Source organism: Pseudoalteromonas sp. PPB1 (assembly GCF_015356275.1).
GTDB lineage: Bacteria > Pseudomonadota > Gammaproteobacteria > Enterobacterales > Alteromonadaceae > Pseudoalteromonas > Pseudoalteromonas rubra_D.
In genome coordinates this window covers 1-57,671 of sequence record NZ_JACEQV010000029.1, presented here as the reverse complement: position 1 = coordinate 57,671, position 57,671 = coordinate 1, and the positions used below count along the sequence as shown (strand labels likewise).

Below are 57,671 nucleotides of genomic sequence, written 5' to 3'. Positions count from 1 at the left end.
AGCTTCTCGCTTTTTTCTGCCAAACTAACAGATTGCTCTGATCGTAAACGCCATACTCATATTGCTTATAACTTGGCTGATGTGCTACTTCACCAGTCACACATAGTGCATTGCCTTTTGCATACTTTACATTGTTGCGTGAATAAGCAAGCCCTGTACTAAGATCGATTTGAGTTGCAGATTGAATCGTAGAGTCATCACCCAAAAGCAAGGTATTCAGCTCGGCAGACCAATACTTTGAAGACCCCCTGGAGTTAAATTCTGCTGGTAACAGCCCGCTATTAAAATCACTTCTATCAAGAAGGAAAAACAACTCTTCCTCCAACGGTAAGCGCCAAGAGTCAATGCCTGCATGGTTTAGGTTTTCACAATAACTCACCGCCGAGTGCCAAGACAGTCCTTGAGCCCTATGTTCAGTAGCAAGGTCAGCCCAAATCAGCATTGAATTTTGGTCGGAGATGAGGCCGTCCTGCAACTCTACGTAAGACCGTTCGCGCCCTTGTTGATAAAACCCGTCGTCAAATGGCGCAAGACTTTGTGCTTGGCCAGTTTTTGGTATGTTGTTTTTGCTTGTTAGCTTGTTGTTATTTAAATCTTCAATTGAGCAACCAAATCTATCTAACCCTTCGACAGAATTCGTTTCAAGGCACAAATCAGCCACATCAGGTATGCCGTCCTCATCCTGATCATTGCCCTTCTCAACCTCAATAGTGAAAGCTTGTTGTACCGTTTCAATACCATCATAAGCAACTAACACGACAGACTGCGTCCCCATATCTTCAGCCCGCGGTATCCAGCGTATTTTATTGAACCGGTCAAGTATCATACCTGAAGGGGCTGAGGCCAGATATAGCTGCATATAACCGTCAGTATCGGAAGCGACTGCCTGATACTGGTATTCATACCCAACAACCGCAGACAAAGCCGGGTTGCTATGAATGGAGGGAGGTCTGTTGTCATCAGATACACCCAACAGATACCGCTGTATTAACGTGGTGCCTGCCTGTGAAGTAGCTGCAACTTCAATCTGATGGCTTCCCCAATTACCGGGTACATTCCAGCTTATTAAACCAGATTGACTGACAACCATCCCTTCAGGCCCTTTGAGTAATTCGTAACTAACGTGGTCATTGAGCGAGTGTTGCAGCTGATAGTGGTATAACGTTCCGCTTATCGCCGTTACTTTTGGGATGCTGGTAAATTTTGGTATTGGGCTCCCAGGCTGCAGCACCTTTATTAGGCGACTTGATGAATGAGTTTGTCCATTATTATCGACCACTGAAAGCGTAATAACATGTTCCCCAGCGGGAAGCTCAGAGACTTCGTAGACCGCCTGCTTTGAAACAAGCAACCCGTTAATTCGCCATTGATACTCTTTAAGTTCCTGACCATTTGAGCTGAAACTATCCAACCCATATAAAGTAAACGCTTGGCCAGCTAAGATTGTTGCAAACTTACCTAATACCGCTTTGGGGAAGACTGAAGTAACGTTTCTGCTATTCAGCCAACCCAACTTACCATCAAACCAAATACCAAATTGAGAGTCGAGAGCTTTAGTTACAACCCAAGAAGACCCTCGTGAAGCATAGCCCAACGGAACCTCATTAAATTCACTTTCTTTATGTATAACTTCGACATTGCGCGCTCCTGTAGAGGTGCAGTGATCAGAATCCATGCGCTGTACCTGGGCAAGTTCAACCCACTTAGTCGAATCGTCAAAGTGAATTTCGACACGTTCTTGTGTCATGCTGACTATTACGTATTGCTGACCAGCAGAGATGTACTGCCTCACTGAAGAACTAGCTGCAGAATCAAAAACACCAGTTCTCCCCACCGTTTCAATGATGCTACATTGCTGAGCTTTCTCCTCTAACGAGAGTTCAATCGATTGTAAATCAAAATGAATACCATCCAACACCCTAATCTCAACTTCAACCAAGGACTTACTTGCAACATCAGGCAGCCAACTAATGGCGCCACTCTCCTCATCGATCTGCATTCCTTCAGGAGACCTTAGCAATGCGAATTTTTGTTGAGTGCTTACCCTGGTTAGAATTGGGGTGTAGACAAACAGCTGGTCTCTTGTGGCCTTCAATACGACATGTTTGTCGACGAACTTCGGGGCATTATTCACCCCCAGCGCTTGGACAAAGCTTGCCTGCACCCAGGCATAACTTTTACGATCATAAGCGTCGTGATACTCCACCTTATACCAGCCATCTTGATGGTCAACGACGAAATACTTGGAGCCAATATAGAGCGAGCTCAAAAATGGATAAGAGGTAAGGTCTGGATTTTCATACCCACTTCCACCTTCGCTAATGACGGTCAAACAAGCCGTACCAAAAGATTCCCCTAAACTACTTTGAGGAACCCATCCTGCCAAATCTTCAATAACAATTTTAGAGAAACCATTTTCTTGCTCATCTAGCAGGAATCGCTGCCCTACTTTAGCAATACCAATTGTACGGCTACCTTGAACTGCATTGGCTTTTATGTAGGTATCGCTTTTCACTGTTACAGCACTACATTGAGTGATAAATGGCTCTGGTGCAACATCTATGGCAAATACCTGAGGGGCCTCTTTTCCGTTCCTGGTTGCAACCACTGTTACTGAATGCTGGCCGATTTGATTGATACCTGGATACCACTCAATTAGACCCGCAGCGGAAATAGACATCCCTGCTGGTGAATCTTTCAGAATGTAGGTAATGCTGGAGTCCAGAGAAGCTAACTCAATTTGATAACGATATACTTGATTAGCAGTAGCAGTTTCAATGGGCAAACTTGTTATCACTGGCACATCATGCTGAGGATCTCTAGAGGCTTTTTTAATGTAACCGACCTGACCGGCATACCAGACTTTTACCCACCCTGAATTTTCTGTCGATATGCTCCATTGAGAGCCATAAGGCACCGCTCCCAATTGTGGTGCTTTTTCACTGGCAAATTGGTAAACAATGTTCCCTGAATTTTGGTCAACATGTGAACACGCGCCATCTACAAACTCTAGATATCCCGGTCCGTAAGCCCACTTAGTTTCCCCATCAAACCATATTTGATACCAGGCACCTTTTTGGTCTAGATACGCATATCTTTGACCACTTTGTATGTACCCTACTTTATTGCCACTGGTGCTATTCAAATCGCGTACATTGACGCCTCTGATACTTTCAACTAGCTTGCAAGACACACCTGATAACCCAGCTACCTCAACAGAAAACTTTTGTATTGCCGTTAAGTTACCAGTAGTAACAGCCATGATTTCTACATTATGCTGGCCTATTTGCGCAGAGCTAGGCTCCCAAATCAGCCTATTTTCGCTGATATACATACCAACTGGCGCAGAAAGAATTTCATACGTGACAGGCAAAGACCAATTACTGGAAATTTGATAGTTAAACTCTTGGCTGACACCTACAGCTGAAGGAGGTTCGGAGGTAAACGCTAGATTATCATTAGTTGTATCGGTATCGTCGGAAACAAATAACTTTACTAATTCCCCTCCGAACCAAGTAACAACCGTGTTCACACCTTTTTGTAAAACAACCCATTTGGAGTCTTTTTGAGCAACACCAATATTATTGTTCTCAGCAAGAGTTTGAGCTTCCATTGATTGCTCAGCAGTGATGCAATATGCATTACTACGCTTAAGATAGCCAGCTCCATATGCCCAACGAGCGGCTCCATCATACCAAATATTAACCCAATTCCCCTGCTCAGACAGAACTGTATATTGTTCACCTACTGTGATGTAACCTACTTTTTGCGAGGATCCGTTTGCTTCAGTGCGCACATTAACATTTCTAACGGCTTCAACTATCTCACATTGCTTTTCATCATATAGCTGAGAAACTTCAATTGAGAATGACTGAATTAATTCACTTCCCACTAAATCTAGCGCTCGTAGAGTCACAAAGTGCTCACCAGAGTCTGATTCAGATGGCAGCCATGTGATCACTCCACCCTCCAGCGACATGCCATCAGGAGCCTCATCGAGGTTGAACCGTATACCTTTATGATGACCTTTGAGCTGGGGTACGTAGTAATAAGTGGTTTGAGGCGCTGTACGTATGTTCGGAGTGGAAATGAATGACCAATCTGCTTCCAGAGGAATGACTGAAGCTTTTGCTTTCGCAATATAGCCGGACTGCCCTAAATACCATACTTGGTACCAATCGTTTGTTTCCTGAGTAACAACCCATTTCGAGTTAGGTTCAACCCTTCCAAGCTGTGAAGAGTTTGAATCAGGTGCCATATAAACAGCACTAAAATCAGTGGTATTTAAACAACGACCATCAGAAGTATTCAAATACCCTTTACTATAAGACCAACGCGGCTGCCCATCATGCCAGATATTGAGCCAATTTCCCTCGCTTCCAATTATAGGGTACTGTTCACCAACATTTATATAACTAACTTTATCGTCTGATGAACTATTTCCGCTACGAACATTAACCCCTTTTATACTCTCGGCAATAGAACAATTTGCGGTTTGTGAATCGTGAACAATTAAATTGATATTCTGAACCGAAACAGCGCCAGTTAATAACTCTAATGCCAGTTCAATTTCGTGGTTTCCAACATTCCCACTTGCTGGTACCCACTGAAGCTTACCCTGCTCATAGCGCATTCCATCAGGCCCACTTTTTAGTGTAACGCCTATCGCTGATTCTGGTTTCTGGAAATAATAGTTGAAAGTGGTTCCAACAAACGCATGTTGACTGGGAATATGCATCTCCGTCTTGGTCCCCTGGGACAATGCACTTGTTGCAACCCAACCTTTTTTTCCGCCAAACCAGATATCCAACCACTCAGAATTGTGATTATTCACCACCCAGATTGAACCTGCAGGAGCATTCCCTAATACGTTTGCTGGCGAATTTTGTTCAACAACTTGGGTACTCTCTTGCAGAGAAATGCAAGTACCTGACGATTCCTTTAAATATCCGGGAGCGAAAGACCACCTTGCGGCTCCGTCAAACCAAAAGTTAACCCAACTACCATCTTTTTTTATTATGGGATATTTTTCTCCGGGGCTAAGGTAGCCAACTTTTGAACTGTCGGAACTGCTGGCACTTCTGACATTGACACCTTTCACCCCTTCAATGACCTGACAGTTTGCCGAAACCACTGAACTAGAAAGCAACATAATAAACGATAAGACGTGCCAAGCAGACATCGGGGATCCTTAATAAATTATTTTCCCAAAAATAAGCTGGCGATTCTAATTATTAAATTTTACCTTTTCAACTGATATTTTTTAACAAATAATGACAATAGAATTAAAACATGAATCAATATACTTTAACGAGAAAAATACTACTCATCTTGCTAGTTTCCTCTTTGATGTCTTACAACTTTGTTAAAAATTAACAGTGCCTCCGGTCGATAACTTTGTACTGAAATCATCGTTTATGGTGTTGCGGCTTTGAGCCCCCTTAAAGGCTGTGCCATCGGCGTGATAAGCCGTGGTAACGGTGCCAACTACCCGCTTTCGCTAGTTCCATGATAAATGTGTAAAAAATTGTTTTACTTTCTGCAGTACATGCCTATAATTCGAACGAAATTAAAAATGGTGACATGGAGTCAACAAAATGAAAATGAAGTTATCCGGAAAGATCCTCCCTCTAATTGCGCTAACCACTCTTGCAGGCTGTATGAGCACTGGTCCACATTTAAAGAGCTCTGTCTCTGAGGGTGTAGCTGGTATAGAAGCGCGTCTACCTTACGCCAATTACAGTAACTACTTCGGTTACGTTGATAAGTCGGTTGTACCGGAAGGCAAGTACAAAGGTAAAGATACCTACTACCTGTACGTCTGGGTCCCTGCGGCAGTCGATGAAATTGGTGTTTCTATGATTTCACCTGCAGTTGCTACACCAGGTGACAGCGACTTTGTTCACGCAAACTTTAAACCAGGTATGGCGAAGGATGCCAATAAGTTCTTCGACACTTATATCGTACTGGATCGCATGAACATCATAGATAGCAACAGTATCTCTGATGGTGGTAAAGTGTTACAAAACCTGGGCCGTAATGACGACAGCAGTGAGCTACCAGCTAACCCAAGTGGCGCAAGCTACAATTCTTTGCTGCGTAAAACAACCTCTATGAATAACCCAACTGAAGCACTGGTCCGTGGTGTCTATCGTATCGGATTTACCTCGTTCCGCTCTTCTGTTGAAGGCTCGTTTGAAGCAACAATCGGTACGAATGTTCCGGGCGTAAAGATTGCCGCTTCTCTGTCCGAGCTGGATGCACTGGTAAACAAAAAGCTGTAATCCAGATACATCCCTAGCCAATTAAATTATGCCAGCCGCTGTTTCGTTTTGTCAGGGCTGGCATTTTAACTTATCACTCGTACTACTTTATCTTTATGCTCAGGCCTGACATTTACTCAGACCGAACCAGCTGTCGACATGACGTAAAACTGCCGAGCAGCCCCCCTGTTTAACTAGTGAACTTCCCGCAGCACGGTTACCATTTGCACGAGAGCGGCCTGAACTGAAGTTTTCGACTCCATAATTTTCAACCACATTTTGCTTACTCACAAAACTGTCTGCACTGCGTTCAATTTTACCACTTAACATCAACCCGAACACTGCGACAACGGCAGTGCCTAGCACTATTTTTTTCATCTTTCCTCCTGTTTAATCATGTTATTACCAAAGAAAAAGGCGTGAGTACTCTGTTGCGTTCGGTTGTGTTGTGACAATCCAAACAACACCGGCTCTGCACTGTCTGGCAGGTATAAGGTACCAAACATCCAATCCCAGATGGCCAGATTACTGCCATAGTTTTTGTTGCGATGCGCTGGCTTACAACTATGGTGTACCTGATGCATAGCCGGACTCACGATAAGATAGCTAAGCCAGCGTGGAAATCGCAAAAAGATATGTGAATGGACTAACGTACCGCCAAGCAGTAACACGCTAAACGCGAATAAATTGGTGCCCAGAATCAACATTTCTGATGCATCTTTCCCCAGCGAATAACTGCATAACCCTGCCACCAGCATGCTGGCAAAATAGGTGACTGGCAGGCGGAGTATCGCTTCGAGAGGGTGAGCGCGGAAATTGGTAAAGGGCGTAAGATTGGTCGCACTATGATGGCGGCTATGAATACGCCATAAATATGGATACTGGTGCAAAATTCTGTGATACCAGTAGTTGAAGAAGTCGAATACCACAAAAGCAATGACGGTGGTCATGACCACCGAGGTTTGTGGTGACACGTTTATTTCACTGGGACCGACAAGCGACTCCAGCCATGCAGATACAAACAGACTGTCGTTTATCGCTCCCCCGCTCAGGTACCTGTCAATCAGCAGCGCAGCACTGGCCAGGCAAAAAGAGTTGACCATCAAAGAAACATAATCGATACGGCTGGATTGACTCCACCAGATCCGGGTGGAAAGAAAGGCCCCTTTCAGGGTTTTCCAGTTAACACGTCTGTTTTGTTTGCGCTTTTTGTAATACAAGAACACAATCGCAATCAATAAATTGGTTGCGACAAACACACTCTCATTAGAAAGAATTTCGGCTACAGGGTAGACAAGTAGTAGTTCAATAGCCCGAATAAATTCAAATATCAGCTCCGCTATGTATTGCATTATTATTGTTTTTTTAGCAAAAACATGAGGAAAACGTTACACAAAAAGTATTGACTTGTCCACAATAATCATTTTCAGGTGAGCTAAGTCTTAGCTTTGTCTAACTTTAGTTATCTAACTCCGGACAGCCCTTGTATTGGCGAAAACGCCCGTATTGCACCATTGCTGTCAACAAAATAGCCGCAAACATTATTCCGGCAAAAGGCAATGTGTTATCTGCATGCAGAAGCGCAAGCAAGAGTCCAACCAAGGCTCCACTGCCAAAACGTAAAGTACCGATAACCGCCGTTGCTGTTCCGCTGTTTTTTTCAAATTCCAGTAAAATCAGGGCATCTGCATTTGCTGCAATGATCCCCAGACTCATCATCAGCGGCGCTATACTAAACACCATATAATACAAGGATAAGTCAAACAGACTGAATACTAGTAACGCAGTGGCACTTGCAACACCAAGGCCTAATCCGAGATAGAGCATCTTTCTGGAACCTAACTTAGGCACCAGGCGGGTATTTGCAAAGCTCCCCAACATCAGGGCAACCACATTAAAGGCAAAGAGCACACCAAACAGCTGCTCTGAGACATCAAAATAATCAAGATAGATAAAAGGTGCAGAAGTCAGAAAGCAAAAAAAGCCAAACGAGACCAGCATTGAGCTGGCAATATCTGGTAATGCCGCCCGATTAGAAAGCACAGTTGCATAACTATCAAAAAATAGATGAAGCCCACGTTTATCACTTTTATAGATGGGTACTTCCACCAGATAGAGATAGGCCAGAACCATAACCACAAGCGCGTAACCTGCCAGGGTCAGAAAAATCCATTGCCAACTGGCCAGGCCCAGAATAGCCGACCCAACACTGGGCGCAACCAAAGGCGCCAGCATCATGATCATAGAAACATAAGACATACCTTTGGCTGTATTAGCCTGATAGATATGACGAATAATACCAGGGACCACAACCGTCGCAGCAGCACCGGTAAAAGCTTGAGTCGCTCTGAGTCCCCAAAGATGCAAAATATCACTGCTGAACGCCAACAAAAATGAACTCAGCGCAAAGCCAGCCAGTCCAAATAAGGCTAGCTTACGCCTTCCAAGCTGATCGGCCAAGGGGCCATATACCAGCATGCCAAGCGCATAACCTGCAAGATAGATACTCAGCGAGAGCTGCACTTGCGGCATGCTTGTGCCCAAACTGTTTGCAATTACCAGCATTGCTGGTAGATACATATCGATTGCCAGCGGCGTAATTGCCACAATACTGGCAAGCAGAGGGAGTAGAATTCGGGTGTTGAAAACGCGTGCAGAATCGTCCATGAATTTCCAAATACAAAGTTAGGAGGCGTGGATTGTATCAGTTTACGTATCAATCTGCACCTCGCCTCCCGCTGTACTCAGCGCATTAACTACTTCTCCCAGCGAGAAAAAATGCCATAACTCACGGCAGCTCCTAATACTGCGTTTAACGGAACAATCCCAGGCAAAAAATGACCTGCCAGCACACCCAAAGCGACCGCAGCAATGGCGCTCCAACGCACACTTTGCCATTGCATGTGCTCAAACGCGTGATAGCGCTTCCTGTTAAGAACAAAATCTGCGATCAACACCCCCCCAACTGGGGGGATCGCGGCAGACAGAAAAGTCAGCCAGCCGACGAAGTGGTTGTATAACCACAATGCGCTAAGCGTACCAATAATGCCGTTAAGCACTGCCAGATTACGACTTGACCAGCCTGTAATATTGGCGAATCCGAGTCCAGATGCATACAGTGCATTATCATTGGTGGTCCAGATATTCAGGCCCAGCACAACAATTGCGGGCAACAACAGGCCTTGTAACATCAATACCTGTGCGATATCTGACTCTCCGGTTGCCGCGCTACCCGCCGCACCAAAAATAAACATCAGACTGTTTCCAAGGAAAAACGCAATCAGCGTAATTAATACGGCACTCGCAGGCTTACGGGCAAAGCGAACAAAATCAGCGGTTAAGGTGCCCGCGGAGATAAACGACCCAACCACCAGTGCAATTGCTGCGCTGATGGGCAGTGGCGTTGTCGGTACAAGCGATTGCAATTGACTGATCCCACCAACATCCTGCACCGCCAGCCATACAGAGTACCCCCCGAGTAACGCAATAGCCGGCACAGCAATCACAGACAACGCCATCAACGCTGAGATACCAAAATACACAGTCGTTGTCATGGCAAGACCCGCCACTATGATCAGCACATTGGTATCTATGCCAGTTGCTTTGTGAACAGGAATAGCAAACATAGCTACCCCAACGCCAAACCAGCCAACCTGAGTGCCACCCAAAAGCAAAGAAGGTAGCCATGACCCTTTGATACCGAATGAAAATCGCGCCAGTAAATGTGTAGACAGACCGGTCGAGGCCCCGATGTAACCAAGCGCGGCTGTATATAAACCGAGTAACAAGTTACCAATGAAAACCGCGAGAAAAAAATCGTTAAATGAGAGCCCCGTCCCCAGGGTTCCCCCTGTCCACATACTGGCGGAGAAAAACGTCAGCCCCAGCATTAATAGGGATAATGCTATGCCACCTTTTCTGGCGGATTCCGGAACGGGCTTGAGTCCATAATTACTGTCTTCAGTCACTTTGTGGCCTTTTTGGTATAACAAACTATTCCCTTAATTACAGCACACAACAGTGGAAAAATTATGGAGTAAATCAAGCGCCTGATCAGAGAATTGTCACTGCACTGGGTTTCAACCGGTATACCGTGATTGGTTTTTTCAAAGCTTTAGAATCAAAGACTTCGCCGTTTTCTTCTGCTTTATGAGCCAGATAGCGACGCGACTTTTCTAACGTCAACTCAAACACCTCAAACCGGCCTGTTGCCAGCGCAGTTTTACCAATCGCCGCCATCGGAAACACCATCTCACCATCACGCACTTTCACCGTGATCAGCTCCCCCTTTTCGACCTTGAGTGTCATCCAGCAACCGCGCTTTTTACACACCTTTGTCACAACCCCTTTCACCGTGACATCAGTTTGATGATATTGCTGCGCCTGAGCTAATAAACGTGCGGCATCAATAATGTTAGTTTTGTCAGCACCACCGCCAAACTCTATCGGCTGCGCCAAACTGGGCATCACACACAGCAAAGCAAACAAGCTCAGCCAGAATTTAATTAACATACAGTCCTCCAGGTTAGAGATTTTTTGTAATTCGCTGTTCAGATAATTCAATCATAACAAGCTCTTACTAAAAACAAAGCAAAAAACCTTTTAATATACACAAATTAATTACACATGAAAACACCCCAGATGCAACCCATTTACAATCCATTACATACCGTCTTGCATCTTAAAAAAGATGTAATTACCTTGAATGGGTAAACCACACTAACAAAAAGGAAAATAATATGAATAAGATGATTAAATCTTCTCTAGCACTCTCGGTTTTGGCAATGCTGAGTACAACGGCCCAGGCTTCAGCTGAGCAATGGCAAGGGTATTACAAAGGTCAGTGTGAAGTGATCTCACCGGCTCGCGGCACGCTTTATCAATTTCCAATGTCACTTGAGGTTGGCGCATCCGTCGATAACAAGGCAGACTGGATTGTGACCTACGGAGAAGGCGCACGCAAAAACGTTCGCAACTACAGCTTGCTGACACTCAACGAAAACCTGGGCCATTATGCAATTGATGAAAACAATGGCGTAGTCATTGACCAGTACCTGCTGAACAATGAGTTTTTAAGCCTGTTTGAAGTCGGCAGCACTAAGTTGCAAGTATCCTATAAGCTGGATAGCAACGGGACGATTGACGTTAACATGAATACATTTAGCTTTGATCCAATCCGTGAGTCAAAAGTTGGGCCTATTGTAGTTTCCAATTATCAGGGCAATACCCAGCAAAGATGTAAACTGTTTAAGTGGTAATCACACCAGGCAGTCGGCCTGCTTATACCAATTTTCTTAATTAAGTGATCTATTTTGAGGCGAGAAAACAGGGTCGAAAACACCGCTCTCGCGTCCTGCTATCGCTGAGGCACCTACGTCCATGCAGGCGAGGCAAAAATTTTGCTATTTAGTTGTTCTAAATGAGAAATTTTTAACGCTGTTAGCGTCCTATTTGCTACTTCAAATAGACCAAGTATTAAGTGAAATTGGTATTGAACCAGGCCAATACATAAAAAGATAAAGCGGGCCCTCACCCGCTTTATCACAGTTAGCCTGATTAACCACCGCCTCCACCAGTAACGGTACCTTCAACCGTCACCATAATATCTACCTCATCTTTTAGGATACGATATTGAATACTGGTGATGGTGCTACCATCTGCTGATAAGAACAAGTTAATTAACGGTTCGTTATTATCCGCACCGTAACTGACCTGTATACGCTTCTCTTCCTCAAGATTAGTGCGATCATAAATAATCACAATATCACTTTGGGCAAAACTGATACCTGTGTCAAAGTCGATAGACCCATCTGAGCCAATCACCACAGTGCCGCGTGAATGACCTTCACCTACAACTCTATACTCCCCGGCTCTTGCGGTGACTAATTCAAGGTTAGCAATTTCGTCGCCCCCATCAATAGTGAACGAACCAAGAAACATATTTTCCATGGTAAACAAATTGATTTCATTCAGCCCCGTTTCAGTCACCGACACTTTGTAGATAAACCCGTCATCTTTATAAACGTATTCGCTGCCTTCCATCATGACATCATCAAGCGACATTTCGTCACCATTACCGGCTTCTGGATCCGTGTCTATAAACATCATGCCTGAACTGGAGAATGTGAACCGTACTTTTTGCCCATCGGCATAGCTGCTGCCGCTTTCCGAAAGCATAAACACCATATCAAACACCTTACCTTTGAGCACTTCAGGCAACATGACATCATCATCCATATCATCGTCGTCATCGTCTTTTCCGGTCAGCGTCCAGGTGTAAGTAAGGTCTGATGTCACAGTGACTCCCTGAGTGGTAACAGAGTAACGCACAGAAACGACAATCTCAGTATCCGAGCTACTCACCAGCTCAAACGCCAGGTCGTTCACCTCTAGCTCAGCTAATGAGTCTTCAATCTGTTTTCTAATGGTTTCGAGATCGTTGGGATCAGGCGCAGGTACGTTGCGAATTTTAATCTCTTTGATTCCGGTCGTAACACCCGCCACAGTCGTAGAGCCAGTAATAATTAAAGTATTACCTTCTCCGTCATTGCCGTTGTTATCATCATTGTCGTCGTCATCAGAATCTCCGCCGGAACCAGATGATAACCCACCGGGAACAAAATCCAATTCGAGAGACCCAAGATCCAAACTGGCAAAAATGTCACTCAACCCTTCCAGAGTCTTTTTAATGTTGTCCAGGGAAAACGTCGCACTCAGGTCGTCGGTTAAACCCACTTGCTGTGCATACGCCTGAATTGCACTGGTGTACTCACTGATAAAATTACTGGCATTATACAAAGGAGCTTCAAAAGCCTGATCGCCTACCTTGCCATCTATGGTGAGATCTAAAAAGTCAGCACGCAATGCATCAATAATTGCCAGCGCTGGTGAACTCGCAGAGCTGCCCAATTGTGCTAGTGCAGCCAAAGAGACCGCATATATACCGGCCTGATCACTACTCGCTGTGACCCCGCTGGCGGCATCAATTAGTTGAGGAGGCATTGTAATATCTGTCAGTGCCGGGGCCAATGCCACACGAACCTGTTCATTTACAAGATTAATGGCCTCAGCGCTGGTCGCGCCGGTATTTAAAATAGCAGTTGCGGCGATTTCGGTGAGTGTTGTCACCCCTACCTCAGACTGGAAAGAGCTTAGTACGGCGCGAAGCGTCGTATCGGCGCCAAGGGTCAGAAAAACCCCTTTGGCTTCATCGAAGTACTCGGCATCGCCTCCACCCAATACCTCAACGATAAACGGCTCGGTAATGGCAGAAGCCAATGTAATGGTAGCAACACCTGTCTCTCCGGTATTGCCCGTAGCCCCTTCAATGGGCGTGTTAGTGGCGAGTAAAATGAGCCTGACATTTGCATTTTTGGTTAATCCCAATGCCGGGCTCACTTTGATTTCAGTGGTTTGTGCAGTTTGATCTGGCGTGTTGTTATTGTCGTCATCATCTCCCAGGCAGGAGGCAAGTATGAAAACAGACAATATGACAAGCCAGTTGCGCAGCTTGTATATCTTCATGGTAGTTCCTGGTTTAGACGGTTACTGATATTTACTCTGGCACAGCAAGAGTCGACCCCATCACCATGCCACAGCAACAACAGTTTAGTTTAGTGAAATAATTAACGCCTATTTTTTAATCAAAAAATCTTATTTTATTTGTCCCCCTCATAAGGGTACTGATGGTGAATTCGGTCACGGCAGGTCATCCCGAGATACTCACAGGTTTTCTGGATCATCTCAGTGAAACACACAGGCGCGGTGTCATTAATCGAGTTGGATAATATGGAGAACTCTTTGGTACGCAACTTTCTCAGCTCAGGCCGCAGTGTTTCATCATCCATAAAATCGGTTATGCGATCGAAAAATGCCTTCATTCTCGGTGTAACGGCATACCAATATACAGGGGATGCAAAAACAATATGATCATAGCTCAGCAATGTGCGAAACAATGAACGAAAGTCATCGCCTTTATTGGTGTGATTATAGCAATAATCGTGTATTTCATAATCATCCAGGTACAAAGCATCGGCTTGTAATTGTTGCGCCAGTGCTCGCACCGACTGTGCAGTATTGCCCTGCTTGTTTGAGCTTGAATAAAGAATAATGGACGTCATCGCGGTTCTCCTTTGTGTTATTTGCTGCTAGTCTAAAACCTCAACTAAGATTGAGGTAAAGCATTCAAATGAGCGTAATCGATACACCGGAACGAGATGAGCCCAGACTCAGCGTTGGGCAAGTCGCTAAGCGTGCAGATGTTGCCGTCTCTGCACTTCATTTTTACGAAAACAAAGGGCTGATCCGCAGCTGGCGTAATAACGGCAATCAAAGGCGTTACAAAAAAGATGTTTTGCGACGTATCGCCATTATTAAAGCTGGCCAGAAAATGGGCATCACACTGGCTGAAATCAAACAAACCTTAATGTCTTTGCCCCACAGCGACACACCTAGTAAAGATGACTGGACCAGAATGTCCAGCATTTGGCGCACCCAACTAGATGAAAAGATTGCTTATATGCAGCGAGTTCGCAGCATGATTGACGGCTGTATTGGCTGTGGTTGCTTATCTATGAGCCGCTGTCCGATATATAACCCGGACGATATGGTAGCCCAGGCGGGCAACGGGGCAGTACTCATAGACAGCCCTGAGCAGGCAAAAAATGCGAAATCTTGTTATGATATGGAAAATCACAATAAAGGAACAAGCGAATGAAAAAAACGGCGCTCAGCCTTTCTCTGGCAGCCATTTTTGCACTGGCTGGTTGTGCTCAGACAACGACTCAAACAGATGCCAAGCAAGCCAGTTCAGTAACCAGTCAACAAACCAATGAAACCGCTTTCAAAACATTCTCAGAGCAGTTTATTGAACAATTCTGGCAACAGTATCCCGAACAATCCATGTACTATGGCTATGGCAAATATGATGATGTCATCACCATCCCGGATGCTGCGAGCCGCGCAGCCAGCCTGGCCTTTATAGATGCGCAGCTGGCAAAACTACACGCTTTTGACGTAACAAAGCTCAGTGCCAGCCTGAAAATTGACTATCACCTGATAGAAAACAGACTCAAAAGTACCCGCTGGGAAATCGAAAAGTTCAAAAGCTGGCAATGGAACCCCAGTCGCTACAATGTCTCGTACGGCTTCGCGACCATTCTGAACAGCCGCTTTAAGTCTGAAGATGAGAAACTTCGTCTGGTCTTTAATCGACTCAATTATGTACCTGGGTACTATCGCGCTGCACAAGCAAATATCAAGGATCCGACGTTGGAATATACCCAGCTCGGTATCCAGCAAAATAATGGGGCATTTAGTGTTTTAACAGACGACTTATTGACCCGGGTCGATGCGCTGAGCACCTTTAGCGAAACAGAAAAAGCAGAATTCAAACAACGCTTTGCGAATGCCAAAACAGCCATCCATGGCTACATCGATTTTCTGACTGCGGTTGAGAAAAAGATGCAATCAACTGGCAAAGCCCGAAGCTTCCGGATCGGTGAGGAACTCTACGAAGAGAAATTTGCGTTTGATATTCAGTCGGGTTATACCGCCAAGCAAATGTACCAAAAGGCACTTGCAGACAAAGCCCGCGTAACAGCACAAATGATCAAGTTAACCGAGCAACTTTGGCCCAAGTATTTTCCGAATACAACACGCCCCGAAAATGATGCCGAAGCCATAGCTACGCTAATCAAACACCTGTCTCAGCGCCATGTCGAGAAGTCTCAGTTTGTTAACGAAATCAAACGCCAGATCCCTGAACTGGAACGCTTTGTGATGGAAAAAGACTTACTGACATTAGATCCTGAAAAACCGCTGGTTGTGCGCCAGACACCGGATTATATGCGCGGCTTTGCGCTGGCGTCGATTTCTGCACCGGGACCTTACGAGAAAAAAGAGAACACCTACTATAACGTGGAGCCTCTGGATGGACTGACGGATGAGCAGGCTGGCTCTATGCTACGTGAGTACAATCACTGGATTTTACAAATTCTGAATATTCATGAAGCAGTTCCAGGTCACTACACCCAGCTGGTTTACTCCAATACTTCTCCATCACTGGTGAAAAGCATCTTTGGCAATGGTGCCATGGTTGAAGGCTGGGCTGTGTATACAGAACGCATGATGCTGGAAGAAGGGTACGGTGATTTCGAGCCAGAAATGTGGCTCATGTACTACAAATGGAACCTGCGTGTTATCTGTAATACTATCCTGGATTATGGCATTCAGGTTAAAGGGATCAGCAAAGAGGCAGGTCTGGATCTGCTTATGAACGGTGCGTTCCAGGAACGAGCCGAAGCCGAGGGAAAATGGCGCCGGGCAACGCTCAGTCAGGTTCAGCTTACCAGTTATTACAGCGGATTCCGCGAAATTTACGACCTGCGCGATGAGCAAAAGAAACAATTAGGTAAGGACTTTAATCTCAAAGCTTTCCATGAAGAATTTCTCAGCTACGGCAGTGCGCCTGTTAAGTTCATCCGCCAACTGATGAACTAAGCCCTGATGCCGGGTCAAAAGGCCCGGCATAGATTATTGATTTAATGAATAAGATTTCCTAACTATTAATTACCAATGTCTCTTTGCCAAACAAATTAGTCAAAACAATTGACCAACCACATCACCGGCGCTACATTTTATTTTCATTAAAACAACATGTAAGGCCACAGGAATGACCCCTATAAATACACTTACCCGAGCTATGATCCCGTTATTTCTCAGTGCGTGCACCATTACGGCACATCCAATCAACGCGGAAAATACCCCAGAACTGGCACTCAGTGGCACCCATCACACCGTCACCGTAAAGTGTGAACATGATCCGCTGGCACTCAGCCGTATGCTCGATTACCTTCACGCCCTGTCATTTGACATGACAGTCGAATTTTCGGGTCAGTGCATGGGGCCAATTCTCATCGAACGTGATGGGATCACACTAACGGGTCTGGATCAGCAGACAGCGTCGGTCAAGCTCAGCGACAGCGATGAACAGCAAAGCGCAATACGCATCAAATCAGCGGTATCCACACTCAGTAATTTTGCAATCGACACACCTGAAAACGCGCTGTCATTGCACGTTGACGCCAATGCAACCGTCACAATAGATGGCCTTAAAACACCGCATATTTTTGACCCCAAAGCCCCTTTTTACCCCTTCCTTGCAGATGAAAACAGCACGCTTTATGTGAAAAACCACAAAGGGTTACAGTTGAAGGTATCCGGAAGTTCAGCGGCAAACCTCATGGAGGGCAATCGTCAGGTAGCATTGAACGTCACCGATACCTCCATGGCCCGCTCAACCAGCAGCAATCAATTTGATGATGTCGAAGTGTCAGGTAACGGCTATTTTCTGGGTGACAACCAATCCAGCATTACACTTCTTAAAATCTGGAGCAAAGGCGTGGCTGAAGTGAACAACCAAAGCTCGGTTAAAGAAATCATGATGGGTGGTCAAACTCTGTTCGCAGCATATAGACAATCGAACATCACAGGACCCTACTGGCTATGGGGTAATGTAGTATTCGAGTTGGAACACTCCTCAGCGACTGGGTGGCAGCCCGTTGACAAGCCAAACTCTATCATCTCAGGTCACAATGCAACGGTGAACGGCGTTTTTTATCCGGACTGGGATTGGCGTGGTCAATAGTATTGAGTGACAAAATCATCACTATGGGGACTCTTGCGGTCCCTGATCAAATTATCATTATGGATATTTTATTTCCCAGTGGCTTGCCTAAAACCCACACTATGTTACTATTCGACCGCCTTATTAATAGTCTAAGTGACTATTAAATATACATATAATACTAATCTATCTTAATGTGCGACCGATATGAGGGATTAAATCTGCTGGTCACTGTGTAAAAGCGTCTCAGTTTTAACTTGTCATACAAGCCTGGATTCGCCACTTTTTTACCCGGTTATCACAACGAGCACCTTTGTCAAAATTGGTTATCTCATTATGTGGATTGGTTTAAATTGCACTCTCCGCCTCTCTTGGGAAAGGCTAATAGTCATGCTAAATGGGTGACTGTATCAGAAGACAGGGACAGATATTCGGAGTAAAGCAATTTTCGCGACATACGACGAGTAACCAGGGAATCTAATGGAAGTTAAAACGTTCAATTCACGCCAAATAGTGGGGATCAGCACCCGCACCAATAATCATCACGAGCAGACCGAAGGAGAAGGTCAAATAGCCCAGCTTTGGCAAACATTTAGTCAAAAATATACCCCTTTATTACAAGAAGGCAGCACACTCTATGGTATCTATTCGGGCTATGAGTCAGATCATCATGGAGACTTCGACGCTATGGTTGCCTGCGATGCATCTGTATTGATGGCACATGCAGATACAGATAAAACACTGCAAATCCAGCAACTAGATGGCGGACGATACCTGAGTTTTGCGGCCCAGGGCGACATGCCGCAAACAGTCATTCGCCTGTGGGAGCTTGTTTGGCGCTACTTCGAGCAAAGTGACTGCCCATATCAACGTGCCTACCACCAGGATATAGAAATCTATCACCAAAGTGATGAAGTAGAGATTGCTATCTCTATCCGCTAGTCATAGCAACCAGGTTGTCGGGGGCAAGCTTTACCGCGTGTACAAATCACACGTACATCATTCGCTATTCCCCGCTCTATCCAGTTGATATTTAATATTTTAGCTACACTTTGTAATTGTTTTTTCAAATGCCAGGGTACCACACTCGCACCACCCTGCTTAATACACAGTGCCTGTAACTCTTGTACCACTTCATTCGCATCCAGCCCCTGTGCTGCGATCGCCGGATTTAAGTCTATTCCGGCGCAAAGCACATGTGGATTATCCGCCACATCATTTACCTTGATAGACTCACAGCAATAAAGCCGGGGTTGATTGTTTACATTGAGCACCGACAGTTGCGCGCTGGCTTGCATAGCTTGCTCCTGAAATTTACGAAACACAGCCCAGTGTTGACATGGATCTGCGACGCTACGCATATTTCCCCAGGGCAAAGGGATACCATTGCCGCGATATACCGCTTTCAGTTTGCCAGGTAAATAGGCATCAAAATAATGCCAATGTGGGTAAGGCGAAGCAACGGTCATCCTGCGCATTGCTACCGAGGGAGAGATCCCCAGCGCCTGATGTATGTGCGTCTCATAACCATAAGAATCTAACAACTGTCGATAAGCTACTTTCGGGCACAGCAATGCACCGGCAAAAAAGCTGGACTCAAAATCATGCCATGCAGAGAGGATATCCTGCGCATTTGGTGCAGACTCATCCGCATTGGTCCCACCGCTCACTCCTCCAGAACCAAGCACACATTGCAGTCCATCTCTGTTGTGTAACACCGCATGCCCCAGATGTACGGCCAAATCGTATTTAAGTCTGGGCTGGTTTTGCAGCAACATGCGATTGACATGCACCTCATTCGGCGGCGCAAAGTAAGAGGTAATGACACGCTGAAACATGTGTCCACTTTCATCGATAACCTCTCCTGGCGCTTCATCAAACCAGTGCACCACGAGCCCTTGTGCTTTGAGCATGCTCAGCAGGGTTTCTGCATTCAGATAGAGATCTTTGCCGCCGACCTCTTCTGCGGCACGTTCAAGGTCCGGAAAATGATTCTGGTGGTGTTCCTGATGAGCCCGAATCAACAGATGAGCAAACTGACGTCCACTGATCCCTGTCTGAGACAACATTTCTGGAATGGCTATTTGCAAGATTTCATTGTCGAATAGAAAGTTAGGCTCTAATGCCATGCCACTGATCCCACCATGGCGACCTTTTTGTGGAGTAATTTCATTTACTTCCGGCTCATTGTCCAAAAACCACTCTACCGGCTTCTGAAATACTTCAGCCAGATTCTCAAGCATATCACTGCTGGGGGTGCGTTTACCTCGCTCGATCATGGACAAATAGGATACCGATGGCGCTGATTGTGGATCAAAGCGGACACATCGGGCAGATAAATCCTCTAGGGTTAAATGGTTTCGCTTGCGTAAATTACGAATTTTGGTGCCCAGAAAGTGTGACTTTCTCATGAGTTCTGAATTTTTTTTCACCGCTTCATTCCTGTTTACGTCTGTAAAGTGTCTGAACGCTATACCTCACTACTATGCCACAGCATATGGTCAGACCAGTTTTTGTAAAATTTACACTGTAAAATTCTTTTTGTGAAATTTATCGATTTTTTTTCATACACTGAATTTGTCAACAGAAGCTTCTGCGCCCCACCGGGACTAAGCAGGTAATTAATAATAGTAGCGATATTTTGCCTTGTGACGACAACAGGTGATTTGACCGGCAATTAAGCCGTCACCGCACACAGGCAAGCTTATATCGGGTAACATTGGTAACTGGGAATACACACATGAAAGCACAAATTCAGCAAACAGAATTAGAAAACATCAGCACAGAATGTCAAAAGCTGACCGTTGCAAAACAGTATCTGGATCAGCATTGTCCTTTAGAATTCGGCTCTCATAAAGAAGTAAGCTCTTACGTCGTTTACTACAACCATTTAATGGTGTTCTTTGCCGATGGCCAACATTGTGGTCTCAAAAACTCTAAGCAATTCGTTGCTTTATGCGGTCATCGTGAATCTCCCAGTGCACTGTTGCTGAAAAAAGCAGATGGCATGCATATAGAACTGAGTTTTGACACTGGCTGTGAGCCTCGCCATTATGACCGAGCTCATCTGAATGATGTTCAGTACGAAACCCCCCTCAGTGCCGTAACCGGAGAAGGTGAAGCAGGCAGCCGTATGTGGATGAGCTTTGTTTCCGGCGTGCAATATGCCTTAGTCACACAGCAAGACCGTAAATGCTATCGCGCCAAAAATGGCGAGGATTATCAGCTGTAATCCAGTAAGGTTAGACTTTCTGTCAGACTGGGCGTAAGTAAAAAGTGCTCGTAATCATGCGAGCACACAGCCGAAGCCTTTGTTTATCGAAGTTTAGACTTATACAACATGCTTTTTAGCCCTCTCCTCAAAGACGAGGTCACAGAGGTCCAGCCTAAAGCATTGTGCTCCTCAGCCAGTTATACCAATTTCACTTAATACCTGGTCTATTTGAAGGAGCAAATATGACGCTAACAGCGTTAAAAATTTCTCATTTAGAACAACTAAATAGCAAAATTTTTACCTGGTTATCGACTATATTTTCTCGCCTCAAAATAGAACTCTTAATTAACCAAATTGGTATTACAATTGCAAAATCCTCAGATGTCAGTGAAGCATTCAGATTAATTTCAGCTAACCTCAATATAATCTCGCTCTTTTTTATTGCGCACATGGGGATTATGAAACTCATTATCGATTGGTTAAGGAGCATTAACTGGATGCTCTGGGCATTGTTATTAGGTATTGTGTGTGGCCTTATTTTTGGTGAACGGGTGGCATTTTTAAAGCCACTCGGCGAAGGGTTTGTCAAACTCATGCAGATCACCATTTTCCCTTACATCGTCGTCAGCCTGGTGGTCGGCCTGGGCAAATTTAACCCGGATCAGGTTAAGTCTATTTTAATTAAGGCGACCACAGTCATGATCAGCCTTTGGCTGGTTGGTCTGGCTGCTATCTGGGCGTTTTCGCTTACCTTACCCAGCCATGATGCGGGCACTTTTTTCTCTCCTGCATTGGTCGCCAGTGCCCCCGACGTTGACTTTGTCAGTCAGTACATTCCAGCTAACCCTTTTGCTTCTATGGCTGAAGGCAATGTGCCAGCACTGGTCATATTCTGTATTGCACTGGGGCTGTCATTAATTTCCAACGGGAAAAAGAACAACCTACTGGATGTGTTAGAAGTTGTTGGGCAAGGGCTGTCCTTAATCTCAAAGAAAATCATCAAACTCTTTCCTATCGGGATCTTTGCGATGACAGCCAGCACTGCCGGCACAATCAGCATGGAAGAGCTAAACAACTTGCAGATTTATCTGGTCCTGGTCACTTGTCTGGGTGTTTATCTGATGTTTGCCTTGCTGCCTATGCTAGTCGCGGCACTAACCCCGGTAAAGTATCGCGACCTCATTATGGTGATGCGCAATGCCTGGATCACCGCATTCAGTACGGGCAATGTATTTATTGTCCTTCCGGTGATCACTGAAGGGGTAAAAGCGCACTTGGCAAAAATAAAGCGCAGTGATGAAGAGTCAGATCACATTGCAGAGGTGCTGGTGCCCATTGCCTATACTTTTCCGAGTCTAGGCAAGCTCACAACCTTGATGTTTGTTACCTTTGCAGCCTGGCTTACCGGCAGCCCGGTTACCCTGGAACAGATCCCCAACGTTACGCTGTCTGCCATGCTGAGCTATTTTGCAAACGTACATATCGCCATCCCTTACCTGCTGGACAGCCTGAAAATTCCGGCAGACAGTTATCAGCTCTATCTATCGATGTCAGTGCTGACGGCTAAAATAGTGTCGCCAACAACTGTGATTTACATCTTTTCGTTTGTGCTACTGAGCATATTTTATACTAAGCGTCAGCTACATTTAAAGCGGATACGCTCCCTGTATTACCTGACTTTGCTCAGCGCCCTGCTACCCGCTTTTATGCTGCTGAGCTTCACAGCCAATAACCATCTGGCCCGTGATACTCAGGCAGCGGATGAGATCATTGCCAATATGGTGGTCTCTGATCGGGTTCCCGCGGAAGTACTTAATCATGTGCCTAAAGCCTATCAAAGCGGCGAACTGTCTTTGACGAACATAGAGGTGATCAAAAAACGGAATTTACTGAGAGTAGGTTACCTGGTCGATAACGTTCCATTCAGTTACTTCAATCAAAAAGGTGAACTAGTCGGATTTGATATCAGTCTGGCACACAAACTGGCGGCAGATCTGAATGTCAAAGTTGAGTTTATTCCCTTTAAAAAAGCCCAGCTTGCAGAATATCTGAACAAAGGATTCTTTGACATTGCTATGTCGGGGCTGGAAATCAACGTGGCGGATCTCAGCCAGATCAGATTTAGTGATCCTGTCCTGGAACTGCAGTTGGCCCTAATTGCCAAAGACCACCGGCTTAAACAGCTGGCAACCCGAGAGCAGGTAATAAATTACAACGGACTGCGTCTTGCACACGTTGAGTACACCCCATTAATGCAGGATTTAGCAAAAAAATATCCGCATATTCAGGTATCTGCACTATCTAACCACCAGGCCTTCTTCGAGTCTGACGGACAGTTCGATGCCATGGTGATCAGCGCAGAGGCGGGATTTGCCTGGAGCATGTTCTACCCCGAATTTGGTGTGGTCGTGCCTAAAGGGGCTCAGCTGAAATACCCGGTGGGCTTTGCTGTTGCGAAACGCAACCTGGATATCCTCAGTTATGTTGACGCCTGGCTGACCATACAGAAAAGCCAGGGACAAATAGATAAAAGCTATAACTACTGGATCCTCGGAAAAGGAACCCAAAACAAACAGCATCGCTGGTCTTTAATGGACGAGCTGGACTACGACTTTGACTTAAAACTCAATTGATCAACTGGTGACAGGCTTTTGCCTGTCACTCTCCTCTCCTGACCCCAGACAGATTCAATTCAGCGCTTGTCTTTACATCAAATAGCTGATCAGCACACACACAAAAACAATCACCTGAAGCAGATGCAGAGTCAGTAACTTTAGTAAAAATGGAAGCTTGATGGTTTTATGCCTTAAAACCGACATGATCTGCAAAGTCGCCATGTGTAATGCGCTGGCAGACACGATTAAAAGCACACGTTCCGAAATGCGCTCTGTGCCTTTTTTAGACAACGCTTTGTCTCTTCCATACACTGCAAATGCGATGGCACTGGAGAGCAACAGATACACAGGGGTAGACCAGGCTGGTAAGGACAGCGCAATCAAACTGGGCGTAATGGCGAATACAATCAGTATTGCAGACAACCCCCAGGACACCTGCAATAAAGAATACACAAAATACTTTTTATACATGCTAGCGACAGCTCACTCAGAACATGGCGAGAAATGTACACGAAACATCTTAAACAAGCATCCCCTCCACGCCTTTAATTATGAAGACTGCTGTTGCTGAGCAAGCCGTTGAGCGTTAATCATCACAAATAACTCTGCCGTTGCCCGCGCGTCGGCCATGGCTCTGTGATGCTGGGTCAGCGAAATCCCCAAGTCAGCACAGACTTTATTTAATGCGTATGATTTCAGCCCCGGCAACCACTTCCTGGCCTGCTGAACAGTGCACAACTTAGGCTTTTGAAAGGATTGTTCAAGACGGGCAAATTCCGCTTTAATAAAGCCCATATCAAAATTCACATTGTGCGCCACAAATATCGCATCCTGCATAAAGTCATCTACCTGCTTAGCAAGGTCAGAAAAATGGGGCGCATTTGCGACCATCTCGTTACTAATACCCGTTAATTCAGTGATGTATTTAGGGATCCGACGTGTTGGATTAACCAGGCTCTGCCATTGATCAACGACCTGACCATCAACGACCTTCACCATCGCAATTTCGGTAATACGGTCAAACTCTTTCTTACCTCCAGTGGTTTCAACGTCGATCACGACATAAGCCTGTTGTGGTGCTATCTGCCAGCAAACTTGCTGAATATCCACCTTAAACCCGGACTCCATGAGCCGCCTTATTGTCACCAGCTGATTGCGCCTGAGACTATCTCCAGGTGCTTTGATCTCAACAAATGAGACATCATCGCCATTAATACAGATCAGATCCGGATAACCATCCCTGAGCATTTTAAAATCTTTACACATTGCGAGCAGGTGTGTTTTGAGTGCAGTGACAGGAATAATCTGGGCCACCATCAACACGAGGTCCAGTGTTGAGCGATGCCAAAAGACCAACCTGTTCGGCTTGCCAAAATGCGCAGTGGCCTGACGCAGCAGCCAATCGAATAAACTCTGGTTATCCAAGATTGTGCCTAGGATCTGCTCAATCTCCTCGCTATGTACCTCATAAAACTGATTATATTTCAAACTTCGCGGCGTTAAATCAAATTCATTACTTGCCGCACTGGCTGTAGATTCATAAAGCACAGGCCAGAAGGCTAAAACAAATAGCATGCGCCAGAATTGGTTTTCACCGTGGTAAGCTCTGCTGCCCTGGCGGTGATACCAGGCAATTGCCCCTTGTTCAGGATACCCGACATAGGCCTCATCGAGTGCGATAGGTGGGCCACTTTGGCGCAGCATATCTGTCAGTACAGAGGTACGCTTGGTGGTAAACTTCAGCGCCGAGAAATCTTCGGCAAATAACAGCAACTCTTCATTTTGAGGACAGGACAGCACCGCTTCCAGCTGAGTCCGGCAAGCATCATGTTCCCCGGCGGCATATAAGGCACGAATATACTTTTCTTGAGACTTTGGATGGTTACTAAGCGCAAGCATGGCCATTGCGAGCTCAGGTTTATCTGGCTCCAGCTGACAAGCCAGCTTGTGTGTCAGATCATCTCGCCTGGCATGAGCCATTAGCCCCTCAGCAGCTGGCACCTGCGCTTGGCAGATCTGCTCAGCCAACAGCGCCTTACCCTCTATGTCTAAATTATTCAGGCCTTTACATTGGCTTAGATAAAAATAAGCGCTTTGCGCCTCTGCCAGTTCAGAGAAATGTGCGTTGCCCGTCGAGATGCCTTCACGTGTTTGCATAACACCCAGATCACGTAATGAAAACTGTTGTAAAGTGCCTCCGAGCTTGCCAAAAAACAGAAACAACCAGTATTCAAAATCCACTTTAATTGGTGCACACATGTGCGCTTCAAACACCGATGTACCAGTCAGATCAAAACTTGAACTCAGTGTCTGGACGAACTCTATCCATAGCGCTTTTTTTGCAGATTTAGTCGGAGCAGCACCCATTATATTTCCTGATGATGCCAGCTCGGCGACAATGCTCTGCAACTGCTCTTTCGTCAGCTCATTCAGCAGTACACTGGTATCGCCCGTTTGCGCTGTACTAATCAACCCCTTGTTCTGCAAGTCTCTCAGCGCTGCATCCGTATCTTTAATTTCTGCGTAGTTCAGCTGAGCTCTGGTGACAAATACCCGCTTACGATTAATAATACGCAGCAGCAAACACAAGCAATTCTCATCAAGCATGCGCAGCTCTGTGAACAGCGCCTGCTGCGATGGTGTTAACAAATGAACACTGGTTTTTGTGATAAACTCCTGCAATTCATAGAAGTGAGTAAGATAATACTTTTCTGGTAACGCTTTTAACATAAACTCTCGATTCTAAATGGCCTCGGCGCAATTCCATTTAGGTACTGAGGAAAGTGGCGCTTCAAAGCTAAGTAATTATTAAAAGAGTTCGTTAAAAACGTCCTCAAATTGTTCTCCATTATTCAATCTTTCTAAGCCACTGTACATAGCCTTTGGGTTCATCGGTTTAACAGCCATTAACGATGCCAGGTAGTACTCAACCTGAGTGTTTGGAAAATCACTGAGATAAAACACCGATTTTATATCGGTGAGTTCATCATGTTTCAGGTCGATGTTTTGTGCTAAAAACGGAGCACGATAATCTACCAGGATCCCTGTCCCTTCAATAAACCAGGCAGGTAACTGAGTGAGCTCAACAAACAGGTTTGTTCTGTGTCTGACTTCTGCATGGACAAGCTCATGGGCGACAACATCTGCATTGAGCCCCTTTGGACCCAGAAAGATACACTCTCTAAAAAAGCCAGTACTTTGCATGCCAGTCGGGTTAAACCCAAATTTTGCATATTTGGTTTCTGCGGTCGCGATAATTCTGGGGTCAGAAGTAGGTGCACCATAAACATGGGACACTCTTTCTAAAGCAGTCTGGATAGCATGAGCCAGGTTCACTTGTTGCTGGCTATCGATGCTTTGATCAATATACAAATTGGGTGATACTTCACTAAAGTGGGTACTACCTATGAGTTCACAAGCAATCGCCTCTTTCTTAAAAAATCCACAGGCGGCAACAAAAAATGAGATCAAAACAACAGCAGCTAACTTAAGTACCTTCATTAATTTTCCAACACATGATTACATCGCACTCACCAGCTTAGTAACTTGCACTGACAGCCCAAGGTGTCTAAACCATCTACTTTTCATGCAGTTGCACACGGGTCTGGTCACCAAGCACAAGCTAATTACGTATATTGCATGGCGCTTTTTATTCTTCTACTACTATGTGCTCATAGTCCAGATGCTTTTTCAGACAAGTCAGTAAAGCCTCTATTGATACAGGTTTACTTAAATAATCATTCATACCCGCTTCGAGGCACTTCTTCTCATCACCCACCATCGCATTGGCGGTGAGCGCCACTATCGTAATGTCCATGTTTGACTTACCCGCCTGCCCTTTGCGAATGGCTTTGGTGGCATGAAACCCATCCATTTCAGGCATCTGACAGTCCATCAGAACCAGCGAATACCCCTCTGAGTATTGATATTCTCTTAGATTACGCAGTGCCTCATTACCATCACTAACAACATCGACAGATTCAATGTCGAGCTTTTGCAACATACTTACCGTCACAATCTGATTAACCTGATTATCCTCTGCTAACAAGATTCGTGGCTTTGGTGCCCATTTTACCGGTGTTGTATCCTGATGCGGATCTTTCATGCTTTTTAGATAATGAGTCGTAACCAAAGGCTTGGCATTAGCGAGCGCCTCACCATCATCAGCAACCACTGATAGCGCATTAAACAGATCTTCGGTTGTTGCTGGCTTGGGAAAATACCCCGAAAAGCCCAAATCTGCAAAAAAGGACGCATCTCCCTGATGGCCTATCGAGGTCATCATAATAAGTTTGATCCCCTGGAAGCGTTTGTCTTCTTTGATGGTTTTACCCAATTGTGCACCATCCATATTAGGCATCTGCATATCCAGTAATGCAATATCAAACATTCGACGCTCACCATCATGATGGCGCTTTTCACACTCGGCTAACGCAGCAATCCCGGAGGAAGATTCAAATACCTGAGCCCCCCAATGCCTGAGCTGTTGACCTAAAACAGTTCGGTTGGTCTGATTATCGTCAACGACCAGTAGCTCAAGTTGAGACATATCCAGGTCTGGAAGCACCTGTTTTGACTGAGCACTTTTCTCCAGCAGCACAGTAAAGGTAAACGTACTCCCTTCACCTTCAATACTTCGAACCGAGACATCACCGCCCATCAGCTGGCAAAGCTTTCTGACAATTGCCAGGCCCAGCCCCGTTCCACCGTACTTTCTCGTCGTAGACGAATCAACCTGAGAAAATGAATCGAACAAGGCAGCACTTTTTGCTTTGGGGATCCCTATGCCAGTATCCGTAATGGCACAGTCCAGGCGCAGCACATTATCATCCTGCTCCGTCAGTTTCCCCTGAATGATGACCTCACCTTGCTCAGTGAATTTTATGGCATTACCAACCAGATTAGCGAGGATCTGGCGGATCCGGCTCGGATCGCCTTTAGCCATACTTTCTTCGATGTCTAGCGTGTCCAGCACCAGTTCAAGTCCTTTACACTGGGCCTGTAACGCAGCGGCTTCGGCAAAGTCTTCAAACATACCCCGCAAATCAAAGTCGAGCATTTCCAGCTCAAGTTTACCCGCATCCACTTTAGAAAAATCGAGTATGTCGTTAATCAAGTTAAGCAGCGAGTTAGCACTGCTCATAGCCAGTTTAACTCTGTGTGTTTGTTGCTCGTCGAGCTCATTACTGAGCAGTAAATTGAGCATACCCAACACCCCATTCATTGGAGTGCGGATCTCATGGCTCATAGAGGCAAGAAACTCGCTTTTTGCCCGACTAGCCTGCTCTGCCTGACTCTTAGCCTCGGCGAGCGCCCTTTCCTGTGCAATTTCCTCAGAAATATCCTGAATAATCCCCACATAAGCCACCAGCTCTTCCTGATCGTTGCTCACCGGAGCAATGTGCAAATTGTTCCAAAATGGCTTACCCAGTTTAGTGTAATTAAGAATAACGGTGCGGTGTGCTTTGCGCTCTTTAATCGCCTCTACCATATTGGCGACCACTTCAGGCGCCGTTTCTTCACCTTGCAAAAACTTGCAGTTAGTTCCCAGTACTTCCTCGCCATAGCCGGTAATGGAGGTAAACGCGCTGTTGATGAAGGTCAGTGGCAGACCCGGTACTTTGGCATCTGAAATAATAATGCCCACATCGCAAGACTCTATGGCATAAGCAAGCAGGTCATTGTGCTCTTTTGCCTGACTTAATGCCTCCTGATACATTTTTTGATCTGTGATGTCAGTCAAAGAACCTGACATACGAATGGCTTTTCCGGAGTCATTTCTCAGTGCCAGCCCTTTCGAGCGAAAATAACGGTAATCGTTCTGTTTGGTCCGCAAACGAAACTCAACATCAAAGCCGCCATTGCCATTCAAATGCTCCTGCAAAGCAGAGAATGTCGTGCTTCTGTCTTTTGGGTGTAAATGCTGCTCAAGTACTTCAAAACGATCGGGAAAACCAGTGTGGTCTGATGCGCTGTAACCCAATAACTCCCTGTAGCGCGGTGAATAAAATACATCGCCACTTTCAATGTCCCAGTCCCAGATCCCATCGTGACTACCTTCAATCGCTAACTTAAAGCGCTCTTCACTTTTCTTGATCATTTGCTCTGACGTCTGAAGTCGCTTAAACGGATTAAGTAGCAATTGACGACCAAAAAAGAGTAAAAGCAAAAATGACAGGGACAAACCAATAAAAATGGCCTGACCCAGCTCAACGATAAAATCAAAGACGCTATCATCTATGGTGGACTGACTGATCATCAGACTGACATGAATGTCCGTGCCCTGTATTTGAGCATTGTGCAGCTCAACGTACTCAGCATCGGGTGCCGCATTGCTGTATCCAACCCATTGCCCGGACAACTCTACTGCCAGAGCCTGATTACTCAGATCCAGCGCAAGAAGATTGGCCAGATCTGTATCAAACTCAGCAACCAGCACCCCCTCCGTAAATCCGTTATATTCAATGGGCACAGCAATCACAAAACTAAATAACTGCTCATTACGGTGCAAAATCACGGCGTGAGACAACCGGCCATCAAGTAACTGCTCCAGCCATTCACGTTCTTCTTTTTCTGCGGTTAACACCTGACTACTACGATACACCGGCTCGCCAAGGACATTGTATAAAGAGATAGGCTCCTTTTTACCCAGGATACGGTACTCAGCCAGAAAGTCAGACAAGGAAGCCCGAGAGATGTCTGACCCCATAACGCCATTGGCAAGGATAGGATATTGCGCCAGATCTTTAAGGAGTACCAGGCGGGTACGTAAAAACTGTCCCAGATTACTAACCCCTAACCGTGCTTCGGTCTGACGGACCTCAGTTTGCACCTGTCTAATGGCGGTATCAGCATGGTTACTGAGCATAACCAGACTTAAAGACACAGACAAAACCAGACTGCATAACAAAAATGCATAGAATGCTTTGTCGGAGCTCATTTTAAATAGCGACTTCACGGCATTGTTATTCATTGGTTGTTTAGCACCTTGATACTACCATCAGCGTTATAGCTGGCCATACAGATATCATCGAGACCCAGAGCTTCATGTGCGTCGGGCTGTGACTTTGTCCAGCGAGAAAAAGGCTGCTTATATACTTTAATCAAACCCTGAACTGGCTTTTTCAAATCCTCCAGTGCATCACGCAACGCCGCTCTGTCTTTTTTGACGTCACCGCTTAAGGCAATTTGGTCAAGCGCACTGAGCATCACCCGACCTAAATCATAGCCATGAATGAACCCGGCGGGTGACTGAATAAACTGGCCATTAATCACTTTATCAGGATATGAAGCCACTAACTGCTGCCAGACCTTAGCGGCAAACTCAGAATGTGGTTTTTGCTGGAAAGAGAAACAGCTTTGTAAGAAATGTAAGTCGGTCCCTGCGCGCAACTCATCAGCGACCTGCGTAAAAAAGTTACCGCCTGTTATACCCCAGTGGCTGATAATGGCTGGGCGCTGTGTTTGTGGTATTTGCGCAACGGCTTTAACCAACTGTTTGCCTTCCAGTGCGTTACCCACAAATATGACACAATCGTGACCTGCAGCGACAATCTCTCGCAACATGATCTTGGTGGCATTCATTTTCATATTCCAGTTAAACCAAGTCACGGGGGCTTCCGGTTGCTCCAATGTGCGGGTTATTGTCTGATAATTTGACTTCCCCCAGGGCGTACGCTCCAGCAACATATGCGATGAGCGACACTGCTTTTGCTTAGCAAACTCTACCAGCCTCACTCCGGCTTTGGTGTCGTCAATCGACAATCTAAACACCCAGTTGTTGTCGTGCGGATAACGGGTTACCGGCCCGCCTGCAGCCCAGGGGACCAACAGCAAAATACCCTGCTGATTAATGAATTCACGATGCTTTATATAGGGAGGTGAATGTAATCCGCCAAGGACCAGTAATGCACTGTCATCCTGCAAAAAGCGCCTCATAGTCAGCAGACTACGATTACTATTACCCCGGTGGTCTTTTTCGAGTAACTGCAGCTTGAACCCCTGAGCCTCAAAATTACGCTCCCTGAGTGCGCTATTAAAGCCCATCTTCATGGCCTCTGCCGACGCGCTATGGCTGCTATAGTCAGAATCATGGTAAATACGTAGCACTGGCCGTTCCGCCGCGTAAACAAACGTACTGGCAGACAAAATGCAAAGTAGAATAGCTAACAGTATCCGTTCCATATAAATTAGCGCGTTAAGTAACTGATTATTTAAAGTTAGACTATTTCAAAAAGATTGCTTAGTGCAACACCTTATCAATCTTTTTAGTCGGGATAATGATAAACCTCTATCGGCTGGCTGCGCCCACTGAGCTCCACCTTAGCAACCCGTTTGAGTTGCGTGAGCTGCGACTGCTGCACACTTTGCTCACTGATAAGCAGTGGATGCTTCAGTTCTTTGGTTTTGCTCTCAATGCGTGCAGCGACATTAACGGTATCGCCAATCACAGTATAATCCATACAACTGCTACTCCCGACATTACCCGCTATCGCAACGCCACTGTGTATACCAATCCCAATCTTAATGGCAGGCAACCCTTCTGTAATAAACTCCTCATTTAGCAGCTCCAGTGCCTGAAGCATTTCCCTGGCGGCCTCAATGGCATTTTTGGCATTGTTCTCTTCTTCCTGGGGTGTACCGAACACGGCCATAATCGCGTCACCAATGAATTTATCTATCATACCTCTGTGGATAAAAATCACGCTGCTCATTCGGGAAAAATAACGATTTAGCAACTGCGTTATCACTTCTGGGTCGTGCTGTTCGCAAAGCCGGGTAAAGCCCCGAATATCCGCCATCAATACAGTAACATTACGCTTCTCTCCGCCGGGTTCAATGTCTATATCACCGCGCTCAACGGCTTTAACCAGCTGCTCAGGCAGATAGCGCAGGAGCCGCTCACGATGGCGTAATTTAGTATAGGTTCCGGTGATGTAACTAGACAGAGACCAGGCAAGAAATCCGGAGCAGATCATGATTACTTGTTCATGGATCTCAATCGCTCTGGCGGTGTGACTGTGCTCTAACACCAGTGTGCCAGTCACGACACAACACAAAGTAGAGTAATAGATAATCAGCTTACCCTGGCGAAACGCACTCATAATATTGAACAAAAGTAGCGCACTCACCAGCATTAGTTCGAATTCAGTCTGGTGCAGGTCCTGCAAAAAGTGCTTAAAAACGTCTAACGACTCAACCTCGAGAGAAACGACGAGAATGATCGCGTAATCAAACAGAATAGACACATATTTTAGCCAGGGTTTATATCCTTCAGAACTGGCCCAGCGCACGACCAGTGCACACCAGCCAATCACCACCGCGATAGTGAGCAAGTCGACCACAACCAGCGTTGTGTCCCAGCCAATACTGTATAAACCAATCACCAGCTCTGTAACAAACAAAGCAATCAGTCCGTAAAAGCGCAGCTTGTTCACATGGAGTTCCATCTCCATTTCGCGTCTTTGATAACAATCGGTCAGCAGTTTGTCAAAACTGCTGTCTATGTCCTTTAACCATTTCATCAATCAGCTCGGCACGTTGACAGGATTACCAACAGTTTAGCCTTAAGCGACGCGATTATTTAGCTTAAGCAGCATGTTTTTGTACATGCTGGCGACCGCCGAAGGACCAAGCTCTGGATTATCTATAATCAAGTGATTGAATTTAGGAGAGGAGTTCAGCTCAATTAGATAAAATTGGTCATCCTGGCCGAGAATAATATCAAACCCAACGAATCCGATATTTGCCAATTCAAACACCGGCTTAACAAACTCAAACAAGGCAGTGATCAAGGCCTCGTCTTGCTCAAGCGTAGCCACTTCATTCTTTTCCCAGTAGCGCACATTAAACGTCTGTGCCATCCCTCTTTTATATGCCAGTAAAGGTTCACCAAAACCGCAAACCAGACGATATTCAGCCTTGTTCTCAACATATGCCTGCGCCAACGCAAGATAATCATAGTGTTTTGACTGGCCGTTAAATATCTCAGTAAAGGCGGCAATAAGCGATGTTTGATCGTGGCACAAATGGACATTTATCCCCAGCGCACCACTGTTACTTTTCACCACCACGGGGTAACCAAACTGGCGCTCGACGGCCACAACAATCTCATCCATGGTTTGATATTGCAGATAGTGCTTGTACTCATCCGGTACATTTGGATCGAGAAATGAAAGAGTGTCAGGCATAGCGACAACTTGATTAAAGGCCTGATATGAGTGCATTTTATCCCTGCATATACCATAGATGGATTCGGAGTTAAACGGGGTTTTATTTAGTTCAAAGTACTCGACGCCGTGGTTAAAGTATACCCGTACCAGGTTTTGTTCCTGGTCGATGCATTCATATCTTAACCCCAGCTGTTTACATGCCTCAATCAGGCAGGCGACCTGTCTCTCCAATTTACTTCTCCGTTTCGGGGCACTATGCCACCTGTTGTCATGGCGGCAAGTATCCCTGCGAATACGTCGTTTGGCAAGTCCAAGACTGAGTTTAAAATCGGCATGAAAAAAGGAGGCAAAGCCTCCTTATAGATAGCATTGTTGCCTTATGCTCAGGTAGGATCCCCACCTGACATCTGGCTCTGAATATAATTAGGTAAGCCGATTAGTTTAATCAGGCCAATATGTTGTTCCAGCCAGTAAATATGATCCATTTCCGTGTCATCAAGCAGTGCTTCGAGCATCTCGCGCGACACATAATCCTGCTCTTCTTCACACACCGCAATCACCTTTTTCAGGTGATCTTTAACGGTAATCTCTGCGGCCAGATCGTTTTCCAGCATTTCCTGTACATTTTCACCGACTTTGATCGGTGCTCTTGAAGCAGTATCAGGCGTGCCTTCAAGGAATAAAATGCGTTCAGTAATACGTTTTGCATGATCCAACTCTTCTTCGTACTCATGCGCCAGCTTGTGGTGCAACCTGGACAGACCCCAGTCTTCGTACATTTTAGAATGAGCCAAATACTGGTCCATTGACGACAACTCCAGGGTCAGCTGCTTATTGAGTAAATCAATTACTTTTTGAGAACCTTGCATGTCTTACTCCTCAATTTGCGATTGCAGATAGTTTTCTATGCCGCAGTTTTTGATGAGGAACTGCTGGGTTTCCAGCCAATCGACATAGTCTTCCTCATATTCCAGGATATCTTCGAGCAGCTCGCGACTGACATAGTCCTGCTCTTTTTCACACAACTCAATGGCACTACGTAACACCGGAAGTTGCTCCATTTCAAACGCCATATCACAACTGAGCATTTCTTCGGTATGCTCACCAATACGGAGTTTTTCCAGGTGTTGAAGGTTTGGCAGGCCCTCCAGGAACAATATCCGCTCGATTAAATCATCGGCCTGCTTCATGTCTTTGATGGATTTTTTATAGGCTTTCTCATTGAGCTCTTCAATGCCCCAGTTTTTCCACATGCGTGCGTGCAAAAAGTACTGGTTAATAGATGTCAGCTCGAGTGTTAAAACTTGATTTAGTGCTGCTATTACTTGCTTGCTACCCTGCATAGGGCCCCCTCAATAAGGAATAGTTAGACGCCTTATAAAACTAGAACAAAATCACAACTTAGCAAGACCGATTAAAACTAATAAATTACTTAATATATTCTTTTAAAATAAACAACTTATAAACTTAGTAAGAACAATTTTTATTGCGAATAACAGTCCTGATTTCGTTACTTCATTTTTAAAAACACCCGTAGATGATTAATTCAGCTTTTTGACTGTTTCTATTCCCAGACGTTTTGCCAGACGCACCAGGTTTGTCCGATCAACCGACAGCTCACGCGCCGTTGCAGCCCAGTTGAGTGCATTAGCCTGTAAACGAGCCTTGATCAGGCTCTTCTGAAACGCTTCTGTGGCTGCCTTGAGCGTTTGTGCTGAGGAGAGTTGCACAGATGCAACACCCTTATCCTGATCAACTGCTAACGCATTCGTGCCATTGTCACGCCACTGAACACTATGCATGACATCAACCTCGACAATATCCTCCTCGCAGGTAAGATGCTTTGCCTTCAGCGCAGCACGGCTGAGGACATGTTCCAGCTCACGTACATTGCCAGGCCAGTCATGTTCTCTTAGTTGCTTAAGAAAGCGCGCAGAGAGCACCAACTGGCGGACACCCAGTTTTTTGCGCAGTTGCTCAATAAAAAACCCCGCCAGGGGCTCGATGTCCTGCGCTCTGCTTCTAAGAGGCGGAACCTGCAACGGATAGACGCTAAGGCGATGATATAAATCGGCCCGAAAGCGGCCTTCCTCGACTTCCTGACGCAAGTCCCGGTTGGTTGCAGCAACGATCCGCACATCAACATACTGGGGCTTGTCCGTGCCAACGGGTTGAATCTCGCCGCTTTGCAGTGCCCGCAGCAATTTACTTTGCATACTCAGAGGCAGCTCTCCTATTTCATCGAGAAATAAAGTGCCGCCATGAGCAACCAGAAACTTACCTTCGCGATGTCTGTCAGCACCGGTAAACGCCCCTTTGCGGTGACCAAAAAATTCGCTCTCGGCCAGATTTTCACTTAAAGAGGCGCAGTTAACCTGGACAAAAGGACCCTGACAGCGCGATGAGTGCTCATGAATACGCCGTGCCACCAGCTCTTTGCCTGTGCCAGTTTCTCCCTGGATCAACACACTCAATTCAGAATTAGCGACCAAATCAATATCCTGCTTGAGCCTTTGCATCACCTCACTCTCACCTACCATAGTAAAGCGCTGATGGCTTATCTCTCTGAGCATCGCCATACCATGTCGGGCCCGCTCAGAGAGGGTTGCCAGGTTCAGCGCCGTTGCAAAATGCGCCGCAACCAGCGACTGCAACATCGCTAACATAGGCAATGCCACCTCTTTAAAAGCACTGGGGGTAAGACTATCAAAGGTGATCATACCAAGTAGCTGTTCATCCTGATAAAGCGAAAAGCCCATACAAGCATGTACTGGCAAAACCCCGGTGGTGGCCAGTAAAAGTCCGTCATAAGGATCTGGTAAGTCACAACCTGCAGCAAAAACCTTGGGCTGTGTCGCGCTGGCTATGGCCGCCAATCTGGGGTGGTCATTGATCACAAAACGCCTCCCCATCGCCTCAGGCGCAAGCCCCGAGCATGCAAGCGGAAAAGCAATCCCCTGCTCGCAGCGTAATACTGCGATGGCATCGGCTGTGACCACACTCTGTACCGCGCGTACCAAAGCGTGGCTAAACACGCTGACATCTCCCTCATTCAGGCGGGGAAGTTGCTGTGCCAACTCGGTACTGATTCCGAGCAAATGCGATAACGTTCTCTGATCCAAGTCAAAATGACCTATTAAAGTTTTATAGACCCACACAGTGTAGGTCATTATGACCCATTAAGGCAAATAACAAATCAACAACCTATTGTTTTAATTGAAAATTAAATCTGGCACGCTTCATGCCCTTTATATAACCAGTTTGACTCACTCTGCTATGTAAAGGTATCTATGAAACATTATCGCCAAACACTTCCCTATGCCAACCAGTGCCTGATGCTCAGCCTGACTGGTTTTTTACTTGCAGTACTTGCCAGCTATGCCTTCGACCACTACTTGTCTTTGTCGGCACAAATTACGGCTCACGTCAGTACAATTGTCTTCGCAACCCTGCTTAAAATCAGCTATGTGATACGCTGTTTGTGCCAGTACAACCTTGGACTGGAGGTGCGCTAATGACCCTGCTTAACCTCGAAGAACCAATGTCAGACACGGCAAAATGGTACCAGCTTCAGCATACTCCGTTGCTTATGCTGGCATTTAGACCGCTGTTTTTACTTGGCAGCCTGTGGGCTTGTATCGCTATGCTGCTTTGGTTTGCCATACTAACTGGCAATCTTAGCTGGTCTAATTCCTTCCCTGCTACGCTTTGGCACGCGCACGAAATGCTGTTTGGTTTTGCCAGCGCCATTGCAATCGGCTTTTTATTTACAGCAGCGAAGAACTGGACAGGCGTCAGTACACTGAACGGCTGGCCTTTGCTGGGGCTTTGCATAATATGGATCAGCGCCAGAATTGTCGCATTCAGCGCTGATCAGCCACTACTGTGGCTGATCATCTTACAAGGTGCATTCTGGCTGATTGCCATCTGCCATTTTAGTTGGGTAGTGCTTCAGGTACATAACAGCAAAAATTACCTGTTTGTGCCTGTACTGGCATTGCTGGCAACACTGAACCTGATGTTTATTGTGATGCTCAGTCAGCACGCTTTTGAACTGGCGGGCCTGCTTAGTCAAATGGCTGTGTTAGGTTTTACATTGCTGATCAGCATACTGGGTAGTCGCGTCGTGCCATTTTTTATCTCTCGCGGTTTGGGATTACCGCAACAGCAGCGCACACCAAAGCTCGATAAGCTACTCATGCTCGTGTCACTGACTGGTCTTGGCGGTTTTTTTGCTCACCATTTTCTACAGCTCACTGTTGTACCTGGTTATCTGCTTATCCTGGCTGGACTGTTACACCTCATTCGCGCTGTCATGTGGTTTCAGTACCGCATATTCACGGTGCCCCTACTCTGGTCCCTATATCTGGCTTATCTGATGATGGCTGCAGGCCTGGTTGGGTTCGGCGCAGCCTACTTTAGCAGTGTCTGGCAAGCCAAAGATGCCCTTCATCTGATCACTGTGGGCGGTATGGGCATGATGATCCTGGCAATGATGTCTCGGGTAGCACTGGGCCATACGGCCCGCCCTTTAACACCGCATCCTCTGATCTCAGTGGCGTTCCTTCTTATTGCACTCAGTGCACTGATCCGAAGCCTGCTTGGCGAACACATAGGCCCACATATGGCCTGGCAACTGAGTGCTCTGATTTGGTCTGCCGGTTTTGCGCTGTTTGTCTTTATCTATGGCCCCATGCTGATGCGCAAGCGCGCAGATGGACGTCGTGGTTAATTTCCTCATTTTTATGTATCTATACCACTTCACTGCAAAGTGATTTCATTAGGAGTTTTTATGCTTTCTCAACGAACAATTACCCTGGTTAAACAGTCAATTCCCTTACTGGCTAACGCTGGTGTTGAGGTTACAGAACACTTTTATCAGCGTATGTTCGCTCACAACCCTGAGTTGCTCGATATTTTTAACCTCAGCAACCAACGTTCAGGCAAACAACAGTTTGCGCTTTTCAATGCCCTGGCCGCCTATGCAACCTACCTGGATCAACCTGAGGTCCTGACTGAAGCTATTGCCCGGATCAACCACAAACATGCCAGTCTCAGCATACAACCACATCACTATCCCATTGTTGGAGAGCATTTGCTCGCCACTTTACGTGAAATGTTTCCGCACCAATTTACAAAAGAGATAGAACAAGCATGGGCTGAAGCCTATTCATTCCTGGCCGATTTGTTCATTACTCAGGAAGAAGGCATTTATCGACAAGCTGAACAGCTCAATGGTGGCTGGCGAGGCACACGTCGTTTCTACATCAGCAAAATTGTCAGCGAATCTGAACTGGTGAAGAGTTTTTATCTAAAACCCCTTAATGCGCAACCCGTAATGCCCTACCAGGCAGGACAATTCCTTGCCATTCAATGTCGTATCCCAGGAGAAAGCCATCAGCAGATCCGTCAGTACTCTTTATCTCATACCTCCAATTCGCAGTTTTACCGCATTTCCGTCAAACGGGATAATCTGGTTTCAGGCTATTTACATCGTTTGCGTGAAGGTGATGAACTGGACGTTATGCCGCCTGCGGGGGAATTCGTACTCAGGCAAACACGTGCACCTAAGGTATTAATCAGCGCTGGGGTTGGTATTACGCCCATGATGTCAATGTTACATACACTGGCAGACCAGGCATTTAATCAACCCTTGTACTTCCTTCATGCGTGCCGCAACCCGGCACAACAGAGTTTTCACGCTGAACTGACCAGCGCGGCTCAATCACTGCCGATGCTCACCGTCCATACCTGGTTGGAAGAAAATCAGAACGACCTTGTCTGTACAAACAATCATGCAGGGCGTATGCGCCTTGCGCCGCTGAGTAGCTCACTGCCCCTTGAACATGGAGAGTTTTACCTGTGTGGCCCAACGCCTTTCATGGCTGACATCAAACAACAGCTGATTACGCTGGGCGTTGATAACTCACGGATTTTGTACGAAGTATTTGGCCCACATGAGAGCCTGTGATTGATCCAGGTATTGCCATAAAAGTCTGATATGATGAGGGGTACTTTAGGCTGCTTTGATAGGGCAGCCCTGAATTAACCGTAAAAGGACCCTTCTATGAGTGATTTCCTTCATGATAACAAGCCGGCCAGAGTTTTAGTCGTCTGTATGGGTAATATCTGCCGCTCTCCCACGATGGAAGCGGTATTAAAACACACAGCAATGCAACAGGGACTCAATCTTGAGGTCGATTCTGCGGGTACAATTGCTTATCACCAGGGTAACCCACCTGACAGGCGCAGTGCAGCAGCCGCGCATAAGCGTGGCTATAACCTGTCATCAATCAGGGCCAGACAAGTTCAGCCACAAGACTTTGAGTATTTTGATTTGATCCTGTGCGCCGATGAGCAAAACCTGGCCGATCTGCACGCTAAATGCCCCGGGCAATACCAGCACAAACTGGCGTTGTTTTTACGCTACGGTGAGCAGCCTCATGACGAAGTGCCCGATCCCTATTATGGTGGCGGGGACGGATTTGAACTGGTGCTCGATTTGGTTGAACAAGCCAGTAATAATATTATCACCAAGTTAAGCAAGCTCGGTTAAACAAGCACACGTATTTACCTCATCAGCAAAGTGCACCGCCCGGTGGCTTTGCTGCCAATCAACGCGCAATTTCTTTCCCATCCGTATTGACTTAAATCAATGATTAATTTGATTATATTATTTCTCACCGTAAGTTTGTGGCACATCAAACAGAGCGCTGAATCAAGACGAAATCACTCCACAAAATCCCCCTTTTGAGTACACTAAATACAACTCTTAGCGTTAACTCATTAAAAGGAAATCGCCATGAAATTTACACTTTCAGCATTAACGTTTGGCATTTTATCAGGCTTGTCTTTTTCCCACCCTTCTATGGCCCAGAACACCGGCATTGAAGCTGCACCTTTACCCTACACAGACATAGCCCACAGCGCAGAGACACAAAATTATGACTATTCAGATAACCAACCATGGAGCCAGATGCCACCTGCGGCATTGCGCCCGGTCCAGGTTCCTTTGTTTGTGTCTATCGGCTTTGATGACAATGGCTCTAAGGAAGGGATGGACTGGATAACCGGCTATACCCGTCACCTGCAAAATGCACAGGGCAGTAATAATGCCGCCACCTATGATGGGGCGCCAGTTCGCTTTAGCTTTTTTAACACCGCGGCCTACATTCACTCTTCTGCCAATGATCCTGTGGGTATAAAACGCGCCTGGCGTAATGCCTGGCTGGATGGCCACGAGATTGGCAACCATACCTGGAGTCATCATGATGGCGGGCCAGATACGGGGAACTTTTCAGAACAAATGTGGGAAGAAGAAATCCTCGTGACACGAACCTGGCTTAATAAACCTTTTGATCCCAATGAGCAGGATGACGCACCAAACGACAACGCTGGCCCCGGGATCCCCATCAGCGATATGACCGGGTTCAGAACGCCATACCTTAATCACAATAACGCCTTGTTTACTGCACTAAAAGCTAACCAGTTTGTCTATGATACCAGCATCGAAGAAGGCTGGGGGCAACAATATAATGGCACCAATAACCCCTGGCCCTATACATTAAATCAGGGGACGCCAACCAAACGCGTAGGCAAACCCGATGTTGGCCACTTCGCCGGACTCTGGCAACTGCCATCCAATGTCTTTGAAAAGCCACAGGGCGGTAAGATGGTCGGCTTTGATACCAATATGTGGGTCGGTGGCGCGATGAGCAAGCAAGAGGTGCTGGCAATACTCAAACATAACTTGCACTTGCGCCTGCAGGGCAACCGGGCGCCATTAATGTTTGGTGCCCACGCCGACATTTATGCATCAGCCTATGACAATGGTGATCGCGCCACGCTATTTCGTGAACGTCAGGAAGCGATCGAGGAGTTTATTCAGTACGCCTTGAGCCTGAAAGTAAACGGCCAACCTGTTGTGCGGATTGTACCATTTAAAGACATTGTTGAGTGGATGCGACACCCCGCGCCACTCAATGATGGTAAGGTGGTAACAGTACAAAGCGTGGGCGCCAGCCCAACATACAGCGCAGGCACCATTTACTACAAGGGCGACCAGGTTTACCACAACGGACAATATTTCGAAGCTAAATGGTACGCCAGCAGCGCACCTGGCACGCAGGAGCCTGACTATGATCCCTGGAAACTGATCACACGCGCACAAGCAACTAAAGTTAAACACTTAGGTGAAGTGTCACCGCACGGAGACACCTATGGCGACGTTCTCATCGCACCAAACGAAGGAAAGACCTTCTACTTTACGCCGGCAACCGGTGCGCACATCAGCAAAGTCATCATCAACGGAGTTGATATTGGCCCTGTCAGTGAGTATACCTTCCGCGCATTGAGTGCCAATCAGACACTTCGCGTAGAATTTGCTGCAAATTAATCTCTAACCATTCGATTAACAAAATGAGTCGCTGTCCGACAGCGGCTCTGTTTTCAGACACAATTGGTAAGAATGGTATCAGTCAGTTCCGATTGAGATATGGGTTTGGCCACAACGGCGTCAAAGCCCAAATCCGCATAGTGTGAAATATCGCTATCAAACACGTTGGCGGTTACCGCTATCACAGGCACGATTGGCCACTGATTTCTGATGACCTGAAATGCCTCTATGCCGCCCATCACTGGCATCTGAATGTCCATCAGAACCAAACGGACTTCTGAATTCATTTTATCTATTGCATCCTGACCATTACTTGCCACGGCCGTTTTGGCACCCTGGCTCACCAGCATTTTCTGAAGGATAATTTGATTCACCGCATTATCTTCAACAATCAGCACCGATAAGCCCTGCAACAAGCCTTCTCCATTTACATTCTGGCCATGATTACCGCTCACATCTTCCTGAGCATCAACCAGTTGCAGTGGCAAAGAGACTTTAATACTGGTACCCACCCCAGTCTGGCTGGTAATGTCAATTTTTCCCTCCATGGCATCGACCAGAGACTTAACGATTGCCAGGCCCAGTCCAGTCCCCCCGTTAAGCCGGGTAGGTGATGCATCACCTTGTTCAAATTGCTCGAAGAGTTTAGTGATCTCGCTCTTGCTCATACCAATCCCGGTATCACGGATCACAATATCAACCCACTCTGAGTTTGCCTCTGCGACCACAGACAGAGAGATACGGCCCTGCACAGTAAACTTAACCGCATTACTGAGCAAGTTTATCTGCACCTGCTTAAGACGCAGTTCATCACCCACTCTTAGTGTTTGCGCTACATCAAACTTGTATTCAAAGCGCAGTTTTTTCTGCTCACATTCGTGACGAAATATATGCTCCACAGCTCTGGTAACTTTATTCAGTTCAAATTCACCGATATCCAATTGCAACTTGCCCGCTTCCATCTGAGTGAAATCAAGAATGTCATTTACCAGGGTCGAGAGCATTTCACTGCACATCGTCGCCGTATCCAGCAAAGAGCTACTTTCAGCTGAAAGTTTTTCTTTACGCAACAGCTGAAGGGCACCGTATAAACCGTTGATTGGCGTTCTGAACTCGTGCGACATATTCGCCAATAGCTGCGACTTGGCTTTATTTGCCAATGTCAGCTCTTCCGAAGTCGCCTTAAACTGCGCTATTGAGCCGTTAAGTGAGCTAAGCAAAGCTTCCATCGTTGCGTCAGCTTGTTTGTTGTGCCGGTATAAATAAGCAATGAAAATCAAAAATAGCAAGGTCAATACAATTAAAGAGGAGAGCAAAATGCTGGTCTTCACTTCGTTTTGTTTTACCAATTCAGTCTCACTAAGCGCCCTGGTTTTATCCAGAGCGGCAAAAACGGTTGCCTGATATTGCGATTTGAGTGCGAAATAAGTTTCATCCAGCAGTATTTTTTGAGCCTGCTGCTGCATACCGGCACGGCTTAAAGCAAAAGCCTGAGTCTCAATTTCTATCAATTTAGTGTTTATCTGAACAGTCTGTGATATCGCGTCAGCAATCGCTGGATCCAGCGTTTTAGCTTCTAACAGCGTTTTATCGAGTGTGTTAGCGATATTGAGATAGCGCTGAGACCATTTTTCATCCCCGGTAAAGGTATACATTCGCGACGACATGGTCAGGACTTCATCATAGTAGATGATTTCACTGGTTATTTTTTTGATTGAGTCGATATGTGTATTCAGGTCATTACGCTCATTTAAACTGGAGATCACAAACGGCACTATGGCTGCCAGTGCCACAAACACAACAACTAACAATAACAGCAACTTGATTCTGAGCTGCTTTACCTGTTTGAGCGGATCAACCATAATCTATCAAAACGTCATTCATACTCTACTTATTTGAGTATGTGCATTTTTCAATCTAGTTCAAGCTGGGCGATACGATTGCTGCCACACTTTAATATAAATTTCCCCCGATAAAGGTCCATATGACACGTTTAAAATCCATTTCGAGCCTGTGGCTCCTGAGTATATTCTTTGTCGGTAGTTGTATGTTTGCCCCACAAGAAACGCAATATTACGACCCGAAATGCAAAATGATGTTGCAAAAGAAAACACTGACCAGCACACAAATGCACGCCGTCAGCCAGTGCCGGGGCGATGCTTGCGCTCTGGTTTTAGCTGGTTTCGGCTTAGTCAGTGCAGCCAGTCTAGTGGTATCTGGTACAATAGTTATTGCCGCTAACACAATCTCCTGGCTGGAAAAGGTAAAGGGCTGCCCGGACCGCTCAGACCCCCAATCAGATAGTGGTGAGCGGCAGACGGATCTCAACACACAGCCCGCCCTGAGCGCGGTTTCTTAACTGGATGTGGCCGTGGTGTGCTTCCACGATTTCGCGACATAATGCCAGGCCTAAACCTGTGCCACTTGATTTAGTAGAGTAAAATGGAATTAAGGCATTGGCCATAATATGCTCTGTCATTCCCTGCCCGGAATCAACAACACGGATCTGAACATGCTGGGTCGAAAAGCCTACCTCAATCCCGACCGCATCCGGGGCACCGCCAGACTCATGGGCATTCTTGAGTAAATTAATCAGTAGCTGTTCCAATTGAGCCGCATCAGCACGCAGCTGCCGGCTCTGAGGCAGAGTGTCCATTTGCGTATAACTAAATTGCCAATGGGCTTGCAATTGTGCCAGCAGCTCAGGCAATTCGATAGGGGCCAGTCTCGGGGTGGGAAGTTTGGCAAACTTTCCATACCCTTGCACGAATTCGGTCAGATGACGGATCCGCTCATCTATGGTCGAGAAAACCCGTTCAAGCCGTGTATCCTGCAACTTATTGGCCAGTATTTTACCACTGTGAAGCATCGAAGAAATTGGCCCCAGCGAGTTATTTAACTCGTGACTAATAATGCGGATCACCTTCTTCCACACCGCAACTTCCTGACGATTCAACTCGCGAGTAAGCTGCTTAAAGATATACAGCCGATGAAACTGATTATTGAGTAATAGCTCACCATTTGACAAATGCCAGGTCTGCTTGTCGTCTTCATTACGCTGTAATTCAAACAATCCATCCGCCGCTTCCGACAAAGCATGATACAAAGCCGGGTTTGCTTGCTGAGCGAGCTCTTCCAGCTTCATACCCTCAAGGTTATGCTCGCAGTTAAGCAGCGCCTTTGCACTGTGATTTGAAAACACCACAATGCCCTTATCATCCGTCAGCAACAATACCTGAGGTGCGCTATGCAGCACTTTATCCAGCATTAACTCGCGTTGATAAATCCACTGTTTTTCATCCCTGAGTTGCGCAGCCGATTCATTATATAACTGGCACAACCTGCCCAATTCATCGTCATTCTGATATGCCAGTAAAGTTGAAAAGTCGCTGTCTTTAAAGTTCAGTAAACCACTTTCCAGTGCCTGCAAACCAGCAAATAGCTTGCGGGTTAGCAGTCGAAGTATGGTGAGCCCCAGCAAAATTGCTGTCAGTAAAGCCGCTATCCAGGTTTGCCATGCCACCAAGCTCAACAAGGGTAAACTGACGACTGTCAGGGTCAGAGTCAACGCCAGATAAAGTTTATGCGCGATAGAGAGTCCAGGCATCTTCATTTAATAATCGATACCATGTTTTTGCAGCCGCCGATACAAGGCCTGCCGACTCATGCCAAAATGGCGCGCCACTTTCGCTATCACCCCTTGAAATTGCCGCATCGCCGCCTCAAGCTCAGCTTTTCCGGGCTCTTGCTTACCCGGTTCAGATGTCTGGGCAGGCGAGCTTACCTGTTGCAAGCCGAAGTCACTGACTTCCAATACCCCCTGCGGGTTAAGCACAGCGGCACGCTTACAGGCGTTTTCCAGCTCCCTGACATTACCAGGCCAGTCATAACTCAACAGCGCGCTTTCTGCACTCAGGCTCAGTTCACGATCAGGTAAAAAATGTGCGATAAGCGGTAATATATCGTCACTACGAGACTTCAGCGGAGGCAAATTCAGCTCAATCACATTGAGCCGATAATATAAATCCTGGCGAAATCGGCCACTTTGGATGTCAGCCAGCAAATCAGCATTTGTGGCCGAGATAACCCTGACATTCACGCGACGGGTTTCAACTGAACCCAACCGTTCAAACTCCCCTGTCTGAAGCACTCTAAGCAACTTCATCTGACCCGACAGCGGTAAATTACCAATTTCATCCAAGAACAAAGTACCGCCATCGGCGGCTTCAAAGCGCCCGATACGTTGTTTATTTGCGCCGGTATATGCGCCCGCTTCTGCGCCAAACAGTTCAGCCTCTATAAGCTCTTGTGGCAAAGCCCCGGCATTTATTTTGATAAATGGCGCCGTTTTTAGCGCTGAGTTGGCCTGAATAATCTCCGCAACTTTTTCTTTGCCACTACCATTATCTCCAGTGATCAAGACCGCCACATCAGATCTCGCAACTTGCACCGCCATATCCACAACACGTTGCATTGCGCCACTGCGAAAAATTAGGCCACGCAGATCGGCATCAGCATTAAGCGCTTCACGCTGTTGCGCAATACGCTCATGCTGCTCATTTTTCTCCTTTGCCCTACCCAAAGCAATCAGATTGGCAACCGACGTAAGGAGCTTCTGATCGTCCCAGGGTTTGGCCAGATAATCTGCAGCGCCAGCTTTAACGAGCTCAATGGCCATTTCCAGCTCAGTCCAGGCAGTGATCAAGATCACCGGTAAATGCGGGTTGATAGCCCGTAACTCCTGAAACAAAGCTTTGCCTTCCTCTCCGGACGTTGTGTCGGCAGTAAAGTTCATATCCTGGATCACCAAAGCAATACGCTGGTATCGCACTATCTGAAGCGCTTCAAAGGGGGTTAAGGCCGTTTCGACCTGATAGTCATGGAGTTCCAGCAGCAGTGAAAGTGCATCTAACACAGCCTGATTATCATCGACGACGAGTATCTTATTCATCATTATTATTGTGCTCGCATAGTATCCGTAGAGTCTGTCATTTCCATTATTATGACTCCTTGTTCCCAGTGTATCATGCTCCGCTTTAATATCAGCAAGTAATCATGGGACAAGTAACCATCTGACTTATCATCTATTCAGGCTCCGACAATAAATATCTTATCGCCGACAGCCTGATTTAAATCATATGACCTTAATCAAACACTCCGTGTCGCAATGCTTGGAGAAATATTCGCCGCACGCAGTGCAGGCATCAGCACCGACAGCAAGCTCATTACTAATAGTAAGCTTGCCGTTACGACAATAAATGAGTAACCCAGCGCCGGTACGGAATACCACTGCATTAACTTTTGTCCAAGAAGTACTGCCGCAGCACTTCCCAGCATGAGCCCCACGGTACATATCAGCGCATTCTCTACGACAAAATAGCGCACAATCGCTGACTTTCTGGCGCCCAGCGCTCGACGTGTGCCAATCTGCTTGGTTCTTTTGCTGATATTAAAGGTCGACAAGCCGAAAATACCTAACGCGGTGACTACCACCAGCACAACAATCAGCGTCATCAACATGCGCATCATCAATACATCCTTGGCATCGTAACGTGCTTTTTTCTGATCTAATCCTGTGATATCACTCACCACTCGGTCACGGTGACTGGACAACATCAATTCTTCAATCTGACGCATTACCTGAGCGCGCGCTCCCGGCGCGGTTCTAACCAGGTACTTTTGGAAATTCCCCACTCGGATCATAGGAATAATCGCCGCTTTCTCACCAAAGCTACTTTTAGGCCACTGATTAGCCATAGTTTCGACAATACCAATTATGCTTAGTGGATCGGCGCCCCAATAGATGGTTTCACCCAGTCCCTTACCCGCTCCAAATAGCTCATCAGACAGCGCGCGACTGACAATGACGACGGAAGGACGGGCATCGCTTTCATCAATCACGACAACATCAGCCTCGTTAAAATCACGTCCCTCTGAGACAGATAAACCTAGTGTATTAAGGATGTGCTCGTCGCCTGTGACATAACCCATAGTAGACCTTTTACTCTCTTGTGGTTCGGGTTTGAGCTGCAAGCCACCTGAGCTACCACTGCCCGACAAGGGGACTGAGCTAATAGCGACGGCATCGATAACACCGGTGATACCACGCAAGCTTTGCTCATCCAGCTCCACCTGTTGCAGCAGGTCTAATTGCTTGTCAAAATTCAGTGAATTGAACTTAAAAATGTCGTCTTCCGGATAACCCGTCTCTTTATTGAGATAGGTCATCCTGTCCTGAATAATGGATACCGCGTTACTAACAATCGCCAGTGTGATTGCAAGCTGAAGGATTAACAGCACAGCCCCCAGTTTAGAACGCATCAGCGCGTTAATGGTCGGTTTTAATTCAAACATGTGACACTCCTTTATTGCACTTTCAGATGGGTAGCAGGTGTAGTTCGACACACAAGCCAGGCCGGATAAAGCCCCGCCACAATGCAGGCCGAAATCGCGATTGCGGGTGCACTGAGCAGCATCACCCAATCCATATTGGCCAGGCTTTCATAATAGTTATAGGTCTGACGTACTCCCAGCAAGCCCAACTGTGCAAACAATACCCCCAGCGTGCCACCAAGCAGACCTAGCAAGCCAACTTCTACCAGATGTTGATAAAATACCTGTCGCTTACTGGCACCCAGCGCTCGTCTGACACCCACGTCAGCGGCTCGGCGCATAAACTTGGCCAATAACAATCCCAAAATATTAGCCACACACACGGCGAGAAACATAAAGCTTAATCCGACCAGAATTTTATTGTCTTCGCTGATAACATCGTTGTAGTTCATCCAGGCGTTAACGTCTTGCAATGAATACGCCAGCGTATCACGATTAAAACGACCCTGGTTTTGTTGCTGTTGCATATAGGCCATCAGCATGTCACCAAAAGCCTGACGTTGCTGCGGTGTGTCTAACTGCACCCAAAACTGGATCCACAGCATTTCTGAGTTCATTTTGTCGTTAAAGTCCCGGGTTTCTTCAAACTTCCAGCCATTGGTATTACCCCAGGTATCAACGCCATAGGCCTTCACATGGCTGAAGGGGACGAACAGTCGCTCTGCCTTACCAAAGCTGCCATTGTTCAGATCATAGAATTTAATGGTTGGTCGCCATTTTTGTGTCACGCCCACGATTTCCTGGCGACGCTCACCAAGAAACAGCGATTCCCCCACCACATCTGTCTTACCAAATAACTGTTGCGCCATTTCCTCATCTATGACGACCACAGGTGCTGCATCACGTGATTGTGCTTCTGTCCAGGCTCCACCATGAATGAAGGTCAAGTCAAACATGCTAAAGAAATCGCGCCCTGTTACGCGTGCATTTTCAATAAAGGGCTTACTCCTTGGTGTATTAAGGTGAACGGAAAACCCGGCGCGGATCATCGCCGCGCGCGCAAACTCTCCAGGCAACGCCTGAAGATTAATGGCATCCGGGTAAGTTAACTGATAAGGAATGTCGTCATCTGTTAGCCAAGTTTCACCGTCATCCATCGTTTGTAATTGCACCGCAAATAAACGATCGCTCTTATGTGGGATCGGATCCATAGACATCATGTGATATACGGACAAAGTCGTCATCGTCACGCCAATGCCAATTGCGATGGCTAAGATCATCAAGAAGGTCACCATGGGTGTTTGGCGCAAACTGCGCCAGGCCAGATCAATATAATGGACAAACATATTAACCTCCTGCTGCTATCGCCGCTTCAGATGAACGGCCCTGATATAGGGTAAAGTCTGTCACCCGGCCATCTACAATTTGAATATTGCGCGGTGCCCGGCGTGCCAGTTCAGGATCATGGGTTACCATCACAATGGTTGCACCCTCGCGGTTGATTTGCTCCAGTAACTCCATTACCTGACGTGCCATCAGACTATCGAGATTACCGGTCGGTTCATCCGCTAACAAAAAGCGCGGTCGTCCGGCCAACGCTCTGGCAATCGCAACACGTTGTTGTTGGCCCCCGGATAATTGCTGAGGTAAGTGTTTAGCGCGCCCTGCCAGGCCTACCAGCTCAAGACACTCCTCTACCCGACGTTTACGTTCTGCCGATTTAATACCACGGTATCGCAAAGGAACTTCAACATTTTCGTACAGGTTTAGGTCTGGAATAAGGTTAAAGCCCTGGAAAATAAAGCCAATTTTCTGGTTTCGCAAATCGGCTCTGGCGTTATCATTGAGCTTGCCAATATCGACGCCGTCCAGACAATACTGCCCGCCACTAAAAGGCTCCAGCATGCCCGCAATATTTAAAAAAGTGGTTTTGCCTGAGCCGGAAGGGCCGGTCACAGCCACGAACTCTCCTTCAGCCACATGCAGATTAAAATCCCGAAGTGCATGAGTCTGTACCATGTCAGTTTGATAAACTTTACTGATCGCTTTCATATCTAGCATTGTTGTTATCCTTTTTTTTTATCTCAGTTGCACTAAAGGTGCTTGTTCAAATTGTTCGTAATTAGACACTATGATTTGATCGCCAGGTTTCAGGCCATCCAATATTTCCACTTCATTGACACTGGATGCCCCAGTGCGCACATCCAGACGCGTGGCCACTTCACCTTCAATGCGGTAAACGACATGTCCCCCTGCATTCATAAATGAACCCCGGCGCACTTTCATTACATCTTCTTTGTGATCTAACAGGATCCGAGCGGACAAACGTTGGTTCTGCCGGATCCCGCCAATATCGCTTTGATCAAAACGTACTCTGGTCGTCACTTCCCGATTGCTGACCTCAGGAGAAATCGCAGAGAGCTTACCATACACCTCGCTGGCACCAACCTGCAGTACCACACTCATGCCAAGACCGAGCTCATTAGCATAACTTTCAGGCACTTGCAGTTGCGCTTCATAGGCAGACAAATCAACTAAGGTCATCAGCGCCTGCTGGGCTGAGACGGCTGCCTTGGTCTGTACCAATAAATTACCGACTAGTCCACTCACCGGTGCATTGATATCCAGCGCATTTACCTTACGCTGAAGTTCCTCCACAACCAGCTGCTGTCGTTCAACCAGATTACTCGCCGCAGCCAGCTCAAACGCAAGAGTATCTTTACCCAGCGCAACTTCCTGCTGGGCATGACGGAAATTCAGTCTGGCACGCGCTAGTTCGTCTACCGCTTCTTCAAGATCAATTTGGCTGATCAGGTTTTTCTTAATGGAAAGCTGAGCCCGGCGATTTTCACGTTCAGCGGCATCCAGTGTCACTTTAGCCAGTTCCAGACTGCGATTGAGTGCCAACGTTTCACGTCTGACCTCCAATTGCTCCCGTGCCAGACCATCGCTTAAACGCGCCAGCTCAGCCTGCTGTTGTTTTAGCTCATTAGTCAGTGCCGGACTGACGACCCTGGCAATGACGTCACCGGCAGCCACGGTATCACCCGCTTTTACCAGCAAATCAACAAAGCCTTCTTCCGGGCTATAAACTTGAGGTGCATTCGCAGCAACAATTCTGCCACTGGCCAAAATATCGCGTACAAAATCCCCTCGCGACACCGTTGCGACCTGCAAAGCACTGAGTTCAAATGAGCGACCTGCTGTATCAGCCATTGAGATGGCACGAGCAGTGGCGCCTAAAGCACCAATCAGTACAATCGCACCGACTGCCTTTTTCCAGCTCACTCTTGCGGGTTTCACCACTAAATCCTGTTGACTGGTGTCTTTAATCATGGGTACTCCTTAGTCTTATTCACTTCGCTACTGCCAGGTTCGGCTTCCAACATTGCTCAATGGCAAGGCCATTATCCTGTGCATGTCGAAGTGTCCTGTCATCGGTTTAGTAAAATAAATACCAGAGTCATGCCAACTTTTAACTTATTGTTTTTAAATGACTTGGTGAGTTTTATACATGAAGAAAAGTGTCCGCGGACGGAAAAAGTGTCCGCTATTTTGAGCAAAACCGGACAGTTCACCGAAAGCGGACAGGACGACCCTGGCTGGCGTTATTTGCTATTAGGGACAAAATTAGACACACTGTTGGCTTTCGTTTTTAGGATAAGAAATACAATGAAAACCCTACTCCTGATACTGATAACGCTCGCTTCGGTTACTGTCTATGCGCAGCCAGAGCGAATTGTTTTGATGCGCCACGCAGAAAAAATGAAGGGGAAGGATCCTGAACTCACGCCACAGGGCCAACAAAGGGCACAAAGACTCGCCACCTTGCTGGCCCCTTTGAACCCGGACCGTTTATTTTCAACAGATTACAACCGGACAAGGCTGACGCTAGCACCTTTGAGCACCGCGACCTCAGTACCTGTACAATTGTATGACCCACGGGCATTGGCTGACTTTGCTACGCAACTCAAAACCTACTCGGGGACCATTGTGGTTGCGGGTCACAGTAACACCACACCGGAGCTGGTAAAGTTACTGAGCGGACAGACTGTCAGTATTCGCGAGGATGAATTTCATAAGGTGTTTATCGTAAGCTGGCAGAATGGTAAAGCAGTATTGGAAGAGCAAGATTCAAATGAATGAGACCCAGTAGCACTGGGCCTCAATTCAACTGTTAATGGCCTGTTTCGTAGTATGCACTGGCGGTATTAGTGCGCTCCCAGGTACCATCTTTGTACAGGATCAATGCCGACGCGGACGTGTTGCTGTATGCACGGATTGTGACATTACAACTAGTGCCTCCAGAACAACGGGCATCTCCACTCCAGCTCACTTCTTCGATAGGTTTAGTGACATTTTTCAGGTAAAAACGTCCACCCGTAGAGCTGCCGAACGAGAAATCAATACCTGAGCAGTTTGCTGTGCCGTTACCCCAACTGTGGCCGCCACTTTTAGGGTATACATCGCACACCAGTTGTGCAGAGAATGCAGAGCCCGCAAAGAATGTTCCCGCTACAAGAGCAAATGCTTTAATTGTTGTTTTCATAAATATATTCCTTATCTATAGTAGAACAAGACAAAACAATTAATTGCCGCATTAATCGGTGCAAACCGTATAAGTGCGACAATGTCAGGCAATACCCTAGTGACCTGTTTCGTAAAACGCGCTTGCAGTGTTAGTTCTTTCCCAGGTGCCATCTTTGTATAGGATCAGTGCTGATGCTTTATTGCTGGTGTACGCACGAATCGTTGCGTTGCAGCTAGTTCCACCGGTGCATTGCGCATCGCCTTCCCAACGTACTTCCTGAATAGACTTAGTAACGTCTTTCAGATAATAACGACCATTGGTTGTTCTACCGAATGAGTAGTCAAAGCCTGAACAGTTAGCCGTGCCATTACCCCAGCTGCTGCCATTGGATTTAGGGTAAACGTCACATACAACCTGTGCAGAGAAGGCAGAACCAGCAAACAGTGTACCGGCTACGAGCGCGAAAGCTTTTATTGTTGTCTTCATAGTTATTATCCTTATCATTATTGTGAACCAGTTGATATTCAAATGAAACACCAAGTGCAACATTCGTTAATAAAGCTAGCCTCCTTAACGCGCATAAGTCAACATTCGAAAAAACAAAAGACACAATAAAAACAAAAAAGTTACACTTTGGTTATAATTTTACTCATCTATTGCAGACGTGCTAATGCTTAGGATTGCAGGAATTATTTTTCTTCAAACCTCTGTTTAGAATGAATATATTAGTCACAATACGAATACTCGAACGTCCCAGCCAGTGACCCGAACCTGAAATCTAAATGCCAGCGATGTAACGTACATCATCCGGCATTCAAAGTAACGAGATGATGCGCAACAGACCTGCTCGCATTTTTTCTTCATTTTGCCCGGCAAAACCAAGACGAATATGAGTGTAATGTTGTTGTGGAAATCGCCAGAATTCGGCTTCAGTTTGAACATAAACCCCCAGCTCTGCAGCACGGGCGCTCAAACCAGATACATCCTGGTGCGTATTGACCCAAAATGCCATGCCGCCATCTGGTAAGGCAAAGGTCAATGAATACCCAGACTGCTGATAGCGTCTGAGTTCAGACGCCAACGCATCACATCGAGCCTGATAACGCTTGGTCATACGCCTTAAATGACGCTCAAACTCGCCGGTGGTCATCCAGTTTGCTAAAGCCAATTGTAATAGGATGTCATTTTTGTGATTCATCAGCTGCTTAAGTGTAATCAGTTCATTCAGTACATCCTCTCTGGCAACCAGGTAGCCCATTCTGGCGCCGGCAAACATGATTTTTGAAAACGTAGAGACATAAATCACAATCCCATGAGGATCACTTGCAGCCATTGGCTGCAAAGGAGGGCAGCGATAATGAAATTCATGGTCATAATCATCTTCAATAATAAACACACCGTATTCTGCGCAAAGCTGATATATCGCCATACGACGTCCAACGGATAAGGTCACCATGGTTGGGTACTGGTGCAATGGCGTTAAGTACAGCAGCTTAATTCGATTCTGTTCGAAGCAGGCACGCAGGCTGTCTACACTCAGCCCTTCTTTATCCTGAGCGATGCCATACAGTGTCGCACCGCATGCCTCAAACGCCCGATGCGCTGGCGGGTAACCCAATGATTCCACCGCCACCCCCTCATTGCTTCTGATAAAGGCTTTGGCAATTAAAAACAATGCCTCCTGAGAGCCATTGCACACCAGTAGGTCATCGCACTCCAAAGCACGAGCACGACGCAAGTAATGCCGAAGCTGAAGCTTCAAAGCAGGTTCACCACTACAATGTTCGTAGTGTAATTGCGCGGCATTCACTACTCGACAGGCCTGGCTCAAATGACGACGAAACTCATCGTAAGGGAACTCCATAAGATCAGCCAGGCCGCCAGAAAAATTATACTCATACTGGGTATTTTCTCTGTCACTGGGCTCCCCCTCAGACAAGGATAACGCAAAATCAGCTTTTATATCTCTGGCCGGTGCACTGGGCCTTATAGTGTGTTGACTGGACTCAATCGGCAATGCCTGATTAACCCTGTATCCACGTCTTTGCTCTGAACACAGCCAGCCCTGAGCCACCAGATTTTGCAATGCGGTCATCACAGTATGACGATTAATGCCATATAACTCAGCAAGCTTTCTGGCTGACGGCAGCGGATCGTTTGGTCGTAAATGTCCTTGTTTAATTGCGACACAGATCTGTTCCGCCAGCTGAATATGTTTAGGTGAATCCTGATCCAAAGGGTGGCCGGTTAACATGTTTTCCCTCCCGACCAGCTCCGAAGTAACGCTGCTGGTCTAATCAAAAATAACATTCTGGTTGTTTATAACCTACCAGAAAACACTAAGCTGATCCTAATTCGAACACTGTTATTGGAGTAAAGACCTATGTTGAATCAAATTACGCTGGGATCAGACAAAGTACGACTAGAGCCACTCTCTCGCGAACATCTGCCACATTTGCGTCGCTTTGGAGAGCAAAAGGCACTATGGACCTGGGTGCTGGACAATTACTGCCAATCAACTGAAAAGCTCGTTTACTGGTTTGAACATACCGCACAGTTTAACCCCGATGTTCAATTACCGCTGGTGATCATCGACACACGCAGCAATGAGGTGGCTGGCAGTACCCGTTTATTCAGATTGCACAAGGCTAACCTTAGCGCTGAAATAGGCCATACCTTTATTGGGGAGCAATGGCAACGTAGCCACATTAACACCCATGCAAAATATCTGTTGCTAAAACATGCTTTTGAGACACTGGGTCTGGTACGTGTACAACTACGTACGCACGAACACAATCAGACATCGCGCTCGGCGATTACCCGTCTGGGTGCACAGTTTGAAGGAATAATACTCAAAGATCAGCGTGTCGCACCTGATGCCTTTCGTAACACCGCCCAGTTTGCGATCACAGATGACATGTGGCCTGACGTAAAAAGTAAACTGGAGGGCTGGTTATGAGTTATCCACGCAACGCCTTTTCAGAGCAAAATACCAAACGCCTTTGGCAATTGATAGATGAACACCCTCTGGCAACCTTGGTTATCCCAAACTCTGACACCCCTTTTGTCCACATGTCTTTGAGTTTGAACCATGAAAAAACCCACTTGTTAGGGCATGCAAATCCAGCGAACCCGCTTACGCAACTGGATAAAGCCCATCTACAGGTGTTGTTCAGAGGGCCGGATGCATATTTATCTCCCAGTGAGGTAAAAGGCCTGCCGCTGCCAACCTGGGATTACGCCACAGCGCATATTCGAGGACAACTCACACAAATCACAAATCCAGAGGAGAAGCGCTCAGCATTGCACCAGCAGCTAAAACAATTTGAGTCGCCCGTTAACCCCTGGGATATGTCAGTGCTTAGTGACAATCAAATCACAAAATTATTTTCGCAGCTGTTTTTTTTCAAAATTAAAATTGAGTCAATCACAGGCACATTTAAGCTAAGCCAGAATAAAAGTGACGAAACCCGGCAGCGCATAGCGCACCTGCTGGAAACCCAGGGGAATCCACTTAGTCGCTATTATTAGCGGTAAAACGTGCGATCAGTGCCTGAGTCAGCGCAATAACCGGTTCATCACACTCATCCTGAGCACCGCAATTGGCGATCAACCCGATCGCCACGTCTTGCTCAGCCAGATAAACACTTTGTGTAATATAACCAAACTCATTGCCGCCATGATGATATAAAACGCCGTCTTTATGCTTTTCAACCATCACCCCTAAACCATAATACAACGCCCCATCCATAAAGCTCGGCAACCAACGGGCCGTATGAAGAGACTCTTCGCCGACCATATTACGATAAATGCGTTCATTAACAGGCTGCGTTTTAACAAGGATGGCTTTAAGTAGCTTGGCCATGTCCCTTGCACTTGCTGCAATCGGCGCATCTGCTAATGCCGTATTCACAATCAGCTGTTTAGTGTTGTATCGCTGCCGGTATGGCAGCACAAAATCAGGCTCATCCATATTGAAAAAATAGCCAGATGCAACGTCATCAGCCGCACTGTCATGCCCTTTAACAAAGGTTTCAGTTAAACCTAGCGGCTCAAGCACATGCTCGTGCAGTAGCCGACCAAGAGGCTGTTTTAACTTGTTTTCGATCACCATACCTGCCAGTACATAGCCGGAATTTGAATAGGCAAAACCCTCACCCGGTTCAAAATAAGGTGACTGATCCAAAACAAACTGCAGTGCAAACCGGTTGCCTTTGCGATGTACTTTGTCTGCAAGTTGCGCCCGAATAAAATCCAGCTCCCCCACATCATTGTATTCAACTATCCCTGCGCTGTGATTAAGCAGCTGACGCAATGTCATGAATTCAAGATGCTGAATGCGACCTGCCATATCTTCGGGTACCCAGGGCAATACGGGCTCATCGAGACTAAGTAATACCAAATTGATTAAATTTATGATCTAATGTCAAAATCCAATTTCCATCTATGTGATAGTGATTTTGCAGCCTTCTGAATTTATTAAGCTCTCCAAACAAACTAAAGATCCAAGAAAGAAAGTGCG

Annotated in this window: 47 protein-coding genes (1 of these 47 running past the window's edge); 17 read left to right on the top strand and 30 right to left on the bottom strand. The window is 46.4% G+C overall.

What is annotated here, in order from left to right:
- On the bottom strand, positions 1–5,182 hold part of the coding region annotated (locus tag IY568_RS21360) for a DUF1566 domain-containing protein (protein ID WP_194868607.1) (this coding region is incomplete at its 3' end). 8,318 nt of the annotated region lie to the left of the window's left edge; 5,182 of 13,500 annotated nt are visible.
- 415 nt (positions 5,183–5,597) lie between these two features.
- Here IY568_RS21360 and IY568_RS21355 point away from each other — a divergent pair.
- A complete protein-coding gene (locus IY568_RS21355) occupies positions 5,598–6,284 on the top strand; it encodes a LipL32 family surface lipoprotein (RefSeq protein WP_125557405.1) in 687 nt (228 codons plus the stop codon).
- 99 nt (positions 6,285–6,383) lie between these two features.
- On the opposite strand, the gene IY568_RS21350 is transcribed toward IY568_RS21355, so the two are convergent.
- The 5 genes from IY568_RS21350 to IY568_RS21330 form a co-directional block, all read right to left on the bottom strand.
- The gene (locus IY568_RS21350; protein ID WP_194868606.1) at positions 6,384–6,641 is read right to left on the bottom strand and encodes a hypothetical protein; all 258 of its coding nucleotides are present in this window, start codon (positions 6,639–6,641) and stop codon (positions 6,384–6,386) included.
- Positions 6,638–7,615, bottom strand: coding sequence for a sterol desaturase family protein (locus IY568_RS21345; RefSeq protein WP_194868605.1), 978 nt, complete (start codon positions 7,613–7,615; stop codon positions 6,638–6,640). Before IY568_RS21345 ends, IY568_RS21350 begins: the two co-directional genes overlap by 4 nt.
- A gap of 106 nt (positions 7,616–7,721) precedes the next feature.
- The gene (locus IY568_RS21340) at positions 7,722–8,930 is read right to left on the bottom strand and encodes a Bcr/CflA family efflux MFS transporter (RefSeq protein WP_194868604.1); all 1,209 of its coding nucleotides are present in this window, start codon (positions 8,928–8,930) and stop codon (positions 7,722–7,724) included.
- 89 nt (positions 8,931–9,019) lie between these two features.
- The gene (gene codB / locus IY568_RS21335) at positions 9,020–10,231 is read right to left on the bottom strand and encodes a cytosine permease (RefSeq protein WP_194868612.1); all 1,212 of its coding nucleotides are present in this window, start codon (positions 10,229–10,231) and stop codon (positions 9,020–9,022) included.
- 85 nt (positions 10,232–10,316) lie between these two features.
- Complete coding sequence (locus tag IY568_RS21330; RefSeq protein WP_125557413.1) at positions 10,317–10,775, bottom strand: DUF4920 domain-containing protein; 459 nt, start codon at positions 10,773–10,775, stop codon at positions 10,317–10,319.
- 227 nt (positions 10,776–11,002) lie between these two features.
- Between IY568_RS21330 and IY568_RS21325 the strand changes: the two genes are divergently transcribed.
- Positions 11,003–11,521, top strand: a complete 519-nt coding sequence (locus IY568_RS21325; RefSeq protein ID WP_138539698.1) for a hypothetical protein — start codon at positions 11,003–11,005, stop codon at positions 11,519–11,521.
- A 298-nt stretch (positions 11,522–11,819) separates the two neighbouring features.
- On the opposite strand, the gene IY568_RS21320 is transcribed toward IY568_RS21325, so the two are convergent.
- Together IY568_RS21320 and IY568_RS21315 are read right to left on the bottom strand one after the other, a co-directional pair.
- Positions 11,820–13,787 (bottom strand): hypothetical protein, encoded by a 1,968-nt coding sequence (locus IY568_RS21320; protein WP_194868603.1) that lies wholly within the window; start codon positions 13,785–13,787, stop codon positions 11,820–11,822.
- Between the two features lie 134 nt (positions 13,788–13,921).
- The gene (locus tag IY568_RS21315) at positions 13,922–14,383 is read right to left on the bottom strand and encodes a flavodoxin family protein (RefSeq protein WP_194868602.1); all 462 of its coding nucleotides are present in this window, start codon (positions 14,381–14,383) and stop codon (positions 13,922–13,924) included.
- 68 nt (positions 14,384–14,451) lie between these two features.
- On the opposite strand from IY568_RS21315, the gene soxR reads away from it, so the two are divergent.
- From soxR to IY568_RS21295, 4 genes are all read left to right on the top strand, one after another.
- On the top strand, positions 14,452–14,979 hold the full coding sequence (gene soxR, locus IY568_RS21310) for a redox-sensitive transcriptional activator SoxR (protein WP_010380658.1): 528 nt from the start codon (positions 14,452–14,454) through the stop codon (positions 14,977–14,979).
- Positions 14,976–16,763: a DUF885 domain-containing protein gene (locus IY568_RS21305; RefSeq protein ID WP_194868601.1), complete on the top strand. Its 1,788-nt coding sequence runs from the start codon at positions 14,976–14,978 to the stop codon at positions 16,761–16,763. The genes soxR and IY568_RS21305 overlap by 4 nt, the downstream gene beginning before the upstream one ends.
- Positions 16,764–16,935: 172 nt before the next feature.
- A complete protein-coding gene (locus IY568_RS21300; protein WP_194868600.1) occupies positions 16,936–17,910 on the top strand; it encodes a hypothetical protein in 975 nt (324 codons plus the stop codon).
- A gap of 459 nt (positions 17,911–18,369) precedes the next feature.
- Positions 18,370–18,831 carry a GyrI-like domain-containing protein gene (locus tag IY568_RS21295; protein WP_194868599.1) on the top strand — a complete coding sequence of 154 codons (462 nt, stop codon included), beginning with the start codon at positions 18,370–18,372 and terminating at the stop codon, positions 18,829–18,831.
- Here the strand turns inward: IY568_RS21295 and IY568_RS21290 are convergent.
- Positions 18,828–20,321, bottom strand: coding sequence for a DUF3612 domain-containing protein (locus IY568_RS21290; RefSeq protein ID WP_125557428.1), 1,494 nt, complete (start codon positions 20,319–20,321; stop codon positions 18,828–18,830). The two genes, IY568_RS21295 and IY568_RS21290, sit on opposite strands and share 4 nt — an antisense overlap.
- Before the next feature lie 308 nt (positions 20,322–20,629).
- Between IY568_RS21290 and IY568_RS21285 the strand changes: the two genes are divergently transcribed.
- A complete protein-coding gene (locus tag IY568_RS21285) occupies positions 20,630–21,121 on the top strand; it encodes a malate synthase (protein WP_194868598.1) in 492 nt (163 codons plus the stop codon).
- Between the two features lie 479 nt (positions 21,122–21,600).
- On the top strand, positions 21,601–23,736 hold the full coding sequence (locus tag IY568_RS21280) for a cation:dicarboxylate symporter family transporter (RefSeq protein WP_194868611.1): 2,136 nt from the start codon (positions 21,601–21,603) through the stop codon (positions 23,734–23,736).
- A 72-nt stretch (positions 23,737–23,808) separates the two neighbouring features.
- On the opposite strand, the gene IY568_RS21275 is transcribed toward IY568_RS21280, so the two are convergent.
- From IY568_RS21275 to norR, 10 genes are all read right to left on the bottom strand, one after another.
- Positions 23,809–24,189, bottom strand: a complete 381-nt coding sequence (locus tag IY568_RS21275; protein WP_194868597.1) for a DUF1294 domain-containing protein — start codon at positions 24,187–24,189, stop codon at positions 23,809–23,811.
- A gap of 78 nt (positions 24,190–24,267) precedes the next feature.
- Entirely contained in the window at positions 24,268–26,448 is a 2,181-nt protein-coding gene (locus IY568_RS21270; RefSeq protein WP_194868596.1) for an exonuclease domain-containing protein, read from the bottom strand.
- 78 nt (positions 26,449–26,526) lie between these two features.
- Complete coding sequence (locus tag IY568_RS21265; protein WP_194868595.1) at positions 26,527–27,219, bottom strand: hypothetical protein; 693 nt, start codon at positions 27,217–27,219, stop codon at positions 26,527–26,529.
- Positions 27,220–27,367: 148 nt separating this feature from the next.
- Entirely contained in the window at positions 27,368–30,691 is a 3,324-nt protein-coding gene (locus IY568_RS21260) for a PAS domain-containing hybrid sensor histidine kinase/response regulator (RefSeq protein ID WP_194868594.1), read from the bottom strand.
- Positions 30,688–31,902: an ABC transporter substrate-binding protein gene (locus tag IY568_RS21255; protein ID WP_228553495.1), complete on the bottom strand. Its 1,215-nt coding sequence runs from the start codon at positions 31,900–31,902 to the stop codon at positions 30,688–30,690. Before IY568_RS21255 ends, IY568_RS21260 begins: the two co-directional genes overlap by 4 nt.
- Before the next feature lie 83 nt (positions 31,903–31,985).
- On the bottom strand, positions 31,986–33,242 hold the full coding sequence (locus IY568_RS21250) for an adenylate/guanylate cyclase domain-containing protein (protein ID WP_194868593.1): 1,257 nt from the start codon (positions 33,240–33,242) through the stop codon (positions 31,986–31,988).
- Between the two features lie 42 nt (positions 33,243–33,284).
- Positions 33,285–34,121, bottom strand: a complete 837-nt coding sequence (locus IY568_RS21245; RefSeq protein ID WP_194868592.1) for an ATP-grasp domain-containing protein — start codon at positions 34,119–34,121, stop codon at positions 33,285–33,287.
- Positions 34,122–34,273: 152 nt separating this feature from the next.
- On the bottom strand, positions 34,274–34,759 hold the full coding sequence (gene bfr / locus IY568_RS21240) for a bacterioferritin (RefSeq protein WP_010380639.1): 486 nt from the start codon (positions 34,757–34,759) through the stop codon (positions 34,274–34,276).
- 3 nt (positions 34,760–34,762) lie between these two features.
- On the bottom strand, positions 34,763–35,233 hold the full coding sequence (gene bfr, locus IY568_RS21235; RefSeq protein ID WP_010380638.1) for a bacterioferritin: 471 nt from the start codon (positions 35,231–35,233) through the stop codon (positions 34,763–34,765).
- Between the two features lie 198 nt (positions 35,234–35,431).
- Entirely contained in the window at positions 35,432–37,060 is a 1,629-nt protein-coding gene (gene norR, locus IY568_RS21230; protein WP_416365175.1) for a nitric oxide reductase transcriptional regulator NorR, read from the bottom strand.
- A gap of 120 nt (positions 37,061–37,180) precedes the next feature.
- Here norR and IY568_RS21225 point away from each other — a divergent pair, with 120 nt between their 5' ends.
- The 5 genes from IY568_RS21225 (at position 37,181) to IY568_RS21205 (ending at position 42,285) form a co-directional block, all read left to right on the top strand.
- Complete coding sequence (locus tag IY568_RS21225) at positions 37,181–37,405, top strand: hypothetical protein (protein WP_125557445.1); 225 nt, start codon at positions 37,181–37,183, stop codon at positions 37,403–37,405.
- Positions 37,405–38,622 carry an NnrS family protein gene (locus IY568_RS21220; protein WP_194868591.1) on the top strand — a complete coding sequence of 406 codons (1,218 nt, stop codon included), beginning with the start codon at positions 37,405–37,407 and terminating at the stop codon, positions 38,620–38,622. The genes IY568_RS21225 and IY568_RS21220 overlap by 1 nt, the downstream gene beginning before the upstream one ends.
- A 60-nt stretch (positions 38,623–38,682) precedes the next feature.
- A complete protein-coding gene (gene hmpA / locus IY568_RS21215) occupies positions 38,683–39,861 on the top strand; it encodes an NO-inducible flavohemoprotein (protein WP_194868590.1) in 1,179 nt (392 codons plus the stop codon).
- A 96-nt stretch (positions 39,862–39,957) separates the two neighbouring features.
- The gene (locus IY568_RS21210; RefSeq protein ID WP_125557451.1) at positions 39,958–40,446 is read left to right on the top strand and encodes a low molecular weight protein-tyrosine-phosphatase; all 489 of its coding nucleotides are present in this window, start codon (positions 39,958–39,960) and stop codon (positions 40,444–40,446) included.
- A 246-nt stretch (positions 40,447–40,692) separates the two neighbouring features.
- A complete protein-coding gene (locus IY568_RS21205) occupies positions 40,693–42,285 on the top strand; it encodes a hypothetical protein (protein ID WP_194868589.1) in 1,593 nt (530 codons plus the stop codon).
- A gap of 53 nt (positions 42,286–42,338) precedes the next feature.
- Here the strand turns inward: IY568_RS21205 and IY568_RS21200 are convergent, their stop codons facing one another.
- On the bottom strand, positions 42,339–44,147 hold the full coding sequence (locus IY568_RS21200) for an ATP-binding protein (RefSeq protein ID WP_194868588.1): 1,809 nt from the start codon (positions 44,145–44,147) through the stop codon (positions 42,339–42,341).
- 122 nt (positions 44,148–44,269) lie between these two features.
- Between IY568_RS21200 and IY568_RS21195 the strand changes: the two genes are divergently transcribed.
- Positions 44,270–44,644 (top strand): hypothetical protein, encoded by a 375-nt coding sequence (locus IY568_RS21195; protein ID WP_194868587.1) that lies wholly within the window; start codon positions 44,270–44,272, stop codon positions 44,642–44,644.
- Here IY568_RS21195 and IY568_RS21190 read toward each other — a convergent pair.
- From IY568_RS21190 to IY568_RS21165, 6 genes are all read right to left on the bottom strand, one after another.
- Positions 44,582–45,898, bottom strand: coding sequence for a sensor histidine kinase (locus tag IY568_RS21190; protein WP_194868586.1), 1,317 nt, complete (start codon positions 45,896–45,898; stop codon positions 44,582–44,584). The genes IY568_RS21195 and IY568_RS21190 overlap by 63 nt on opposite strands.
- On the bottom strand, positions 45,899–47,236 hold the full coding sequence (locus IY568_RS21185) for a sigma-54-dependent transcriptional regulator (RefSeq protein ID WP_194868608.1): 1,338 nt from the start codon (positions 47,234–47,236) through the stop codon (positions 45,899–45,901).
- 197 nt (positions 47,237–47,433) lie between these two features.
- The gene (locus tag IY568_RS21180) at positions 47,434–48,639 is read right to left on the bottom strand and encodes an ABC transporter permease (protein ID WP_125557461.1); all 1,206 of its coding nucleotides are present in this window, start codon (positions 48,637–48,639) and stop codon (positions 47,434–47,436) included.
- A gap of 11 nt (positions 48,640–48,650) precedes the next feature.
- Entirely contained in the window at positions 48,651–49,964 is a 1,314-nt protein-coding gene (locus IY568_RS21175) for an ABC transporter permease (protein WP_125557463.1), read from the bottom strand.
- A gap of 1 nt (position 49,965) precedes the next feature.
- Positions 49,966–50,679: an ABC transporter ATP-binding protein gene (locus IY568_RS21170; RefSeq protein ID WP_125557465.1), complete on the bottom strand. Its 714-nt coding sequence runs from the start codon at positions 50,677–50,679 to the stop codon at positions 49,966–49,968.
- Positions 50,680–50,697: 18 nt separating this feature from the next.
- Entirely contained in the window at positions 50,698–51,954 is a 1,257-nt protein-coding gene (locus IY568_RS21165; protein WP_125557467.1) for an efflux RND transporter periplasmic adaptor subunit, read from the bottom strand.
- A gap of 336 nt (positions 51,955–52,290) precedes the next feature.
- Between IY568_RS21165 and IY568_RS21160 the strand changes: the two genes are divergently transcribed.
- On the top strand, positions 52,291–52,764 hold the full coding sequence (locus tag IY568_RS21160) for a SixA phosphatase family protein (RefSeq protein ID WP_194868585.1): 474 nt from the start codon (positions 52,291–52,293) through the stop codon (positions 52,762–52,764).
- A gap of 31 nt (positions 52,765–52,795) precedes the next feature.
- Here the strand turns inward: IY568_RS21160 and IY568_RS21155 are convergent, their stop codons facing one another.
- From IY568_RS21155 to IY568_RS21145, 3 genes are all read right to left on the bottom strand, one after another.
- Positions 52,796–53,167, bottom strand: a complete 372-nt coding sequence (locus IY568_RS21155; RefSeq protein ID WP_125557471.1) for a hypothetical protein — start codon at positions 53,165–53,167, stop codon at positions 52,796–52,798.
- Between the two features lie 96 nt (positions 53,168–53,263).
- Positions 53,264–53,635 (bottom strand): hypothetical protein, encoded by a 372-nt coding sequence (locus IY568_RS21150; protein WP_194868584.1) that lies wholly within the window; start codon positions 53,633–53,635, stop codon positions 53,264–53,266.
- A 328-nt stretch (positions 53,636–53,963) separates the two neighbouring features.
- A complete protein-coding gene (locus tag IY568_RS21145; RefSeq protein WP_194868583.1) occupies positions 53,964–55,403 on the bottom strand; it encodes a PLP-dependent aminotransferase family protein in 1,440 nt (479 codons plus the stop codon).
- Between the two features lie 129 nt (positions 55,404–55,532).
- Here IY568_RS21145 and IY568_RS21140 point away from each other — a divergent pair, with 129 nt between their 5' ends.
- Together IY568_RS21140 and IY568_RS21135 are read left to right on the top strand one after the other, a co-directional pair.
- Complete coding sequence (locus IY568_RS21140) at positions 55,533–56,108, top strand: GNAT family N-acetyltransferase (protein ID WP_194868582.1); 576 nt, start codon at positions 55,533–55,535, stop codon at positions 56,106–56,108.
- A complete protein-coding gene (locus tag IY568_RS21135; RefSeq protein ID WP_194868581.1) occupies positions 56,105–56,680 on the top strand; it encodes an FMN-binding negative transcriptional regulator in 576 nt (191 codons plus the stop codon). The genes IY568_RS21140 and IY568_RS21135 overlap by 4 nt, the downstream gene beginning before the upstream one ends.
- Here IY568_RS21135 and IY568_RS21130 read toward each other — a convergent pair.
- On the bottom strand, positions 56,664–57,551 hold the full coding sequence (locus IY568_RS21130; protein WP_194868580.1) for a serine hydrolase domain-containing protein: 888 nt from the start codon (positions 57,549–57,551) through the stop codon (positions 56,664–56,666). The genes IY568_RS21135 and IY568_RS21130 overlap by 17 nt on opposite strands.
- Between the last annotated feature and the right edge of the window lie 120 nt (positions 57,552–57,671).

Bases quoted from the DNA above. Each gene is read 5' to 3' on its own strand.
- IY568_RS21165 (WP_125557467.1), bottom strand. From the start codon at position 51,954: ATGATTAAAGACACCAGTCAACAGGATTTAGTGGTGAAACCCGCAAGA.
- IY568_RS21195 (WP_194868587.1), top strand. From the start codon at position 44,270: ATGACACGTTTAAAATCCATTTCGAGCCTGTGGCTCCTGAGTATATTC.
- IY568_RS21350 (WP_194868606.1), bottom strand. From the start codon at position 6,641: ATGAAAAAAATAGTGCTAGGCACTGCCGTTGTCGCAGTGTTCGGGTTG.
- IY568_RS21190 (WP_194868586.1), bottom strand. From the start codon at position 45,898: ATGAAGATGCCTGGACTCTCTATCGCGCATAAACTTTATCTGGCGTTG.
- IY568_RS21250 (WP_194868593.1), bottom strand. From the start codon at position 33,242: ATGAAATGGTTAAAGGACATAGACAGCAGTTTTGACAAACTGCTGACC.
- IY568_RS21170 (WP_125557465.1), bottom strand. From the start codon at position 50,679: ATGCTAGATATGAAAGCGATCAGTAAAGTTTATCAAACTGACATGGTA.
- IY568_RS21145 (WP_194868583.1), bottom strand. From the start codon at position 55,403: ATGTTAACCGGCCACCCTTTGGATCAGGATTCACCTAAACATATTCAG.
- norR (WP_416365175.1), bottom strand. From the start codon at position 37,060: ATGACCTACACTGTGTGGGTCTATAAAACTTTAATAGGTCATTTTGAC.
- bfr (WP_010380638.1), bottom strand. From the start codon at position 35,233: ATGCAGGGTAGCAAGCAAGTAATAGCAGCACTAAATCAAGTTTTAACA.
- IY568_RS21295 (WP_194868599.1), top strand. From the start codon at position 18,370: ATGGAAGTTAAAACGTTCAATTCACGCCAAATAGTGGGGATCAGCACC.
- IY568_RS21270 (WP_194868596.1), bottom strand. From the start codon at position 26,448: ATGTTAAAAGCGTTACCAGAAAAGTATTATCTTACTCACTTCTATGAA.
- IY568_RS21205 (WP_194868589.1), top strand. From the start codon at position 40,693: ATGAAATTTACACTTTCAGCATTAACGTTTGGCATTTTATCAGGCTTG.
- IY568_RS21275 (WP_194868597.1), bottom strand. From the start codon at position 24,189: ATGTATAAAAAGTATTTTGTGTATTCTTTATTGCAGGTGTCCTGGGGG.
- IY568_RS21280 (WP_194868611.1), top strand. From the start codon at position 21,601: ATGCTCTGGGCATTGTTATTAGGTATTGTGTGTGGCCTTATTTTTGGT.
- IY568_RS21140 (WP_194868582.1), top strand. From the start codon at position 55,533: ATGTTGAATCAAATTACGCTGGGATCAGACAAAGTACGACTAGAGCCA.
- IY568_RS21285 (WP_194868598.1), top strand. From the start codon at position 20,630: ATGAAAGCACAAATTCAGCAAACAGAATTAGAAAACATCAGCACAGAA.
- hmpA (WP_194868590.1), top strand. From the start codon at position 38,683: ATGCTTTCTCAACGAACAATTACCCTGGTTAAACAGTCAATTCCCTTA.
- IY568_RS21160 (WP_194868585.1), top strand. From the start codon at position 52,291: ATGAAAACCCTACTCCTGATACTGATAACGCTCGCTTCGGTTACTGTC.
- IY568_RS21200 (WP_194868588.1), bottom strand. From the start codon at position 44,147: ATGGTTGATCCGCTCAAACAGGTAAAGCAGCTCAGAATCAAGTTGCTG.
- IY568_RS21320 (WP_194868603.1), bottom strand. From the start codon at position 13,787: ATGAAGATATACAAGCTGCGCAACTGGCTTGTCATATTGTCTGTTTTC.
- bfr (WP_010380639.1), bottom strand. From the start codon at position 34,759: ATGCAAGGTTCTCAAAAAGTAATTGATTTACTCAATAAGCAGCTGACC.
- IY568_RS21180 (WP_125557461.1), bottom strand. From the start codon at position 48,639: ATGTTTGAATTAAAACCGACCATTAACGCGCTGATGCGTTCTAAACTG.
- IY568_RS21220 (WP_194868591.1), top strand. From the start codon at position 37,405: ATGACCCTGCTTAACCTCGAAGAACCAATGTCAGACACGGCAAAATGG.
- IY568_RS21325 (WP_138539698.1), top strand. From the start codon at position 11,003: ATGAATAAGATGATTAAATCTTCTCTAGCACTCTCGGTTTTGGCAATG.
- IY568_RS21255 (WP_228553495.1), bottom strand. From the start codon at position 31,902: ATGGAACGGATACTGTTAGCTATTCTACTTTGCATTTTGTCTGCCAGT.
- IY568_RS21135 (WP_194868581.1), top strand. From the start codon at position 56,105: ATGAGTTATCCACGCAACGCCTTTTCAGAGCAAAATACCAAACGCCTT.
- IY568_RS21315 (WP_194868602.1), bottom strand. From the start codon at position 14,383: ATGACGTCCATTATTCTTTATTCAAGCTCAAACAAGCAGGGCAATACT.
- IY568_RS21345 (WP_194868605.1), bottom strand. From the start codon at position 7,615: ATGCAATACATAGCGGAGCTGATATTTGAATTTATTCGGGCTATTGAA.
- IY568_RS21155 (WP_125557471.1), bottom strand. From the start codon at position 53,167: ATGAAAACAACAATTAAAGCATTTGCTCTTGTAGCGGGAACATTCTTT.
- IY568_RS21355 (WP_125557405.1), top strand. From the start codon at position 5,598: ATGAAAATGAAGTTATCCGGAAAGATCCTCCCTCTAATTGCGCTAACC.
- IY568_RS21265 (WP_194868595.1), bottom strand. From the start codon at position 27,219: ATGAAGGTACTTAAGTTAGCTGCTGTTGTTTTGATCTCATTTTTTGTT.
- IY568_RS21305 (WP_194868601.1), top strand. From the start codon at position 14,976: ATGAAAAAAACGGCGCTCAGCCTTTCTCTGGCAGCCATTTTTGCACTG.
- IY568_RS21210 (WP_125557451.1), top strand. From the start codon at position 39,958: ATGAGTGATTTCCTTCATGATAACAAGCCGGCCAGAGTTTTAGTCGTC.
- IY568_RS21150 (WP_194868584.1), bottom strand. From the start codon at position 53,635: ATGAAGACAACAATAAAAGCTTTCGCGCTCGTAGCCGGTACACTGTTT.
- IY568_RS21175 (WP_125557463.1), bottom strand. From the start codon at position 49,964: ATGTTTGTCCATTATATTGATCTGGCCTGGCGCAGTTTGCGCCAAACA.
- soxR (WP_010380658.1), top strand. From the start codon at position 14,452: ATGAGCGTAATCGATACACCGGAACGAGATGAGCCCAGACTCAGCGTT.
- IY568_RS21225 (WP_125557445.1), top strand. From the start codon at position 37,181: ATGAAACATTATCGCCAAACACTTCCCTATGCCAACCAGTGCCTGATG.
- IY568_RS21185 (WP_194868608.1), bottom strand. From the start codon at position 47,236: ATGAATAAGATACTCGTCGTCGATGATAATCAGGCTGTGTTAGATGCA.
- IY568_RS21330 (WP_125557413.1), bottom strand. From the start codon at position 10,775: ATGTTAATTAAATTCTGGCTGAGCTTGTTTGCTTTGCTGTGTGTGATG.
- IY568_RS21300 (WP_194868600.1), top strand. From the start codon at position 16,936: ATGACCCCTATAAATACACTTACCCGAGCTATGATCCCGTTATTTCTC.
- IY568_RS21260 (WP_194868594.1), bottom strand. From the start codon at position 30,691: ATGAATAACAATGCCGTGAAGTCGCTATTTAAAATGAGCTCCGACAAA.
- IY568_RS21340 (WP_194868604.1), bottom strand. From the start codon at position 8,930: ATGGACGATTCTGCACGCGTTTTCAACACCCGAATTCTACTCCCTCTG.